The sequence below is a fragment of the Cardiobacterium valvarum genome, assembly GCF_900460955.1.
GTDB classification, from domain to species: domain Bacteria; phylum Pseudomonadota; class Gammaproteobacteria; order Cardiobacteriales; family Cardiobacteriaceae; genus Cardiobacterium; species Cardiobacterium valvarum.
Genome location: NZ_UFUW01000001.1, coordinates 1,712,731 through 1,767,823, shown reverse-complemented (window position 1 = coordinate 1,767,823; position 55,093 = coordinate 1,712,731). Strand labels below are relative to the sequence as shown.

The following is a 55,093-nucleotide window of genomic DNA, read 5'->3' as shown; positions in this document are numbered from 1 at the left end:
AGACTGAACAACCATGCTCTACGCCCTCGCCGAATGGCTCAGCAGCCACATCACCCCGCTCAACGCCTTCACCTACCTCACCTCACGCATCATCCTCGGCGCCCTCACCGCCCTGTTTCTCTCGCTTGGCTGCGGCGGCCCGATGATACGGCTCCTGAAACGCCTGCAAATGGGGCAGTACGTCCGCGACGACGGCCCGCAAACCCACCTGAAAAAAGCCGGCACACCGACGATGGGCGGCGCGCTCATCATCCTCAGCGTCTGCATCGCCATACTGCTCTGGGCGGATTTGCGCATCAAGTACACCTGGATCGCCCTTTTCGTCATGCTTGGCTTCGGCGCCGTCGGCTGGATCGACGACTACCGCAAACTCATCCTCAAAGACCCGCAGGGCCTGCGCGCCAAACACAAATACGCGCTGCTCTCGCTCGTTTCCTTCCTCACCGCCGTCTGGCTCTACCTGAGCGCCGCCAGCCCGGCGGAAACCACCCTCATCGTCCCCTTCCTCAAAGGCCTCAACTGGAACATGGGCTGGATCTTCATCCCCTTCGTTTACATCGTCCTCACCGGTGCGAGCAACGCCGTCAACCTCACCGACGGCCTTGACGGACTCGCCATCATGCCCGTCGTCCTCGTCGCCGGCGGACTCGCCGTCTTCGCCTACATCTCCGGCAACCCCTACTTCGCCAACTACCTGCACCAGCCCGCCATCCCCGGCGCGGGCGAAATGGCCGTCTTCGCCGCCGCCATCGCCGGTGCGGGACTCGGCTTCCTCTGGTACAACGCCCACCCCGCCCTCGTCTTCATGGGCGACGTCGGCGCCCTCGCCCTCGGCGCGGCACTCGCCACCATCGCCGTCGCCATCCGCCAGGAACTCGTCTTTGCCCTGATGGGCGGTATCTTTGTCGCCGAAGCCCTGTCAGTGATGATACAAGTCGCCTCCTACAAAACACGCGGCAAACGCGTCTTCCGCATGGCCCCCCTGCATCATCACTTCGAACTCTCGGGCTGGCCCGAATCCCGCGTGACCATCCGCTTCTGGATCATCACTGTCGTCCTCGTCCTCATCGGCCTGTCTGCCCTCAAACTACGCTAACCGGAGCACATTATGGATACCCTTACCAGCAAACTGCGCGCCCTCGCGCTCGCCGAACCCATCTACGTCGTCGGCATGGGCGCATCCGGCCACATCACCCTCGACCTCCTGCGCGAAGCAGGCTACACCGCCCTCGGCCTTGACGAACACCTTGACGAACGCCGCGTCGAAAAACGCGACTTCGACGACCCGGACGCCTTCGCCGGCGCCGCCACCCTCGTCGTCAGCCCGGGCGTGGACCGCCGCCGCGCCGCCTTCACCCATAACTACGCGCGGCAAATCAACGACATCGAACTCTTCGCCCTCCTGAACAACAAACCCGTGCTGGCCGTGACCGGCAGCAACGGCAAAAGCACCGTCGCCACCCTGCTTGCCGCCGCCCTCAACCATGCCGGCCAACGCGCCAAACTCTGCGGCAACATCGGCCGCCCCGTGCTTGACGCCCTCTTTGACGGCGAACCTGCCGACTGCTACGTCCTCGAACTCTCCAGCTACCAGCTCGAACTCTGCCCCTCGCTCTACCCGCGCGTCGCCGCCATCCTCAACATCACCCCCGACCACCTCGACCGCTACGACAACTTCGCCGCCTACGCCGCCGCCAAAACCAACCTCGTGCGCCAGGCGAGCATCACCATCGTCAACGGCGATGACGAAAACTGCGTCACCGCTGCCGAACAAGGACAAAACATCATCTACTACGGCAACGCGCCGACCCTGCCGAACCGCGTCGAAAACGGCAAAATCATCCTGCACGGCCATACCGTTCTTGATACCGCCCGCCTCAAGCTGCACGGTGCGCACAACCACAGCAACATCCTCTGCACCCTGCTCATGCTCGAAGCCTACGGCGTGAGCCCCAGCCAGGCCCTGCCCGCCATCGAAACCTTTGCCGGCCTGCCGCACCGCATGCAGACCATATCCACAGAAGGCGGCGTACACTGGGTGGACGACTCCAAAGCGACCAACATCGGCGCCGCTGCCGCCTCACTCGCGGGCATCAGCGGCCCTGTCATCCTCATCGCGGGCGGCGTCGGCAAAAACCAGGACTTCGCCCAACTCGCCGCCATCATCAAACAAAACAACGTGCGCCACATCCTGCTTATCGGCATTGACAACCACGCCATGCAGACCGCCTTCACCGCTGCCAACGTCGCCTACGAAGACTGCGGCAGCATGGACAAAGCCGTCGAGCGCGCCCGCGGCCTCGCGCAAGCGGGCGATACCGTCCTCCTCGCCCCCGCCACCGCCAGCTTCGACCAATACAGCGGCTACGACGCGCGCGGCAACGCCTTCGCCTACGAGGTCACGAGCACATGCCGATAAAAGCCCAACGCATCGAACCGACCCTCACCCCGCACGACGCCAGCCGTCAGGAAAAAGCCGCGCGCCACATCAACGCCTTCCATCACAGCCAGAAACAGCACATCTCGCGCTGGCAGGGCCTCGAATTCCCCGACATCTGGCTGCTCTTCGCCTGGCTGGCGCTGATGGCCATCGGCATCATCATGGTCACCTCCGCCTCCATGACCGAAGCCGTCAGCCACAACGGTGACGTGTACCACTACACCACCCGCCAGGCGACCTACTACCTCTGCGGCCTCTTTGCCGCCTACATCTGTTACAGCATGCCGACCCATTACTACTACCAGAACAGCGGCCGTCTGCTCATCATCTCCCTCATCCTCCTCGCCATCATCTACATCCCCGGCGTCGGCGTCTCCGTCAACGGTGCGCGCCGCTGGATCAACCTGCAACTCTTCAAACTGCAAGTCGGCGAAATCGTCAAACTGGCGATCACCATCTACGCCGCTGCCTTCCTGCAACGCAACAACCAGTTCCTTGACCGCAGCTGGCGGCCGATGATCGAACTCCTCCTCATCACCGCCATCTTCGCCACCATCCTCATCAAGCAGCCCGACTTCGGCACGACCATGGTCATGGTCGCCGTCATCCTCGGCATGATGTTCATGGCGGGCGTGAACGCCAAACGCTTCACCCTCTTCTTCCTCGGCGTCATCGGCCTCATGACCGCCATCCTCGTCGCCGCCCCCTACCGCGTCAAACGCCTGCTTACCTTTCTCAACCCCTGGGAACACCAATACGACGAAGGCTACCAACTCGTAAACTCGCTCATTGCCATCGGCAGCGGCGGCCTCTTCGGCAGCGGTCTTGGCCAGAGCGTACAAAAACACGACTACCTGCCCGAAGCCCACACCGACTTCATCTTCGCCATCATCGCCGAAGAACTCGGCCTCATCGGTGCGCTGGTCGTCATTGCCCTCTTCGTGCTGCTCGTCTGGCGGGCATTTGCCATCGGCTACCTCGCTGACCGCGTCCGCCGCCGCTTCGCCAGCCTCCTCGCCTACGGCACCGGCCTCACCATCGCCATCCAGGCACTGGTCAATATCGGCGTGACCACCGGCCTCCTGCCGACCAAAGGCCTGACCCTGCCACTCGTCAGCTACGGCGGCAGCTCGGTAGTCATCGTCTGCATCTCGCTCGGCATCCTCGCCCGCATCGACGCGGAAAGCCGCTATCAGGCCAAACGCGAAGGGATTATCTAACCCCGTCTTGAACAAGATAAAAAAACGCCCCCATTGGGGGCGTTTTTTTATCCTGGCGACGTCCACACACCCGGCAATCATCCCGCTTGGCGAGCCCAGCGTACGCCGCTTGGCGGCAAACCCAGCATCCACCCCGCTTGACCGTTGCTCAATTCGGCGTAATGGACAAATTTCATGCTAAGAATCGCCGTAGCCCTTAGAACGTGTTCATAGTCTTCGTAGCAGGACTCCCAAGAAAGCCAAAACCACCATTTGCAGACTGGTACTCAGCTTACGCTCGCAGTTTTTCCAAAGCCGCCTGTGTTCTTTTCCAGCCAGTAAAAACTGCGCCCTACCACCCACCGCTTCGGCAATACCACAAAACGGTGCAATCCGTTTCGTTTGGCAATCCCTACCCCCGTACCCATCCCATCAACTCCTGTACCGACAACGCAAATGCTCCGCCTGTGTAGCCACCGTCGGCAAGGAATTTTTGTACCGCACCAAGATTATTCCGCTCACGTTCCAATGCCATCAGGCAGCCTTTTCCCATGGCTGCAGAGATTATGAACACGTTCTAAGAAAGCCAAAACGACCATTTGCAAACTGGTACTCAACTTACGCTCGCAGTTTTTCCAAAGCCGTCTGTTCTTTTCCAACCAGGAAAAACTGCGCTCTACTACCCATCGTTTCGGTAATACCGCAAAACGGTGCAATTCGTTTCGCTTGGCAATCTCTACCTCCGCACCCATCAACCCCTGTACCGATAAAGCAAATGCCTTACCCGTGTAACCACCGTCAGCAAGGACTTTTTGTACCGCACCAAGATTATCCCGCTCGCGTTCCAAGGCTAGCAGGCAGCCTTTTCTATCCGTAACATCCGCCGTCGTCACCGCAAGGGCATGCGGCAAACCCTGCATGTCAACCGCTATATGCCGCTTGATACCGCTCACTTTCTTGCCCGCATCGTAGCCTTTTTCCATGGCGGTATCCGTGTTCTTCACACTCTGCGCATCAATAATCAGGAAAGTGGTTTCTTCATGGCGTCCCTGCTTACGGCGCGCTGCTGCCACCTGATTTTTTTAACGCTTCCTCAAGGAGGCTAATGCCGTTTTCGCGGGGTTCGCTCCATCTCTGGAAGTAGGAATGAACGGTGCGCCATTTGGGGAAATCGCCCGATAAGGCACGCCAGGAACAGCCGGTACGCTGCAGATAGAGGATGGCGCAAAAGACATCGTACAAATCCACTTTGCGCGGTGCTGTGCGTTTACGGGCACTTTCCAAGAGAGGGAGAAGGGGGGCAAATTGTGTGCGACTTATGTCGCTTGGATAGGCTTTTCTGTTCATACCGGTAGTTTACAGCAGAGACTATGAACACGTTCTCAAAGCCGCTACACAGGCCGAATGCGCGCTGCCACAGGCACCCGTGAACCTCATCATGGACACCACCTATTTCGGCCGAAAATGGGGCGTCATGGTCCTCTACGACGCTTGCAGCAAGCGCGCCTTGATGGTCGTGGCAGTTGAGCGGGAAACCAACGCGCTCTACACGCAGGCGGTCGCGGCGTTGCGAGAAAAAGGCATTGAGATACAAAGCATTATCTGCGATGGCAAAAGCGGCTTGCTGGATTCGTTCCTGGGTATACCCGTGCAGATGTGCCAATTTCACCAAATAAAAATCATCGTGCGCCACCTGAGCAGAAAGCCTAAAAGCCGGGCAGCACAGGCGCTGCGGGCCCTGTCATTGACCCTGACGGAGACCACTCAGGCGGCGTTTGAAGCGGCGCTCAAGCGCTGGTACGAGCAGTACGCCGCCTTCCTGAACGAACGCAGCGTGAATGAGAAAACAGGCCGCTCACACTACAAGCGCCTGCGCACCGCCTACAACAGCCTGAAACGGCATCTGCCATGGTTGTTTACCTGCGAGCATTTTCCCGACCCGGGTATCCCGAATACGACCAATTTGCTGGAAGGGAAATTCAGCGAAATGAAGCAGCTTTTGCAGTGTCATCGGGGCTTGAAAAAAGAGAGTAAATTGCGGTTTATAAAAGATTATTTCAGCAAAAAATAGAGGGAAGAGCATGAAATTTGTCCATTAGAGCGCAACGTCTCAAAAAAAGCATGAAATTTGTCCATTACGCCCTCAATTCCGCATTCCGCACAAAAAATCCCTTCCCCCGCTTGCGGGGGAAGGTGGCCGAAGGCCGGAAGGGGGGAATAAAAAACCAGCGTTTACCTCGCTTGTCGCAAACCCAGTATTTTCGCCGCTTGGTGGCGCACCCAGTATTCATCCCGCTTGGTGGTGCACCCAGTATTTTCGCCGCTTGGTGGAGCATCCAGTATGCATCCAGCTTGGTGTGTGTCCGGGCCGAATGTCCGCATGAGAAAACCTCTCCTGCTTGCGGCGGGGGAGGGCAGAGTAGGGGTGGGAAGACAATCTGCCATATTGGTGCGGCGAGTTCAGTGTTTACGCCGCTTGGCGGGTAGCCATCATCCTGCCATGCGGCGTTTTTGGAAGAACTGTTGCAGTTGCGCACGGCACTCGTCTTCCAATACACCGCCTTTAACTTCGCGGATGTGGTGGTTGTGCTGCGGGTGGCGGGCGAGGTCGAGGGCGCTGCCGCAGGCACCGGCGCGCAGGTCGTAGGCACCGAAGACGAGGCGGTCGATGCGGGCGTGTACCAATGCGCCGGTGCACATGGTGCAGGGTTCGAGGGTGACGTAGAGGGTGGCGCCGCCCAGGCGGTGGTTGGCGAGTGTCTGTCCCGCTGTGCGCAGGGCAAGGATCTCGGCGTGAGCAGCGGGGTCGTGGTCGGTGATGGTGCGGTTATGCGCAGCGGCGATGATTTCGCCGTTGACGACGATAAGCGCGCCGATGGGGACTTCGCCGAGGGCTTCGGCTTGCGCGGCTTGGGCGATGGCGAGGCGGATGTAGTGTTCGTCGTTCATGTCAGGCGCGGCCATCTTGGATGTAGTCGTTGATGGTGGGGTTGAAGCCGCCCAGCCAGTCTTCAAGGTAGAAGAGCATGTCGTCCCAGAAGCTGCCGGTGCGGGTATCGGCGAGCGGGGCGATGCGGCGGCGGGCGAAACGGGCGGCACGTTCGCAGGCGGCGCCAAAGTGCTTGTCGCCGGTTTGGTGGCCGCTGGCCTGGATGGCGTAGAGCGCGGACTGGTACCAGGCGAGGCAGCAGGTGAAGTCGCCCAGGTTATGGTTGACGGGGGTGATGCTGCCGTCGTCGTGCAGGGCACGGATGCGGCCGGCATCATCCAGCAGCAGGCAGCCGTTTTCGCCGTAGGTGGCGAAGCAGCGCCAGTTTTCGCCATCGCGGCTGAGGGTAATGAGCTGGTCGGGGTAGCGGATGCAGCGCAGGTTGATGTAGCTGTAGGGGATGTCGTGCAGTAGGCCGTAGGGGTTGTGGAGGATGCCGGAGATGGTCATGTGCCGGGGCGGGGTTTCGTGCAGGGTGAAGTGCCGGGCGGCGAGGATGGCACGGGTTTCGGGGCTGAGGAGGGTCATGGTTCAGCGCAGGTACACGGCGTCTTTGTCCAGTTTGCGCCGTGCGCCGCAGTGGCTGTACTCAGCCTGGTCGTGGTGGCTCAGGCGGAAGTAGCGGCCGCCATCGTCGCTGTGCCAGCGGTATTCGTCGTCGCTGAAGTCGTAGGCGCTCCGGCGCGTCAGGACGCGTTTGCCGCCGGCGAGTTTGGGGGTGGCGCTGTATTCGCCGCCCATGTTGGCGTAGTCCACTTGCAGTTCTTGTCCTTTGTCGTTGCCGTCGGTGCAGTAGTACATCCAGAATTCGTTGTCGCCGTCGTTGAGTGACGGGGTACCTTCGAGGAAGGTGGCGGTGCTGTTTGCGCAGGCGGTTAGGAACAGGGCGGTGGTCAGGGTCAGGGTTTTGTTCATGCGTGGTTCCTGTTGGCGGGATATTAGTAAGGCGGGAAGTGCGTGGTTATGCCGCTTGGCAGGCTCAGATATTGGCGGTAAATCCTTCGTCCGTCAGGGTGATGTTGCCCGCTTCTATGGCGCGTAGCCAGTTGATGGTGGTTTCGAAGCCGCCGAGCGGGTAGAAATGCAGTTTGCGGATGGCGTTCTCCGGCCGGATTTTGCGGTAGGCAGCGAGGTCGGTGAGCAGTTTGTCCGGGGTGCTGAGGCCCATCAGGCGGCGGATGTTGCGCCCGTTTCTCCACAGGAAGTTGATGGATTGGCCGATGCCGCAGGCCTGGGCGTGGCGGATGAGCGAGGTGGTGCTGGCGACGCCGGGGATGCCGAGGTGCACGGGCAGGGTGATGTCGCGCGCGCGCAGGTGGTCAAACCAGGCGGTGATGGGCGCGATCTGGAAGCAGAATTGGGTGGTGAGGTAGTAGTCGTGCGGGTAGGTGAGGGCGTAGCCCTGTTTTTGGGCTTCGGCGGCTTCTTGTTCGGCTTTGGGGATGTCAGGTGAGCCTTCAGGGTGGCCGGCAAAACCGATGTGCTCGAAGGGGTAGGTTTGCAGGATGCCGGTTTTCATCAGGTCTTTGACGCTGCCGTAGGGGCCGAGCGGCTCGCTGGCACCGCCGGCGAGGACGAGGATGCGGCGGATGCCGAGGGCGGTGATGCGGTCAAGGGTATGGCGCAGTTCGTCTTCGCTTGCGATGTTGCGCAGGGCGAGGTGCGGCACGGCTTGCATGTGCTGGCTCTGTAGTAGGGCGCAGGCATCAATGGTGTCGCTGATTTTGTGGCTGCGCAGGTTGGGGACGTACACTTCGGTGCCAGGGGCGAGCCAGGGGCGGGTGTCACCGATTTGGCGCAGGGTTTTGGGAACGATTTCAATGCTGTATTGGTGGATGAGTTGTTGCAGGTCGGTTTTGTCAATATTCATGGGCGCGGGTTCAGGGGGCGAGGCGGTCAATGGTCCAGCCGCTGTCGCTCAAGGTGTAGAGGAAGCGGTCGTGCAGGCGGTTGGGCTGTCCCTGCCAGTATTCGATGGCGTGCGGGCGGATGCGGTAGCCGCCCCAGAAGTCGGGCAGCGGGATGTCGCCGTGGGCGAATTTGGTTTTCATGCGCTCCCATTGTTGCATGAGCAGTTGGCGCGAGCTGATGACCTGGCTTTGTGGCGAGGTCCAGGCGCCAAGCTGGCTGCCTTTGGGGCGCGAGAGGAAGTATTTGAGGGTTTGTTCGCGCGAGACTTTTTCGACGCTGCCTTCGATTTTTACCTGGCGTTGCAGGGCGAACCAGGGGAAGTGCATGGAAACGCGCGGGTTGGCGGCGATTTCCTGCGCCTTGCGGCTGTCGTAGTTGGTGTAGAAGACGAAGCCGTCGGCGTCGAAGTATTTGAGCAGGACGGCGCGCTGCGAGGGCTGGCCGTCGGCGGATACGGTGCTGAGGACGAAGCCGTTGGCTTCGGCGATGCCGCTGGCAAGGGCTTCGCTGAACCAGCGTTCGAATTGCCGGATGGGGTCGTCATGCAGGTCGGCGCGTTCGAGCGGCGGGTGGTCGGCGAAGTCTTTGCGGATGTTGCCGATGTCCATGTTCACTCCCCCCTGGCGAGTTTGGCAAAGGCTTGGTCGGCGGCGGTGAGGGTCGCGTCTATCACGGCGGCATTGTGCTGGCTGCCGGTGAAGATGGCTTCAAAGGCAGACGGCGCGAGGTTCACGCCCGCATCAAGCATGTGGTGGAAGAAGCGGGCGAAGCGGGCGGTGTCGCTGCGTTTGACGGCTTCGAGGTTGTCAATGCGTTCTTCGCTGCTGAAGAAGAGGCCGAGCATGCCGCAAAGGTGGTTGACGACGAGCGGGATGCCGTGCGCACGGGCGCGGTCAAGCAGGCCGTCGGCCAGCGCCGTGGTATGCATGGCAAGGTTTTGGTAAAACGTGGCATCGTCGGTGAGGCGGAGGCTGGCGATTCCGGCGGCGACGGATACAGGGTTGCCGGACAGCGTCCCCGCCTGATAGACGCTACCGAGCGGGGCGAGCTGCTCCATGATGGCGCGCCGTCCGCCGAAGGCGCCCACCGGCATCCCGCCACCGATGATTTTGCCGAGGGTGACAAGGTCGGCCTCAATGCCGTAATACTCTTGTGCGCCGCTGCGGGCGACGCGGAAGCCGGTCATCACTTCGTCAAAAATCAGCACGACGCCGTGCGCGCTGCACAGGCGGCGCAGGGTGTGCAAAAAGGCAGGGTCGGGCGGGACGCAGCTCATGTTGCCGGCGACAGGTTCGACGATGACGGCGGCGAGGCGGTCGCCGTAGTCGGCAAACGCCTGTTCCAGCGCGGGGATGTCGTTATACGGCGCGGTCAGGGTGTGTTGCGCGTAGGCGGCGGGGACACCGGGCGAATCCGGCACGCCGAGGGTGAGCGCACCGGAACCGGCGGCGACGAGCAGGCCGTCGCTGTGGCCGTGATAGCAACCGGCGAATTTCAGAAAATCACTGCGACCGGTGTAGCCGCGCGCAAGGCGGATGGCGCTCATCGTCGCTTCCGTACCGGAATTGCACAGGCGCACCATCTCCACCGCCGGCACACGGGCAACGATGGCTTCGGCAAGCGCGGTTTCTGCTTCTGTCGGTGCGCCAAAGCCGAAACCGCGTGTCGTCGTGTCCTGTACCGCACGGACAATGGCCGGGTGGGCATGGCCGACAATGGCAGGGCCGTACGAGCCGACATAGTCGATATAGCGTTTGCCGTCCACATCAAAAATATAAGGCCCCTCGGCACGGGCGATAAAGCGCGGCGTACCGCCGACACTGCGGAAAGCGCGGACGGGCGAATTGACCCCGCCCGGAATAACCTTTTGCGCGGCGAGAAAAGCATCTTGCGACGACATGGAAAGTACCTCGAAAACAGGAAAGGGCGGCATTATGAAAGCACGGCAGGGGGATTACAACCATGCGCCCGGAAGCCCCTGCCTCAGGGGAAAAGTCATTGACAAAATTGAAGAAAAGGGGCAATATCCGCACCCTCTTTTACCCCTTTATTCATTGATTATTTAGGAGAAATATCTTGGCTAATACAGCACAAGCAAAAAAACGCGTCCGCCAGTCCGAAAAAGCCCGTGCCCGTAACGCCAGCCAGCGTTCCGCCATGCGTACTGCCGTAAAAAAATTGCTGCGTACCATTGAAGGTGGCGATAAGAGCGCCATGCAGGTCGTTTTCATCGAAACTTCTTCCGCGCTGGATCGCGCGGCACGCAAGGGCCTCATCCATAAAAATAAAGCGGCCCGCCTGAAAAGCCGTCTGAGCGCCCGCATCAAGGCTGTTGCCGCCTGATTGCTACAGCTTCCCCAAAACCCGCTCCTATGGCGGGTTTTTATTTGCCGAGAATTGCCATGCAGGACGAAAAAGAACCTTCCCCCCTCACGCCAGAGAACCCCGCCGCCGCCTTCAAAGGCACGAAAAGTGGTATTGGCCGCCTTTTTAACGCCCTGCGCTATTCGCTGGACGGCATTAAAGCCGCCATCGAAGAAGCGGGCTTCCGTGAACTGCTCATGCTGCACAGCGTGCTGCTGGTCGTGCTGATTTTCCTGCCTTTCCCGCTGACGCAGAAAATGCTGCTCGTCTTCGCCTCGGGCGCATCACTCGTCACCGAACTACTCAACACCGCACTGGAAGCAGCGGTTGACCACACTTCGACCGCCATCCACCCGCTTGCCAAACGGGCCAAAGACGCGGGTTCAGCGGCGCAATACACCTGCTTGGCCTTCGTCTTTACCCTGTGGGCGATGGCGTTGTATGGGACATTTCTTGCCTGAAGGGGAGGAGAAATAAAAAAACCGCGACACGGGTCGCGGTTTTTTATTTCTCCTGTGCAGGTTTGGCGGGATAGCGCTGCTCATTCTTCCGGCAGACAGTCTTCTGGGTGTTCGCGGATGGTGGCGAGGGATTGTTCGAGCAGCGTTGCGAAATCGGTGCAGACGTAGCTGATGGTGTCCGGGTCGTGGCTAAAAGCAATGATTTGCCCGCATTGTCCGCTGGCGGTGGGACTGTGGTCAGCAATCAGCAGCAGATCGGGGGCGGAAAAGGCAGCAAAGGGCAGCCAGCCCGCTTGGTACCAGCCACTGCAGATGCGCGGGTCGCGTGGTTGTTCCTGTTCGTAGCCGTCGTATTGTGGCGCGCGGTGCGCCATATACTCACGCTCGCGCAGGGAGTCTGCCAGGGAGAGGAAGCTGTAGCCGGTAATGTAGCCGGGGCGGGCAAAAACGGTTTGCCATTCATCGCTGCCGTTTGCGCTTTGCCAGGTAGCTTTGAGCGCAGGATCAAGGGCAAAACCAAGTGCGGCTTCGGCAGCAGCGAGGTCGGCCGCACTCGCCGGGGGATAGGTGCGCAGGGGTTCAAGGCCATAGTCGCGATAGAGGATGTGCAGGGCATTAAGGTAGGCGGCAAAGAGCATGACGTACAGATGTGTAGAACGCCTGCAAATAGGAAAGAGGCAAGGCGATGCGTCGCAGCCAGTACACATGGATACTAAGGGGCTCCAATACCGTATCTTTCCCATTTTGCAGGCGTTATCAAAGAAAACACCCGCTTGCGCGGGTGTCGTGGTTTAGGCTTTGTTTTCTTCGTTAGGTTTGTCGTCACCGCTTTGGTCTGCAACGGCAGGCGGTTCAACAGTTTCTTTATTGAGTTCAACCGCTGGCGGGGTAGGTGCTGCCGGTAGCAGGTCGCCTTCCAGTGCTTGTTCCGGGTGAGCCGGGGCGACGCTTTGTCGATAGGCAAGCAGTGCGGCTTCCGGGCGGTTTTTCGCGTCAAGGATTTGCGCGTAGAGGGCGAAGGCTTCTGGCGCCTGGCCGCGTTTGACGGCTTCTTCGATGGCTTGCAGCGCGGTATCAAGGTCTTTCGCTTTATAGGCGATGAGCGCTTTGGCGTAGAGGAAGATGGCGTCGTTCGCGTGTTTGCTTTCCCACTGCTTCATGTGTTCAAGCTGGGCACGGAAGTCAGCACGGCGCAGTTGGCTGTATGCTTGGATGAGTTCGAGGTCCTGGCTTTGGCGGATTTCGCCAGCAAGCAGTTTTTCGGCTTCTTCCGGGTGGTCGTTTGCCGCCAGTGCGCCGGCGTATTGCAGGATGAGGGCTTTGTCGCGGCGCAGGTCAGACGGCAGGCGTTTCCACGCAGCTTCAAGCGCCTGGATGTCGCCTTTGGCACCATCGTACAGGATGCCTTGGGCGTAAGTCTTGCGGCGGCTGTCGTAGGCAGCAGTGTCCAGTTGCGGGCGCAGGGCGGAGAGATTGCCCCAGGCTTTATCCCAAGCTTGCTGTCCGGCATAGGTTTGGTCAAGCAGGGCGATAATTTTGCTGTTGCGCGGTTCTTCGTTGTGCAGTTGTTCCAGCAGCTTGAGTGCCTGCTCGTAAGCGCCATTCTGGACGTGGATTTCGGCTTCGGTCAGGCGGGTCAGGTTGCTTTGTTGCTGGCGGGCACCTTCACGGGCACGCAGCAGGTAGTGATCACGGCGGTCTTTAGCGTTTTGCCGGTCGGCGGCAATAGCCGCGTTTTCGTAGTAGATAACGGCGTCTTGACCGAGCGCGGTCATCAGGCGTCCACCGTGCTCAAGGTCGCGTTCGGCACGACCATAGTGACCAGACAGCATGGCAGCAAGGCCGCTTTTCAGCAGGCGCTCGGCTTTGTGACGGCGGCGCACGCTGCTGCTACGGCTGAGGATTTGCGGGCTGTGCCAGAGAACGCAGAGTACGCGCAGGCAGTAGAAGATGATGCCGGAGGCGATAAGTGAGAGGATAAGCCAGACAATGAGCGAGGTTTCGACGTAATAGCCGGCTGCGAAGACGTAAACGCGTTGTTGTGGGAGCAGGTTGACTGCGTAACCTGCCACGCCGCATAGGCAGAGGACGAGCAGGATGAGAATGATGCGTACCATGGGTTTACTCCTTCGCCGCTTTTTCGATTTGCTCAATCAGAGCGCCGATGTCTGGAATTTTATCGTCACGGGTTTCAAGCTTTTCGAGAGTAGCCAGCGCAGCGGCAACGTCGCTGTTTGCCGTGTCAAAGAGGCGCTCGATTTGTGCGTAGAGTTCTTTGGCGATGTTGTTGTAACCGGCTTGATCCCGTAGTTGCAGGGCGTTACGCGCAAAGGCGAGGTTAAGGCGCAGGTTGTCTTTGTGGATGATTTGCAGGGCATCGTTGGCTTGTATCCAGGCGTTGCCAGCGTCGTCTATTTTGACGACGGTGATGGTTTTTTCGAGAAGGTTTTGCCCGGCATCTTTGAGTTTGTCTTGCCAGTCAGCCGGAGCAGTTTGTTCTTTTGCCGCAAGCAGATTAACGGCGTTGATGTTTTTGTACGGCCATTTCGGCAGGGTGGCGATGATGGCCTCTATTTCGGCAGCCGGGGCAGGTTTGGCAGCAAGGATGCCGTATTCGGTGCGCAGTTCGGTCAGCGCATTTTGGTATTTGGCGTATGCGGTGCCGTTCAGGTTGAAGAGGGTGTAGGTTTCGCCGGCCTGGTCGAGGTAGGCTTTGGCAGCGCTGTAGTTGCCGTCGCTGGCAGCGATTTTTGCCATTTTCAGCGCGTTCAGCAGCGGGTAGGGGTTGGCACTGTTGTTGTTCTGTGCCAAAGCGTGTTCGATGAGGACGCGTTTTTCGTCGATTTCCTGCACGGCGGCTTTGGCGGCGGCTTCGCTTTGTTGTACGGCAGCGATTTCTTTGCTGAGGTCGATTTTGGTTTCGCCTTGGGCGAAGCTTGCCAGTTCCTGCTTGATGAGGCTTTCGACTTGTTCGCGGCTGATGCTGTGTTGTGCGGCGATGGCGGCGATTTGGTCATCGCTGACCTGGTTCGCGGCGACGGCAGCATTTACAGCGGTGTTGATGGCGCTATCAATGTTTTTGGTTTGCTGGTCGAGTTGGGAGACTTGTTGTGCCAATTCGTCCATTTTGTTGATGGTGGCGTAGGTTTTCGGCGCGGTATCGTTCAGGTTGAGATTGAGTTTGGCGATAGCGTCGTTGTAGTGGGTGGTGATTTTATTCAGGGCGAAGGTACCGCCGCCGGCAATGGCAAGGCTGACCACGAGGGAAAGGAACGCTAGCCCGCGCCCACTGCCGCTCTGAGGCATTTTTTGTTCATCATGGCCGTGCTGTGCTACGGGGAGTGTTTCTTGCTGATTTTCGGGTTGGTTCGGGTCAGTCATGGAGTTGCTCCTGAGTTGGATTCCACCGTCTGCCACCAGCGGCAGATGGCTGCGATTTGCTCTGTTTCACCGGCTTTTTCGGCATGGATATGCGTATGAAAGCCTTGTTTTTCCGCATATTGCGCCACCCGTTCACTGATGGCGGCTATACAGGTACGGCATTTTAGCAGTTTTCGTTTTTCTTGCGGGACTATTGCGAGCAGGTAATCAAGGGTTTGCTGGCTGGCAATGGTGATGATGTGCGGGATTGGCAGGGCGGATGGATAGTGTGTGCTTGGGTTGGTGCGGCGATAGGGGTAGATAGTGCGCACAGTATTGTTTTTGCTGAGGGTTTCCGCAAGCATCTGTCTGCCTTCCGGTGCGGCGATAAGAGCGATGCGCGCGCCATGCGGTTGCCAGTCGGTGAGTAGTGCTTCGCTGTTGTATGGCGGCGGGGCACAGCGGTTGGGCGGGTAGGGCAGGGCGGCAGCAGTGGCGGTACCGATAGCGATAGTTTGTTGTCCGCACAGGCGATACTGGGCGAGCAGGTGTTGCACGGCGGCAGCGCTGGTGAAGACAAGGGTGTCGCTGCTATCAAGGATGGTGCGGTCAGCGGCACTGAGCGGTTGCGGGACGGTTGCCATCAGCGGCAGATGGTAGGTGGTGCCGCCCAACGCGGTGATGCGGGCGCGGAAGGCAGGGTAATGGCTGCTGTCGCGGGTGTAGAGGATGATGCAGCCGCTAAGTTCAGGCATGGCTGAGGCGGTGCAGGATATCGCGGGCACCACCGGCAATCAGGCGGGCGGCGATGCGTTCGCCCAGCGCGGTGGCATCGGTACGCGGGGTATCGTCGCTTGCAGCGAGATAGTCGCTGCCATCGGGCATGCCAATGCGTGCTTCCAGGTGAATACGCTCGCCGTGCAGGGTAGCAAAGGCAGCGAGTGGCACCTGGCAGGAACCTTCAAGATGGCGGTTGATGATGCGCTCGGTTTGCACACACAGGGCGGTATCGGCGTCGTTCAGGGCGGCAAGCAGCGGGTAGACGGAACTGTTCAGGCGGCATTCGATGCCGATAGCACCCTGGCCGATAGCGGGTAGTGACAGGGCAACAGGCAGGGTTTCGCGGATGCGCTGGCGCAGGTCGAGGCGGATCAGGCCGGCGCAGGCGAGGATGATGGCATCGAAATCGCCCCGGTCGAGTTTGGCGAGACGGGTTTGTACGTTGCCGCGCAGGTCGCGCAGCACCACATCAGGGCGGGCGCGGGCGATTTGCATACGGCGGCGCAGGCTGCATGTTCCGACCACCGCGCCGGCAGGCAGGTCGGCGAAACAGGCGAAGCGGTTGCTGACGAAAGCGTCGTAAGGATTTTCGCGCGGCAGGATGGCGGCGATAGCGTACCCCTCTGGCAGGTGCACGCCGACATCCTTCATTGAATGCACGGCAATATCCGCTTCGCCGCGTGCCAGCGCCTGTTCCAGTTCCTTGATAAACAGCCCCTTGCCACCGATTTTTGCCAGCGGTGCGTCCAGCAGCCGATCGCCGCGCGTCGTCATCGGTACCAGGCGGACAGCGAGTTGCGGGTAATGTTCGCGCAAGCGGGTGGCGACGTGTTCGGCCTGCCACAGGGCGAGTTTGCTTTCGCGGGTGGCGATGCGGATTTCGGGGATAGTCGGATTCATGCGGTTACAATGCGCGGAAAGAAACAACCCGCGAGTTTACTGTATGCACAAAGCGAAAACCAACAGCGCCTGGGGCGGACGCTTCCAGGAATCTACCGACGCCTTCGTCGCTGCTTTCACTGCCTCCGTCGGCTTTGATCAGCGCCTTGCCGCTGAAGACATCGCCGGCTCCAAAGCACACGCCGCGATGCTGGTTCAACAGGGCGTCCTCAGCACCGCCGATGGTGATGCCATTGCCAGCGGATTGGACACCATTGCCGATGAAATCGCGCGTGGCGAATTCGTCTGGGACACTGCGCTGGAAGACGTGCACATGAACATCGAAAAACGCCTGACCGACCTCATAGGCGACGCCGGTAAACGTCTGCACACCGGCCGCTCGCGCAATGACCAGGTCGCGACCGATATCCGCCTCTACACCCGTGCCGCCATCGACCGCATCCTCGGCGAAATCCGCCGCCTGCAACGCGCCATCGTTACCCTGGCCGAGCAGGAAGCAGACACCATCATGCCCGGCTTCACCCATCTGCAAGTCGCCCAGCCCGTCACCTTCGGTCATCACCTCATGGCGTGGTACGAAATGCTCAATCGCGATGCCGGACGCTTCCGCGACAGCCGCGCCCGCCTGAACCAATCCCCGCTGGGTGCCGCAGCGCTCGCCGGTACCACTTACCCCATCGATCGCCATATGACCGCCGCCGCGCTCGGCTTTACTGCGCCCTGCGCCAACTCGCTTGACGCCGTGTCTGATCGCGACTTTGCCATCGAAACCTGCGCTGCCGCTGCTACCCTGATGATGCACCTCAGCCGCATTGCCGAAGAACTCATCCTCTGGAACAGCGCCGCCTACCGCTTCATCGACCTGCCCGACCGTTTTTGCACCGGCTCATCCATCATGCCGCAGAAAAAAAACCCTGACGTACCCGAACTCGTGCGCGGCAAAAGCGGCCGCGTCTATGGCCACCTCATCGCCCTGCTTACCTTGATGAAAAGCCAGCCGCTCGCCTACAACAAAGACAACCAGGAAGACAAAGAACCGCTTTTCGACACATTGGACACCGTCCTCGCCTGCCTGCGCGCCTTTGCCGACATGATTCCCGCGATAGAAGCCAAACGTGATGCCATGTACCGCGCTGCCGGCGAAGGCTATTCCACCGCGACCGATTTGGCTGATTACCTTGTGCGGTGCGGTGTACCCTTCCGTGATGCCCACGAAATCGTTGGTCGCGCCGTGCACCTTGCGATCGAACGCCAAACCACACTGGACGCCCTGCCGCTTGCCGACCTGCAACAACTCTCGCCCGCCATTGCTGCAGATGTGTACCAAAGCCTCACCCTCGAAGGCTCGGTCAACGCCCGCGACCACTTTGGCGGTACCGCGCCCGTGCAAGTCAAAACGCGCATCGCCGCCGCCCGCGAAACCTTGCAGGATTGACATTACCACCTGCCCTGAATTGCACTACTCTTTTGCCATCCCGAATCCGGGTAAACACAGGAGACACCACATGAAAAACGCCCTTATCAAAACCTCGCTGCTTGCTGCCATCATCGGCGGACTTGCTGCGTGCAGTACGCTCACCCCACCCAACCAATCCGGCACCACTACCGCCCGCAACGCCGCTATTGGTGCCGCTGTTGGCGCTGGTATCGGCCAACTGTGGGGTAAAGACACCGAATCCACCCTGACCGGCGCCGCCATCGGCGGCCTCATTGGCAGCCAGGTCCGTACCCCGGACGGCACCGGCACCTACCAGCAACCGACCTACCAACAGCCGACGTATCAACAACCTACCTACCAGCAGCCGACCTACAACAACGGTGGCTACTATAACGGCGGTTACCGTCGCTAAGGCGCGCACATGAAAGCCCTGCTGCCGCTCACCCTGCCGCTGCTGCTTATCGCCTGCACCGCTACCCCGCGCAACGACATACCATTGCAGGTACAAGCGCCCGGCGCTCCGCTTAATAGCAGTATCGGCAAAGCGGACATTATCGGTGCGCAGCACCTCCGCTACGCCCGCCAGCCGAACGAAGTGAATAATGCCCTCTGGGGCGGCGCTATCGGAGCCGGCATCGGTCAGGCTGCCGGACACGATACCGAAAGCACCGCTTACGGCTTCGGCGCTGGTGTCCTCGGCGGTTATTACAGCGGCTTTCTTTACTAAAGCGCGATAGCAGACAGCAAAATCCCCGGCAGATGCCGGGGATTTTTTATGGACGCTTCGTTAGCATCACATCACCCGCGCGGCATTTATTCCGCCCAGCGCACGATCTCAGCCAGCGGGCGGCGCGGTTTTGCAGCAATATCGCGGGCGCGGTAGCCGAACGTGACGGCGACAGATACGCCATAATCTTCTACATCCAGCAGCCCTTCCTCACTGAGGATGCAGTTGACGCTGTCGTAGTGCATCCCCTCAATCGCGCAGGAATCGATGCCGAGCATGGCGGCGCCGGTCATCATGTTGGCGAGGGCGATATAGGTCTGTTTGCAGGCCCAGTCAAAGAGGGCGCGTTCATCGTCGGCGATGCGCAGGTCGTCTGTCTGAAAATCGCGGTAGCGCTGATAGATGCGCTGCGCTTCGGCGTCGTTGCTGCTGCGCTTCTTGACGATGGCATCAAAAAAGGCGGAGTCGTAGCGGGCGTGTTTTTTGGCGAGGATGATGACCACATGGCTGGCATCATCGAGGGTCGCCTGCATACCCCAGGCGGCAGGCTTGAGTTTGTCACGTAGGGCGCGGTTCTGCACGACGATGAAGCGCCACGGCTCGGAGCCGACCGAGCTGGGCGAGAGACGGCCACATTCGAGGATGGCAGCGAAATCGTCGGCGCTGATGGTGCGTGCCGGGTCGTAATAGCGGGTGGAAACACGGCGATGGAAAATGTCGAGCGTTTGAGAAGGGGTCAAGATCATGAGGATTCTCCTGTGGTATTGGGGAGGGTAAAGATAGGGCGGTTTATGCGGCGGGATTCATGCCGCGTTCCTTGCCGCATGCCAGCCGCAGGCGCAGAGATGGGCGGCGGGCGTTCCCCATTCTGGGCAGCATGGGGCAGCGCCTATTGTACGGTGGCGATGGCCGCTTGTTATCGATAAGCAGCCTGCGTCGTGGGCAAGGGGGTATTCGCTTGCGGGATAAACCGCGTCAAGCGGAACAAATACCGGGCCCGCTTGCCTACTACCTCGTCTATCGCGCAGAAAGCCGCGACCAGCCCGCTGTCCGCGCATTCTGCGCCTGGCTGCGGCGGGAAGTAGTAGCGCAGGGCGCTTGATCCAGCAGCCGCGCCGCTTGGCGAGGCCAGTAACTACGCAGCTTGGCAGATTTTTATCATGTACGAAGGCTGTGTGGTAAAAACAAAGCCCTTCCACCGTTGGGGGGGAAGGGCCGGGTGGGGCAGCAAGCAAATTGCGAAGCAACAAAACTCAGCATTTATCCCGTGTAACAGTCAGTCATTTCTTTTGCAAAGAAAGAAAAAGCAGGCGGTATTTGTCAGCTAATAGCGCTGGGGAAAATGCAAGAAATTCATAACGTGCTGTGTTTGGCGTTGGGGGTTACGCATAAAAAAATTGGTAGATGTTTTAATGTCTATACGGGATCTATTGGGTACAATAGCCAATATTTTTCCTTGCAATGTTTCATCACGCGTATTCCATGCTTTCAGAAATTGTTCGCTACTAAGTGATAAATGTCCTAATGATGGATCAGCAAGCAGGACAGTATTATCATCAATACCGTAAAGTACAGAAAAGTGTTCATTATTGCGGTAACGCAGATAAACAATAACCGGACTGTGTAATTGCTTCAGTTGCGCAAATGATAAGGCATAGCCCTGTGCGCGGAATCCCAGTTCCGGCAAAATCTGCTGCATATCGGCAAAAGAAGCCCGTCCTTCTTTTTTGGCAACTTTTTTGAGCAAGGCCAAAACCTCTTCTTCCGTAACTTGTTGTCCATATTGTCTGTTAAGCAGAGTAGCAATAGAAGCCGCACCGCAGGAATAATCCAAATCCTGTTTTATAATGCCGTCGTCACGCATGGTCTTCCAGTCTTTTATCTGTAATGCAGGTGAATGATAAATAACATTGTTATCTTGGAAGGAAGGTGTAGCATAAACAAGAGTACAGCATGCTAAAATTAGCGTAAATACGCTATTCTTTGTTATCATTATTAACTTCTGTTTCTCTAGTTCTTTTTTTTAAAAAAGAAGAAATACTACGATTGCCATAAGTTTCCGCATAATTATTAATAAAATGCATAGAGCTTACTAGAAATAAAGCGCCTCCAATTAACATTAAATATAAAGGCCATTTAATCTTTTTTAGTAAGATTGATGCTATTATAAAAAATAAAGTTGCCAATATAAAAGAGTGTACACACTTGGTCTTATAAGGTTTTTTTGTCCTCCCTATATCAGCGGCAATAAAACCCATTCCCAATATGACTAAATAACTCACAGTTTGCCAATGCATGACTTTCACCAAAAATATTTAATTAATGTACACACTAAGACCAAGGATGAGTTAGCATCCTTGGTCTTGCTTACATGTCAGTAATCATGATAGTCCATGCTATTGTATTTTTCAAATATTCTCCGTTCCTCTGCTGCTCGTTGTTGATGTTCGTTGACAGAAGCGGCAACCCCTATTGTTGCTCCAAAACCATCAGAGACAAGCCCGGCTGCTCTTGCTGCTACAGGTGCTGCAATTCTTTCTCCTGTAACTAATGCGGGATAAACTGCTCTACCTGCAGGAATTGCGCCTATAGCTAAAGCTGTCGTTGTTGATTCTACGCTTGCAGGCTGTCCTGTTTCCAAGTAACTTATCCCATGGTTAGTCCACACATTAAAATTCTCCCATAATACTGCTGCTGGTATGAGTGCTCCTTCCGTCTTTTCCATTTCGTCCTGCGATAAGATAGCGAGTTCTTTCGCATGCTCTTGGAATACTAGATTACCAATATCCCTATTTGCTATTGCATCCTGCCCTTTGCGGGCATAAAGGTTCACTACTGCGGGTTTGACCGCAGGTTTCATATGCTTAACGCTATAATCAAACTTGGCTGTGTCAGCTGCAAAAACAGATACTCCTGTAATGGCAGTTGCAACAAAACTTGTAAGAATTATTTTTTTCATGGTTGTACTCCATATCTACATCAAAAGCGATGCTGAAGAGCGAGATTTACATTCGAACCTTCGTCGCCGGAAATATTTCATTGTGCATCCACGCTTATTGATGTCTGGTTGGTGAACGAATAACCTACGCCAAAGTCGGCATAGGTATCGCTTGCAAACGTACCAACGCGTTTCCCCTTGATGCGGTCGGGATTTTTCCCCGTCCATTTCAGGTTGGCGCTGAGGGTGGTACGGTCATTGGCTGCGAAAGACACGCCGGGGCGTAGCAGCCAGTAGTTACCAACTTTGCGGTCGGTAGAGTCGTTGAGGTTGAAGCGGTAGCCGCCGGTAAAGGAAAACACTATGGGATCAACGGCTTTGTAAGTGTTTATGCCGAGGCACCAAGAGCATCCATAAACGTTTTTCCCGTTTATTTTGTCTAATGTGCTGGTTTCTAATACGCCAATGTTAACCAAGCGACGCAAATACCGAGTTTGCCAAGTGAAATTACCCCCTTCACTCAAGAGATAGGGGGGAGAGGGCTCTCGTCCGCAGAGCGAATGCTGTCAAGCAGCGTTATTACTGGGTCCGCCAAGCGACGTAAATAGCAGGTTTTGTAGAGACGTTGTCTGCAATGTCTCAAAACGTGCATCCCGCTGCGAATTGGCGGACAATTCGCCCATCATCACTGCCGCTCATCTTATGCACGTCCACATCCCTCTTGCCGCCCTCACCGCGCCACTGCGTGATCTCCTCGCCTACCGCGACCGCCCGCAGCTGTTTGCCCTGCTCATTTATCAGGCCATCACCACCACTGGTTTTACCCTGCTCATCCCGCTCGTTTCCGTGCATTTTGTCGGCGATGTCGGCATGGCGGCGGCGACAGTCGGCATGGCGCTTGCCCTGCGGCAGATCAGCCAGCAGGGGCTGACCTTCATCGGCGGGATGCTCGCTGACCGCTACGGTCTGAAACCGGTGCTCTGCTCCGGCCTCATCATCCGTGCCACCGGTTTTTTCATGCTCGGCTTTGCGACAACGCTGCCGGTCTTTTTCGTCGCATTGCTGCTCACCGGCCTCGGCGGGGCGTTGTTTGATGCGCCGTTTCAGGCGGCGACCGTCGCCATGACCCGCCCGGACGAGCGCCGTCAGTTTTATCTCATTGCCAACTACCTCACCGGCATCGCCTCCACCTTCGGCCCGCTGCTTGCCATCGCCCTGCTCACCATCGGCTTTCACGCGGTGGGCATCGCCGCTGGCAGCTGTTTCCTCACCAACGTTTTCGTCGCGCTGCGCTATTTCCCGGACACGCGCAAACAGGCGGCGGAGGCGGAAGGCGACACCCCGCATCTGCGCAGCCTGCTGCGCGACCGCACCTATCTGCACTTCGTCACCATCGTGTGCGGCTACTGGTTCATCGTCATGCAGGTCAATATCAGTTTCCCGCTGCTTGCTGAAGCGCTCACCGGCACGAAAGCGAGCGCCGGGCTGTTTTACACCTACAGCTCCGTGCTCACCCTCCTCCTGCAATATTTCCTCGTGCGCCGCCTGCAACGCCATTGGGCCAGCCACCAGCTGCTCATCGCCGGCACGCTGGTGATGACCCTCGGCACATTCCTGCTCGGCACCTCGCCGAATTTCGCCGTCTTCCTGCTTTGGGTAAGCGTGTACACCCTCGGCTACCTCGTCAGCCGCCCGATGCTCGACATCCTCGTCGCCCACCTCGCCCATCCGCGCGCGCTGGGACTGTACGTCGGCTTCGGCGCCATCAGCATGGGCTTCGGCGGCGGCGTCGGCAATTTCATCGGTGGCTGGCTGTACGACCTCGGCAAGGCCTGGCAACTGCCGCTCCTGCCGTGGTGTATCTTCGCCGCCGTCGGCGTCGCGACCGCCTGGCTGCTGGCGCGTTACTTCAAAAAACACCCGCAGGCGGTGACGCAATAACGTCGCCCGCCGTGATACATTGCCGCTCATCCCATTTTCACAACGGACCCTTCATGAAACCCGCCAACAACATCATCGTCATCTTCGGCGCCTCCGGCGATCTCACCCGCCGCAAACTCATCCCCGCCCTCTACCATCTCTACAAAAACAACCAGTTACCGGATAAATTCGCCGTCCTCGGCGCAAGCCGCAGCGAGCTGGATGACGTCTCATTCCGCGACGCCATGCGGCAGAACCTCATCGACAAGGAAAATGCAGGCGGAACAACGCTGGATGATTTCTGCACCCGCCTCTATTACCAGTCGCTCAACACCGCCGACCGCGATGATTACGGCAAACTCGTGCCGCGTCTTGATGCCCTGCACGCTGAATACCAGACCGGTGGCAACACCCTCTACTATCTTTCCACCCCGCCCAGTCTCTACGGCATCATCCCCGCCTGTCTCGCCGCGCACGGCCTGAACAGCGAAAATCACGGCTGGAAACGTCTCATTGTGGAAAAACCCTTTGGCTACGATGCGCAAACCGCGCGCGAGCTGGACGCAACCATCCACCACGATTTCCTCGAACACCAGATTTACCGCATCGACCACTACCTCGGCAAAGAAACCGTGCAGAACCTGCTGGTGCTGCGCTTCTCCAACGGCCTGTTCGAGCCGCTCTGGAACCGGAACTACATCGACTACGTGGAAATCACCGCCGCCGAAACCATCGGCGTGGAAAACCGGGGCGGTTACTACGACGGCTCCGGCGCGGTGCGCGACATGTTCCAGAACCACCTCCTGCAAATCCTGGCGATGGTGGCGATGGAGCCGCCCGCGCTGATCGATGCCGACTCCATACGTGACGAAGCGGCGAAAATCCTGCACAGCCTGCACCCGCTCGATGCCGAATACCTGAAAAACAACCTCGTCCTCGCCCAGTACGGCAAAGGCGAAATCAATGGCCGGGCGGTTCCCGGCTACCGTCAGGAAAAAGGCGTCGCCCCGGACAGCAGCACCGAAACCTACATGGCGCTGCGCCTGCAAATCGACAACTGGCGCTGGAGCGGCGTGCCCTTCTACATCCGCACCGGCAAATACCTGCCGCTGCGCTTCACCGAAGTCGTCATCCACTTCAAAACCACGCCGCACCCCGTCTTTAACCAGCGTGCGCCGGAAAACAAACTCATCCTCCGCATCCAGCCGGATGAAGGCATCGCCATGCGCTTTGGCCTGAAAAAACCGGGCGCGGGCTTTGAATCCGAAGAAGTGGCGATGGACTTCCGCTACGCCGATCTCGCCGAAAACAACGTCCTCACCGCTTACGAACGCCTCCTGCTCGATGCGATGAAAGGCGACGCCACCCTGTTTGCGCGCACCGACGCTGTGCACGCCTGCTGGAAATACGTCCAGCCCATCCTCGATTACAAGGCGAACCGGGGCGCCATCGCCAGCTACGAACCCGGCAGCTGGGGCCCGGTTGAAGCGGACAAAATGATTGCGCGCAGTGGCCGCGTCTGGCGGCAGCCGAGAAAAGCCTGAGACAAGAGGCATTGCCCATGCAAAACACCCATATCCACGCCGACAGCGACGCCCTCGTCGCCCATATCGCCGCCGAACTCGCCGCCATCAGCCACCGTCCGGGCGTACAGCACATCGCCCTCTCCGGCGGCAGCACACCCAAACAACTTTACCGCCTCCTCGCTAGCGACGCCTGGCGCGGACGCGTCAACTGGGCGAACCTGCACCTGTGGTGGGGTGACGAACGCTGCGTCCCGCCGCAAGACCCGGAAAGCAACTATGGTGAAGCCGAGCGCCTGCTCCTTGCCCACGTTCCCGTGTCCGCCGCCCACATCCACCGTATGCGTGGCGAAGCCGACCCGACCGCAGAATGCGCCCGCTACGCCGCTGACATCGCCGCTCACATTCCGGATAGCCGCTACGACTGGATCATCCTCGGCATCGGCGACGACGGCCACACCGCCTCGCTCTTTCCCGGCGCGACCGACTACGCAAGCGGGGAAAACGTCGTCATCGCCCACCACCCGCAGAGCGGACAAACCCGCCTGACCCTGACCGCACCGCTCATCATGCGCGGCAAACGCCTCAGCTACCTCGCGACCGGCAGCGGCAAAGCCGCCATCCTCAGCCAAATTGCCGCTGGCGCGGACTACCCCGCCGCCCGCATCCGTGCCACAGACGGCGCGACCGAGTACCACCTCGACCGTGCCGCAGCCGCGCAACTGTCATAGCCACCCATCCACCAATCCACAACAGGAGCAGACATGCCAAAAGCAGACATCGGTGTCATCGGCCTTGCCGTCATGGGCCAAAACCTCATCCTCAACATGAACGACCACGGCTACCACGTCGTTGCCTACAACCGCACCACCGCCAAAGTGGACGAATTCCTGCAAGGCGCGGCCAAGGGTACCAACATCAGCGGCGCGCACAGCATCCCGGAACTCGTGGAAAAACTGAAAAGCCCGCGCATCATCATGCTCATGGTGCGCGCCGGCGACGTGGTGGACCAATTCATCGACCAGCTTGTCCCCCACCTCGCCCCCGGCGACATCATCATCGACGGTGGCAACTCCCATTACCCCGACACCACCCGCCGCGTTCACGCCCTGCGCGACAAAGGCATCCGCTACGTCGGTGCCGGTGTCTCCGGCGGTGAAGAAGGCGCGCGCCACGGCCCTTCCATCATGCCGGGCGGCGATATCGAGGCCTGGCCGCACATCAAACCCATCCTGCAAGCGATTGCCGCCAAAACCCCGGACGGCGAACCCTGCTGCGACTGGGTCGGTGCCGACGGCGCGGGCCACTTCGTGAAAATGGTGCATAACGGCATCGAATACGGCGACATGCAGCTTATCTGCGAGGCCTACCACATCATGAAAGACGGCTTCGGCCTTGATCACGACGCCATGCACCGTGTCTTCAGCCAGTGGAACAAGACCGAACTCGACAGCTACCTCATCCAGATCACCGCCGCCATCCTCGCCTACAAAGACACGGACGGCAGCCCGCTGGTCGAGCACATCCTCGACACCGCCGGACAAAAAGGCACCGGTAAATGGACCGCCATCAACGCCCTTGACTACGGCATCCCGCTCACCCTCATCAGCGAAGCCGTGTACGCGCGTACCATCTCCGCCGCCAAAGACGCGCGCGTGGCAAACGCCGCCCACTTCCCGCGCCCGGCCACGCGCATCGACGGCGACACGGCCACCTGGATCGAAGCCCTGCGCAAAGCCCTGCTCGCGGCAAAAATCATCTCCTATGCCCAGGGCTTCATGCTCATCCGCGAAGCCTCCGAACAGCACGGCTGGCACATCAACTACGGCGCGACCGCCATGCTGTGGCGCGAAGGCTGCATCATCCGCAGCCGCTTCCTCGGCGACATCCGCGACGCTTACGCGCAAGACCCCGACCTCAACTTCCTCGGCGCCGCGCCTTACTTCCGCCACATCCTGCAACAAAACCTCGCCGACTGGCGCCAAGTTGTCGCCGCCGCCATCCGCCACGGCATCCCCGTGCCATGCATGGCTTCGGCGCTGACCTTCCTCGACGGCTACACCAGCGCGCAACTGCCCGCCAACCTGCTGCAAGCCCAGCGCGACTACTTCGGCGCGCACACCTACGAACGCACCGACCAGCCGCGCGGGAAGTATCACCACACCAACTGGACCGGCACCGGCGGCGATACCGCTTCGACTACCTACGACGCCTGAACAGGCATTACACCAACCCCCGCAACAAGCGGGGGCTTTTACCGACATTGCCAAGAACCATGAAAATCCTCCTCCTCACCAGCCTCCTCCTGCTCACCGCCTGCGCCCAACAGCCGACGTCCACCGCCGCCCGGCATGACACGCGCGGCAACCACATCGGCATCTCGAACGAAAGCGGTGACACCGAGTTGTACGGAAGCATTGGTATTCGCGCCAAAGCCAGCAAATAGGACCTTTCCATGACACGCCGTCAGCAAAACACCGCCCCCATCACCCCCGAAGGAACCCCCGTGAACACCAATAACAGCCTCCCCCCGAAAAAAAGCAGAGCCCCGCTCTTTATCCTGTTCTTCAGTGCCGCCATCGTCTTCATCCTGCTGCTGATGTCCGGCGGCAGCATGTACACCGTGGATCAGGGCGAGCGCGGCGTTGTCCTCCATTACGGCGAAGTGAGCAAAGTGGCCGAACCCGGCCTGCATTTCAAAATGCCCTACATCGACCGTGTCGTACGTATCCCGGTACGCACCACCACCGGCAGCATGAAAGACGTGTTCGCCTATTCCAGCGACCAGCAACCGGCGCACATTACCCTTTCCGTGACTTTTTCCATCGCCGAAGACGGTGTGGAAGCGCTCTATACCCAGTTTGGCAAAACCGAGAACCTCTACGAGCTGGCGATTACCCCCATCGTCAAACAGGAGCTGAAAACCGTCTTCGGTCAATTCACCGCCATCCGCTCCGTGCAGCACCGCGAAGAGCTGAACAACCGCAGCAAGGATGCCATCGTGAATGCGCTCGCCAAATACCCCTACCTGCGCATCGCCAGTGTGCAGATAGAAAACGTCGATTTCTCCGATGCTTACGAGCAGACGATTGAAGACCGCATGAAAGCGGAGGTGGAAGTCGAGCGCTACAAACAAAACCTCGAACGCGAACGCATCGAAGCGCAAATTGCCGCCACCCGCGCCCAAGGTCTGGCCGATGCGCAGATCAAGGCCGCGGAAGCCGAAGCCAAGGCAATCGAACTGCGCTCGAAAGCGGAAGCGGATTCCATCAACACCAAAGGCGAAGCCCTGCGCAAAAATCCGGAAATCATCCGCCTGATGCAGGCGGAAAGATGGAACGGCGTCCTGCCGCGCACCATGTTGCCGGGTGGCACCGTGCCGATGTTGGCACTGCCGGCGGAAGAACAGCAGTGATGCACGAACGGGGCGGCGGCAAGCCGCCCCGTTTTTTTCCATGACCCCCAGCATTGGTACCGCTTGGCGGGCGTAGGATGGGCTTCAGCCCATCGAGAGGCGTAGCCTGCTTTTTGCGTGCAAGGCAAGCGCGACCGTCAAACAGGGTCACAACGCAGTTTTCTTGTTTTTGAGACGTTGCAGGCAACGTCTCTACAAAACCCAGCAACCACGCCGCTTGGCACAAAAATTCCCTCCCCCACGCTTGCGGGGGGAGGTGGCCGAAGGCCGGAGGGGGGGAACAAAAAACCAGTAAAACCGCCGCTTGGCGAGGCCAGTATTTACGCCGCTTGGCGGACCCAGTAATGACGCCGCTTGACGGGGCCAACAATCACGCCACCTGGGAAGGGCGATAACCCTCAGCGTTTGCGTACCTGCCACAGCACCCGGCGTATGCCCAGGGCGGCGGTCAGGGTCAGGCCGGCCACCATGCCGACCCACAATCCGGCGACGCCGATATTGAGCCAGTGATAGCCGGCAAGCGCGGCGGGGAAGCCGACCAGCCAGTAGCCGATGAAGGCGTAGATCATCGGCATGCGGGTGTCATGGATGCCGCGCAGCACACCTGCCGTGCAAACCTGCATACCGTCGCTGATTTGAAAAATGCCGACCAGCACGAGGATGGTGCCGGCGATGGCGACGATGTCGGCGCTGCTGCTGTACAACGCAGCGATTTCGTGGCGCAGGAAGAGCGGTACGAGGGCGACGAAGCACATCATCACCGCAACTGCCGCCATGCCGCTCAGGGCGCGCAGGCGCAAGGTGGCGTAGTCGCCGCGCCCGTAGGCGTTGCCGCAGCGGATGGTCAGCGCGCTGGCAAGACCGAGCGGGATCATGAAGGACAGCCCGGCGTAGTTGAGCGCAATCTGGTTGGCGGCGGCGTTCACTTCGTTGGTGCGGCTGACGATAAGGCCGACAGTGGTGAACAGGCCGGTTTCCATCACCAGCGCCAGCGCAATCGGCAGGCCGACGGCGAAATAATGGCGGATGGCGGCGAAATCAGGCGCGGCGAAGCGGTAGAAGGGGCGGTACGCCCGCCAGCGCGGGTTGCGGGCGATGGCGGTGAAGACGAAAGCGGTGAAGAAGAGGTAGCAGAGGACGGTCGAGAGCGCCATGCCCGGCACACCGAGGGCGGGGATGGGGCCCGCGCCATAGAGCAGCACATAGTTGCCGAGGATATTGGCCGGGATCAAGAGCGCCTGCACGATGACGGTGGTGCGCGGATAGGCCATGCCTTCGAGGAAGCAGCGTCCGGCGAGACCGATGATGCACACGCCGGCGCCGGGCGCGAGGGTGAGCAGGTAGCGCTTCGCTTCGCGGGCGATGTCCGGCGTGCTGCCGAGCAGGGCAGGGACGTAGGCACCGAGCAGGGTTAGCAGTACGGTGACGACGGCGAGAAAAGCGAGCATCCAGATGCCTTGCTGGAAGTTGCGGCGGATTTGCGCGCGGTCGTCGCGGCCATTCGCCTGCGAGACGGCGGCGGTGATGGCGAGTGCGCAGCCGGCCATGAAAAGGTAGATGAAGCTGAAGATTTGTGCGGCGAGTGCCACCGAAGCGAGGGTGAGGTCGCTGTGGCGCCCCGCCATGACGGTATCAACGACCGGCTGGGCGTAGCTCAGGAGTTGCAGCAGTATCAGCGGCAGGGCGAGGCGTAGCGTCGCTGCCAGTTCGTGTCGGGCTGTCATGGGAGTCCTTGTGTTTGTTACAGGTTACATGGGTTGCAGGGGAAAACCGCGTGGTTATGCCGCTTGGCGGCGTTAATCATCCTGCCAGTAGCGGATGTCTTCATCCAGCACGCAGCACCATTTGTATGGCCGCGTCGGAAACGGACTGGCGATGACGATGCCTGCGCTGACGCAGTATTCCCCGTCGCCGCAATCCATATAGAGGTAAAGATAATCACCGTTGCCGATGGTCTGTGTGCTGCCGTCGAAGCGGCGGACGGTATCCGTCTGAGTCAGGCCGACAATATGGCGGGCGAGGCGCTCATTATCCAAATCGGCATAGACCCGCGCGGCGAGGGGGACACTTTTCATGCGGTTTCCTGTCCTGAAAGGCGCGCATTATCCGCTTCCGGCGGCAGAACTGCACAATCGCGGCGCCGATTGCCGCTGGCGCGGACGCTCATCCTTGCGGCAGCCAAGCGGAGGAAAGGCCGGCGTGCTATCCTGACCATCACGCAATCTTTTCGTCATGATGACAGCCATGCAAACGCAAGACCTCATCTTTGGCCGGGAAAACATCGCCTACGCGGTACTGGCCCTCTATTCCGATGCCGTCAACGAACAGCCGGTGGTGGTCAGCCTCCACCTCGGCGCCAAAATGGCCTACACCCACATGCAGCAAATGCAGAGCCGGGGCGGGCATGTGCAATTCATCGTGCGGCGGGTGCGCATCAACGGCAGCATAGAAGTGATCAACGATCCGCAGATAACGCATAACGAACCGCAGCGACGCGTGCGGCGGCTGATACGCATCCTGCCGAAAAATAGCTGACGGCAATCATCCCTTCAACCGCGCCCCAGCTCGCGCAACGCCTGCCGGGCATCGCTGTCGCCCTGCGCGGCGGCGCGTTCATACCACAGGCGCGCGGTGGCAAAATCCTGCGCCACACTTTTGCCATAGCGATAAAAACTGCCGAGATTAAATTGTGCATCGGCGTCGCCCTGCGCCGCCGCCCGCTCCAGCCACAGCCGCGCTGTGGCGAAATCACGGCGCACACCGTAGCCGTTGTCATACAGCCAGCCGAGATAACTCTGCGCCCGCGCCTCGCCCTGCGCAGCGGCGCGCTCAAACCAGCCCCGTGCCTGCACATAATCACGCGGCACCCCCTGCCCGTCGATGTAAATCAGGCCGAGGAAAAACTGCGCCTCGCTGTGCCCCTGCGCGGCAGCGCGCTCGAACCACGCCTGTGCCGCTGCATAATCCCGGGCGGCCGTCGCCAGCAGAGCGAGCCTGCATTGCGCCGCCGCATCGCCCGCTTCAGCGAGCGGCAGCAGCCATTGCCGCTCACCGTCATCATCCCCCTGCGCATAGGCGCGGGCGGCGGATAAATAAGAAAAAGGGGTGGGGATGCGGGTGGTCATGGTGGCAGGCGGTGGCGGAAAACAGCCGTACTTATAAGACGCGGCAGCAAAACACACAAGCACCGCTTGAGGCTTGCGACGCTTTCAACAAAAACGGCGTGTCCGCCAAGCGGGATAAAACCAGGGTTCGCGCAGGATGGGTTTCAGTCCACCGCGCAGGAACAGCCCGTCTTTGCGCTCTTTATCAGCATGACTGCCGCCAAGCGGCGTAAATACTGGGCCCGCCAAGCGGGAATTTTTCCCTTCCCCCGTTTACGGGGGAAGGTGCCCGAAGGGCGGAAGGGGGGATAAAGTTGCCAAGCGGCGTCAATGCAGGGCTCGCCAAGCGGCGTAAATACTGACCTGGTCAGCGGCAAATCAATCCGCCACCGACGCCGCTACCCACTTCACCACCAGTGGCCGCACCAGCAGCAGGCTGGCGAAGGCGACCGGCCAGGTGATGAGGTAGGCTTTCAGCAGACGCAGCGGATAGCCGGCTTCGATGCCGGTGTTCAACGCAACCAGCACACCGCTGACGATAAGCACCATCACCGCCGAGGCATACAGTGAAAACAGCACCCCGGCGTATTTTTTCGGCAGTTTTTTCATGGCATTCCTCAAAATTAAAGTAACGGCTGGCAGTCTAAACCGTTTATAAAAACACTAAAACGGCATAAATTGGCAATACTCGATGATATCTGCACAATGGGACGACGATTTGCCGCAGAGAAAAGCCTTCATTCCGGCGCGTTCTCTCCATAGGCAGGCATCGCTAGAATGCCGAGACAAGTGGCGGCAGCAAACACCGCAGCGCCGTTCATCACGCACCAGACAAGAGGAAAAACCGTGACAGACACCACCCCATCCCAAATGCCGCAAGACGAACAAAATTCCCCGCGTTTTGCCACCGGCTGGCTCATCACCATAATGTCCCTGGTGCCCAGCATTCTCTTTCTGCTGGTCTATGGGCATCGCGGCAGTCCGGCATGGCTCTATGTTTGCATGCTGGGCGGCGCCGGGTTGGTTTCCGCCAGTGCCATCGGTTGGCTAGCCAATCAACTGAAGCTGCGCCGCGACATCGGCAGCATCGTCCTCTTTATCCTGATTGGGGTGTTTATCGGCCCTCTGCTTGGCGGGATGACGTTTTGCGTCATCACCTTCGCTATCGTCTTTACCTTTCATCTGCCACTTTCTGCGTTCATTAACAGCGTGCTGGTAACCTTTACCTACGCGATGATGGCACTGGCTGTGGGGCTGCTGGTCGGCTGTTTCCACTTGCCCAGAAACAGCCGCGACGAAGACGAAGATGAAGAGTAAAGCCCGCTTGGGGAAATCAGGCTCAATGAATCTCGACTGGAACGGCATCCGTTACTTCGCCACGCTGGTGGAAAAAGAAACGCTGACCGCTGCTGCTACCGCGCTGGACGTGCAGCATAGCACCGTGTCGCGGCAAATCGCCCAACTGGAACAGGCGCTCGGTCTGCGCCTCTTCGACCGCATCAGCAAGCGCTACCTGCTCACCGCCGACGGCGAACGGTTGTACCGCCATGCCTGCGATTTATGCAAAGAGATGAACGTGTTACAGCGCGTCGCCCGCGAACAGGCCGCCGTGCGGCACAGCGTGACCGTCTCGGCGCCACCGTTTGTCGCCCGCCTGCTGCTGATGTCGCATCTGGCCGATTTCTATCAGAAACACGCCGATATTCGCCTGCACCTGCTCGCGGAAGCGGCGCTGGCCGATTTGCATGGGCGACAGGCGGACATTGCCCTGCGCCTCGTCCGCCCGACGCAAAACGACCTCGCCGTGCGCCGCCTACGCGATTTCGCCTTCCGCCCCTACGCGCACCGCGATTACCTCACGCGCCGCCGTGCTGACTGGCAGTTTGTCCAACTCGCGGTGGAAGCGCGGCACAGCCGCTGGTTCATGGAGCAGATTGGCGAGGACGCGGACATCGTCTTTGCCAGCAACGACTTCGCCGCCGTCAAACAAGCGATTGCCGGACAAATCGGCATCGGCATCCTGCCTGATTTCGCTGTCTCACCCGCAGACGGCTTGCAGACAGTGGCACTGCGCGCAGACGAACCCCCGCCCGCCTGCGCAGCGGCGCTGTATCTGGTGATGCACGAAGACGTGCGCCGCAGCCCCGCCGTGCGCGCAGTGGCGGATTTTTTCGGGGAAGTGCTGGCGGGCGAATGAGCGGCGATGAATGGAGGCAGGGGTTGTATGGGGTGGGAGAACGCCACCAAGCGGCGTGGTTGCTGGATTTCGTAGAGACGTTGCCTGCAACGTCTCAGAAAAGAAAAGCCGTGCAGAATTACAGCGCGCAATGCCGCTCTTGCCAACAATGCAAAAAGCAGGCTGCGCCCGCTCGGCGGGCTGAAGCCCGCCCTACGCTCGCCAAGCGGCGCGAATACCGGGCCCGCCAAGCGGTGTAGATACTGAGTTCGCCAAGATCCTCAGGCAAGATTTTGTGCCCTATCAGATCCTGACCAGGCGCAACAGCGGCTCAAAGGCATATAGTGCGGAGCGTCGGCCTGCCGCTTCTTCGATGATGGTGATGATGTGGTTTTCCGCCAGAGTTTTCAGCAAATTTGGTACGGTCGGCTTCGGAATACCGTGGCCATCGGCAAAGCGGCTTGCTTTGAATACGGGTTGGGTAAAGAGTGCATCCAGTACGGTCAGCGTCCATTTGGAGGCCAGCAATTCGGTAAGCCTGTTTTTCATGGCTTCATATAAGGCAGTGATTTGTTCGGCGATGTTGAGGTTTTGTGTCGCCTGTTCGCTGACGGCACGGCAGAAAAAAGCACACCAGCCCGACCAGTCTCCCTCTGCCGAAACGGCGCGCATACGCTCAATGTATTCGTCTTTGTTTTCTTCAAAGAAGTGACTGATGTAGAAATGCGGCGCGCTAATTTTTATCATCTGCCACAGCAGCAGCGGTATCAGCATGCGGCCTATGCGTCCGTTGCCGTCTTTGAACGGGTGCAAGGCCTCGAATTCGATATGCGCGATGGCAGTTTTTATCAGTGGGTTGGCGTCGCTCGTATTTATGTAGGCGAATAAGGCATCCAGTCCCGCCGCAAGGTGTTCGGGTGCAATAGGCACGAAATCTATTCGTCGCGAACCGCGCCTGCCGATGTAGTTTTGCCCGGTTTTGAACTGCCCTGGCGTTTTTTCTGCACCGCGCCCGAAACTGAGCAAGCCTTGGTGCATGGTGCGCAGCATGGCAGCGCTGAGTGGCTGTCCGTCTTGTAATGTCGTTTGTGCCGCTTTCAGGGTGTGCTGGTAGAGCAGGGTTTCCACGGTGTCTTGCCGCACCTCGCGCGGGGTTTGCATATGTGTGGATTCGGCTTCGTAGCGCAGAATTTCGTCCAGCGTGCTGATGGTGCCTTCGATGCGCGATGAGATGACGGCTTCGCGACTACGCAGCGGTGCCAAGAGGATTTCACTGTTGTGCAGGGTTTTCAGCATCTGGTCGTAGCGGGATAAGGCGTCGGTTGCCGCGAGTATTTCGTTGAAGAATGTCGCCAATTCCAGTTGTTGCGGCGGGAATGCGCCCAGGTGGTAAGGCACGGCATGGCTTAAATCAAGGGTGATGTCGGTGTCCATTTGTGTCTCTTTTGGGGAATAATTTGATGCACAAACGGGATTGTACATCACAGACGGTACACAATAATGTTTGTACATCAGATTTCACGCAAAAAGAGCCACAAAAATTTTTGTGGCTCTTTTGTGATGCACAAAGCCTGTTATAGTTGAAGTCCCGAAAAACAGTAAAAGTAAAAAGCAGGGCAGGCTTTCAATCTGCCGAATATGAGCTTGAATGGTGACCGAATCCCGCACCACGCTGTTATTCTTTTTCAGTGATTCTACTATATCTATCATTCTTGGCCCTTTTTGATGCGCAATTACCGCTTCAATTTGGCAAATACATCCGCCATTGCCGTGTTCGTCATTTTTTCCTGTTTCTGCGGCGGGCGCTTTCGCCATTGCGCCTGCCGACAGCTTGCAGGCTGTGACGCTGTGAGCAGAAGAAGCCTGCGGTGCGGTGGCGGATTTTAGGTTGGAAATGCTGACGACTGAATGGCCGCCAAGCGGCAACTTTATTGGGATTGTGCGCAGGCGCAAAAATCTTTCCTTCAGCAAATGGCGGAGGAAGGCTTTATGCGAGTTTCGACTTGGGAATGCATGTGCGTCCGTCAAACCACGATGGCTATGCGGCTTTTATCAGCAGCATTCATGGTGATGGCATTCAGGCTATTTATTCCGGAATGGGTTAGAGGAAATACGGACTCTCTTTTTGGGATTATTTGGATCATCCAGCTCGTGTCTGAAGAAATCTTCGTATATTAACGCGCCGGGAGACAGGTATATTTTATCTAAATGTGCTTTTACCTCAGGCTCGTATTCGATATAAACCTGCTTGCTTTCCCAATCTAGTTGTATTTTTTCATTATCAAGACTGGTGATGTGAATCATGCGGCATTCTTGCTCTTCCTGGAAAGCTGCGTGTTTTACTAAATATTGCAGGGGTAATAAGATGAAATGTAGAGTCTCAAGTATATGTCTTTTCCCTTTAGATAAGTCTTGCTCTCTAAATAATTTTTCTATTTTATTAGAGATGTATTTTAGGTATCGTTTTATTTTTTCTTCTTTATTAGAAATAGAATTAATATAGATGTTCCATCTGTTGTTGGCTTCCTTGGATATCTCTTCTATGTCTTTTCCCTCAGCATGTAGTTCTCGATAGAAGGTAGCCTTGTCTCTCTTAGCCAGGCTTACGTAGCCCGTATCTGGATCAAGATAAATACAACGATACAATGGTTGTTTGTTCAGAGGCTGATTTGAATTACTATTTTTTTGGTGTTTTTTTTCTTTAAAAAGATCTGGGGCTTTATTATTCTTTAAGCCAATTATGGCGTTAATGTGATTATCTGGATTGGAATCAAAGAAATCACTAGGGAATACCAGGCTTACACCTGACGCTTCTTGATTGTTCTCTTTCCCATACAGACGAAATTGATTAAGGCTATCATGGTTAAACGTAAAACAGCTAATAAATACATGCTCTGAATAATTAGCCTCGCTGTTGTAATTGAAAAAATCTTTTGGTAACAGACAAGATTGTTGTAAGAATTTATGCAATGTTAGTCCTTCCATAGGGTCATTTACATTCTTGATTAGCCCTAATCTAAATGCTGATAAATCCTTGATAACTTTCCATGCTACAGATGCTTGAGTATAGTGTGCGAGTTTATATTCATAATCTCTAGGTAATAGCGGTATTATTAAATTATTTATTAGATGAAGTATTGTATTTCCTATTTTATATAAGGTGTCGCGTATTCTTTTATTATTAATTTGTAAAATCTTAATATTTGCATTGGCATGATAATATAAATAATCACTGCTATTATGGTAATGCTCTATTGCTTTTTTAAAAGCGCTTTTTTGCTCAAATATAATGCCCAAATTAAACTGCGCTTTGGCATAAAGCTCAGGATGATCTTCGTATTTAATATTTTGGTAGTATTCAATTGCTTCATTAATGTTGTCTTTTTGTTCAAGTACACTACCTAAATTAAGCTGCGCTCTAGCATATGATTCAGGATGATTCTCACGCTTGATGTTTCGATAAGCCTCAATTGCACCTTCAATATCTCCTTTTTGCCCGAGTTTAAAGCCTAGATTTAACTGTGCTTGAGCATATATCTTAGAAGAATCTTCGCGCTTGATGTTTCGATAGACCTCAATTGATCCTTCAATATCTCCTTTTTGCCCAAGTGCAAAGCCCAGATTAAACTGTGCTTGGGCATACATTTCAGAAGAATCTTCACGCTTGATATTTCGATAGGCCTTAATTTCTCCTTTAGTATCTCTTTTTTGCCCAAGCCTAAAGCCTAGATTTAACTGTGCTCGAGCATACATTTCAGGAGAATCTTCACGCTTGATATTTCGATAGGCTTTAATTTCTCCTTCAATATCTCCTTTTTGTCCAAGTACCAAACCTAGACAAAACTGTGCCTTGGCATATTGTTCAGGTGAATCTTCATGTTTGATGCTCCGAAATATTGCAATGGCTTCATCTAATTTTCCCTGTTTTACCAAAGCAGCTCCTTCGTTAAGCAGGTCTCCCGGTTTTTTGCTATCCGTCATTTCTTTTTCTCCTATTACAAAAGCCATTACCTAATAATAGCGGAAGGTTCTGTCTTATTTCTGTCTCAATTTGGCAAACGCATCCGCCATTGCCGTGTTGGTCATTTTTTCTTGTTTCTGCGGTGGGCGTTTGTCGCCGCGCGGACGGTCTTTTTTGCCGCTTGTTGTCGCATCATCATCAAGGCGCATGGTGAGGGCGATGCGTTTGCGTTCGGCATCCACTTCCAGCACTTTCACTTTGACGACGTCGCCCGCCTTGACGATTTCGCGCGGGTCGGCGACGTAGCGGTTGGCCAGTGCCGAGATGTGGACGAGGCCGTCCTGGTGTACGCCGATGTCCACGAAGGCGCCGAAGTTGGCGACGTTGGAGACGACGCCTTCGAGGATCATGCCCGGGCTGAGGTCGCTGATTTCGTGCACACCTTCGGCGAAGGTAGCGGTCTGGAAGGTGCCGCGCGGGTCGCGGCCCGGTTTTTCGAGTTCGGAGAGGATGTCGAGGATGGTTGGCAGGCCGAAGCGTTCGGTGGTGTAGTCGCCCGGTTTGATTTTGGCGATTTGCTCGCGGTTGCCGATGAGGTCGGCGGCGGCGAGTTGGCGGTCGGCGAGCATTTTCGCGACGACGGGGTAGGCTTCGGGGTGTACGGCGCTTTCGTCCAGCGGTTCTGTGCCGCCGTGGATGCGCAGGAAGCCGGCGGCTTGTTCATAGGTTTTTTCGCCGAGGCGCGGCACTTTCAGCAGTTTTTTGCGGCTGTCGAAGGCGCCGTGTTCGTCGCGGTAGGCGACGATGTTTTGCGCGAGTGTCTGGTTCAGGCCGGAGATGCGGGCGAGCAGCGGCGCGGAGGCGGTGTTCACGTCCACGCCGACGGCGTTCACGCAGTCTTCGACGACGGCATCAAGGCTTTTGGCCAGTTGGTTTTGGTTGACGTCGTGCTGGTATTGGCCGACGCCGATGGATTTGGGGTCGATTTTGACGAGTTCGGCAAGCGGGTCTTGCAGGCGGCGGGCGATGGAGACGGCGCCGCGCAGGGAGACGTCGAGGTCGGGAAATTCGCGCGCGGCAAGTTCGGAGGCGGAGTAGATGGAGGCGCCCGCTTCGCTGACCACGATTTTGTGCGGGCGCGGTTCGGGCAGGGCGCGGATGAGTTCGCCGGCGAGTTTGTCGGTTTCGCGGCTGGCGGTGCCGTTGCCGATGGCGATGAGCTGTACGCGATGCTTTTTGATGAGGGAGGCGAGGGTGGCGAGCATGTTTTGCTCTTGGTGCAGGTAGACGATGGCGGTGTCGATGAGTTTGCCGGTGTCGTCCACCACGGCGCATTTCACGCCGTTGCGGTAGCCCGGGTCGAGGCCAAGGGTGGTGAGGCGGCCTGCGGGGGCGGCGAGGAGCAGGTCTTTGAGGTTGGCGGCGAAGACGGTGATGGCGTCGTGGTCGGCGTTTTCTTTGAGGCGGTTGAGCGCGTCGAGTTCGAGGCTGAGGTAGATTTTGGCGCGCCAGGCGAGGCGGACGGTGTCAAGCAGCCAGCGGTGCGCACCGATGTGGTAGTGCGCGGCGATGGTTTTTTCGTAGTCGCTGGCTTCGGTGCTGGGGATGTCGTCCGGGCGGTATTTGAGGGTGAGTTGCAGGATGCCGTCGTTCCTGCCGCGCAGTATGGCCAGCGCGCGGTGGCTGGGCATGGTGCGGATGGGTTCGCGGTGGTCGTAGTAGTCGCGGTATTTTTCGCCCTCGTCTGTCTGGTCGGGGTTGCGCTCGGCATGCAGTTCGCCTTCGTTCCAGAGTTTTTCGCGCAGGGCGCCGATGAGTTCGGCGTTTTCCGCGATTTGTTCGATGAGGATGGCGCGGGCGCCGTCCAGCGCGGCTTTGGTGTCGGGGACGGTGTCGCTCAGGTAGGCGGCGGCGAGGGTTTCGATGTCGGCGGGCTGTTCGGCGAGGAGGGTGTCGGCAAGCGGTTGCAGGCCGTTTTCCCGCGCGATTTGCGCTTTGGTGCGGCGTTTGGGTTTGTAGGGCAGGTAGAGGTCTTCGAGCGCGGTTTTGTTGTCGGCGGCTTCTATCGCGGCGCGCAGTTCGGGGCTGAGTTTGCCCTGTTCGTCAATGGTGGCGAGGATGGTTTCTTTGCGCGCTTCGAGTTCGCGCAGGTAGTGCAGGCGTTCTTCAAGGGTGCGCAGTTGGGTGTCGTCCAGTCCGCCCGTCGCTTCTTTGCGGTAGCGGGCGATGAAGGGCACGGTCGCGCCGTCATCGAGCAGGGCGACGGCGGCGGTGATTTGCGCGGGGGTGGCGGCGAGTTCTTGGGCGAGGGTTTGGGTGATGTTCATGGGGTTCCTTCTGAATGGGGATAGGTGGTCTGAAAATGGGGCGGCTTATTCGTCGTCTTCGTCGTCGTAGGTGGTGTACGACCAGTTGTCCCAGCCGAAGTGTTCTAGCAGGGTGTTGAAGCGATCTTGGTCAGCGGTGCCGATAAATACGCCGCTTGGGCTGCCGTCGTCGGCAAAGCAGAGCAGGGTGATGTCATGGAAGTCATCGCTGTAAAACTGTTGGTTGTCCTGGTGCAAGGTTTTGATTTCGGTGCGGTTGTGCTGGATGAACTGCACGGCTGCGGCATCAATGGCCTCTTTGTTCATGATATTGGCGCAATACGGCAGGCCGCCCATAGTGGCGTTGATGCAGGCCAATTCCAGCAGCAGGGCGCAGGTATCGGGCAGGTGGGGCTGCCAGCGGTAGTCTCCGCTTGCAGCGGTATTGAAAGCGATATGGGCGGGCGGATTGTCCTGCGCCAGGTCGGCGGTGGCGATGCCCCAGCGGCATACGCCCTGGTTTTCTTCTATCAGCACCAAATAGCCGTCGGTAATGTTGATTTCGTGCAACGGCAACAGGCGGTTGCAGGATTGATTGATGGCTTCGTTGCCGCCCAATGCAAGCAGGTAGGCGCGCAGTACGGCGGGGAAGCGGATGTTCAGGCGCTGTTCGGCGGCGGCGATTTGCTGTTCAGGCAGACCGCAGCAGGTGTGGCCAAGTTGGTAGAGGGTAGTGATGTGGTGGAGAGCGTTCATGGTCGCGGGTGATTCAGGAGATGCTAGGTAGGCAGTATTAATGCGCCCAGGTGAAGATGTCTCGGTTTGTGCGTCTTTTGAGGCTTGTTGCAGTTTGAAGTCCTGAGTGCTGGTGATGATCATATGGGTACTCCTGTTTTTGTCGGATGGGCGGTTGCAAAAACGATTTCATATAAACCCCGCCAATCAGCGGCAGAAATAAAGCCCCAAAACAGGGGCGACCGCATTGTACACTTAGCCCCCCCACATCACAGACACACCTATATGACCCGCTGGACCCTCGCCCGCGCGCAAGCGCTCTACCAACTGCCCTTCATGGAACTGCTCTATCAGGCGCAAACCGTGCACCGCGCCCACCACGACCCGCAGCATATCCAGATCAGCACCCTGCTTTCTATCAAGACCGGGGCTTGTCCCGAAGACTGCAAATACTGTCCGCAGAGCGCGCGCTATCAAACGGGCGTCGCCCGCGAAACCCTGCTGAAAATTGACGACATCGTCAGCGCCGCCGAACGCGCCCGCGCCCAGGGAGCGACCCGCTTCTGCATGGGCGCGGCGTGGCGTGATCCGAAAGAGAAGGATATGCCGTATCTCGTCGAAGTCGTGCGCCGCGTCAAGGCGCTGGGTATGGAAACCTGTATGACCCTCGGTATGCTCGATGAAAACAAGGCGCAGACGCTGGCCGACGCCGGGCTTGATTATTACAACCACAACCTTGATACCAGCCGTCGCTATTACGGCGAAATCATCACCACCCGCAACTACGACGACCGCCTGCACACCCTGCAACACGTGCGCAACGCCGGCATGAAAATCTGCTCGGGCGGCATCCTCGGCATGGGCGAAGAAGACGATGACCGCCTCGCCATGCTGGTCGAACTCGCCAATCTCAACCCGCCGCCGGAAAGCGTGCCCATCAACCAGCTCGTGCGCGTCCGGGGCACGCCGCTGGCGCAGGCGGACGACCTTGAACCTTTCGACTTCATCCGCGTCATTGCCGTCGCCCGCATCATGATGCCGGCAAGCGCGGTGCGCCTCTCGGCCGGGCGGGAAAGCATGAACGAACAGATGCAGGCGCTGTGCTTCATGGCGGGCGCGAACAGCATCTTCTACGGCTGCAAACTGCTGACCACGCCGAACCCGACGGAAGACCGCGATGCCGCCCTTTTCGCCAAACTCGACCTCAACCCGGAAATGCGGCAGATGGCGGAAGCCGTGCCCGCAACCGCAGCGGTCGGCAAGTATTATCCGAAAAAGCGGCACAGCGCGATGCGCGCGGAAGAATAACGGGCACTCCGCCTGGCGTTACGGCTTGGCGGATATTTGACTACAATAGCCGGCATCCCAATCACCCGCCCCCACTCATGAGCGAAGACAACCAGGAACCCAAACAGTCCCTCCTCAGCCGACTAAGCGCCCTCTGGAACAACAACGAAGAATCCGAGAATATCCCCGAAGCCATCCGCGACCTTCTGCACCAAGCGCGCGCCGGCGAACAAATCGGCGAAGACACCGCGCAAATGGTCGAACGCCTGCTCAATATGGACGACACCCGCGTGCGCGACATCATGGTGCCGCGCGGACAAATCACCTTTCTCGAAGAAAACTGGAGCCTGGAACACATCTTTGCCGTCATCACCGAATCCGGCCATTCGCGCTATCCGGTGGTGGACGAAACCCACGAACAAGTGCGTGGCATCCTGCTCTCCAAAGACCTTCTGCCCTGCGCCTTTGGCCGTCCGCTGCCGGCGACCATCCCGGAGATGCTGCGGCCTGCGACCATTGTCCCGGAAAGCAAACCGCTGGACGCGATGCTGCGCGACTTCAAAACCAACCGCAACCACATGGCGATCGTCATTGACGAATACGGCAACCTCTCCGGCCTCGTTACCATAGAAGACGTCATCGAAGAAATTGTCGGCGAAATCGACGACGAGCACGACGAAATCGCCGCCGCCCCCATCATTGCCAATAGCGACGGCAGCTACCAGGTACAGGCGCTGACTCCGATTGACACCTTCAACGATACCTTCGGCACCGACCTCTCCGACGACGAGGCGGACACCATCGGCGGCTACATTCAGCACATCCTCGGCAAAATGCCGGACATCGGCGAAAGCGCCGACCTCGGTTCTTGGCTCGCGACTGTGAGCAAAGCCAACCGCCGCCAGATTATCAGCCTGCATTTGCGCCCGCAGATGTCCACCGCCGGGACGGAAGAGGCCTGATACCGTGCCTCTTGTCGTGTATGACCATCCTTCCCCCGGGAAGGATTTTTTTGTGCAGCAGGCGCTTTGTACACGGGCTTCATGCGCGAAGAAATCACATCAAAAGCCCTTTCGCTTGGTGGCATTTTCACAGTGCGCGAAGCAGGCAACATCTGTCCGGCGGGCTGAAGCCCGCCCTACGCGAACCGGTATTTACGCCGCTTGGCGGGCGTCCATGAAAAAACCCTTCCGCTTGGGAAGGGTTTTTGTTGGGTGAGACGGCCTCACACTTCGGCCATTGCCATCAGGCTGGCGTTGCCGCCGGCGGCCGTGGTGTTGGTGCTGCGGCTGTTCTCGTGGTAAAGCGGCAGGATGTCCACGTTACCGTCGGCGTCGGCGGGGTGGATTTTGATGATGACGCCGTCGCGCGCCGCCAGCGCGGTTTTTTCTTCGGCAGGCAGCGGGGTGAGGGCGATAACGTGTGTCGCTTTGCCGCAGATGTTGCCGTGGCTGATGTGGATGATGCCGCCAAGCCGGTTTTTCCACGCGGCCAGCGGGTGCCCACTGTTGACGACGGCGCGGCCTCCGGCGGCGGCGATGGGGATGAGTGCGGCGAGGCTTTGTTCAAGGCCGCCGCCGTAGAGGGCGATGGTTGCGGGCATATGCCAGCGGTTTTCGTTGGTTTCCCCGGTCGGGCCGCCGAGGCGTTCGATGGCGTGGCGCAGGGTGGTCTTGCGGGCGTCATCGGCGATTTTTTGCAGGCGGGTTTTGGCGTCAGCGGCGAGGTCGCTTTGTTTGACGGCGTCAAGGATTTGGCCGAGGGCGGCTTCGTCGGCGCTGCCTGCGGTGGTGGTGGCAGGTGCCTGCCAGTGGCCGCCGCACGTGAGGCGTTGCAGGTAGTTTTGCCCGCCGGCTTTGGGGCCGGTGCCGGATTTGCCGTGGCCGCCGAAGGGTTGGACGCCGACGACGGCACCCACGATGTTGCGGTTGACGTAGAGGTTGCCTGCTTCGAGACGTTGGCTGATGTGCTCAATGGCGCCGTCAATGCGGCTGTGGATGCCGCCGGTCAGCGCATAGCCTTTGCTGTTGATTTGTTCGATGAGGCTGTCAAGCTGGCCGCTTTGGTAGCGCAGGACGTGCAGTACCGGGCCGAAGTTTTCGCGCGTGAGTGGGTCGAGTTTTTCGAGTTCGAGCAGGGTCGGCGGCACGAAGGTGCTGTTTTCGGGGTCGATGTCGGCGGATAGTTTGGTTTGGTGCCAGGCTTTGGCTTCTTTTTTCATGTTTTCGATGTGCGTCAGCAGGTTTTGCCGGGCTTCTTTATCGATGACCGGGCCGATGTCGGTCGCGAGTTTGGCGGGGTTATCCACGCGCAGTTCGTCCATCGCGCCTTTGATCATGGTGATGGTGCGGTCGGCGACGTCTTCCTGGACGCAGAGGATGCGCAGTGCCGAGCAGCGTTGCCCGGCGCTGTCGAAGGCCGAGGTGAGGACGTCGGCGCAGACTTGTTCGGCGAGCGCGGTGCTGTCGATGATCATGGCGTTCTGGCCGCCGGTTTCGGCGATAAGCACGGGGTTGTCGTCGCGCGCGGCGAGGCTGCGGTTGATGGCTTTGGCGACTTCGGTCGAGCCGGTGAAGACGACGCCGTTGATGCGCGGATCGGCGGTCAGCGCCGCGCCGATGTCGCCTGCGCCGAGGGCGAGTTGCAGCGCGTCGCGCGGGATGCCGGCCTGGTGCATGAGTTGCACGGCGCGGTAGGCGATGAGGCTGGTCTGTTCGGCGGGTTTGGCGATGACGGTGTTACCCACGGCAAGGGCGGCCACGACTTCGCCGGTGAAGATGGCAAGCGGGAAGTTCCAGGGGCTGATGGCGATGATGGTGCCGACGGGGCGGCGTGTGGCGCAGGTGGTTTCGCATTCGTTCGCGTAGTAGCGGCAGAAGTCCACGGCTTCGCGCACTTCGGCGACGGCGTTACCGAGGGTTTTGCCGGCTTCGCGGACGGCAAGCGTCATGAGTTCGGCGGCATGGGCTTCGTAGAGGTCGGCGATGCGGCGCAGGATGGCGGCACGCGCAGCGGGGGCGACGGCGGCCCAACGGCTTTCGGCGTCTTTGGCGGTGCTGATGATGTCGGCGACGGCGTCCGGGTGCAGGAAGGCGGCGTTGCCGGGGATGTCGCTGTGGTCGGCAGGGTTCTGGATGTCGTGCGGGGCGGCGCTTTGCACGGGCACGGCGGTGATGCTTGCTGCCTGGACGGGGCGCGCGGCAGCGGCGTTCATGTTGCGTTCGAGTTGTTGCAGGGTGAATTCGTTGCTGAAATCAAAGCCGCGCGAGTTGGGGCGTTTGTCGCCGTAGAGGTTTTTGGGCAGCGGCAGGGCGGCGTGCATTTTGCCCTGGGTCGCGGCGGCGGCATCGAGCGGGCTTTTGACGAGGTCGTCGATGCTGATGTTTTCGTCCACGATCTGGTTGACGAAGGAGGAGTTCGCGCCGTTTTCAAGCAGGCGGCGGACGAGGTAGGCGAGCAGGGTTTCGTGGGTGCCGACCGGGGCATAGACGCGCACGCGGCGTCCCAGGTTTTGCGGGCCGACGACCTGGTCGTAGAGGGTCTCGCCCATGCCGTGCAGGCATTGGTGCTCGAAGTCTTTGTCTTTGCCCATCTGGTAGATGGCGCCCAGGGTGTAGGCGTTGTGGGTGGCGAATTGCGGGAAGATGGCGTCTTGCGCGGCGAGCAGTTTGCGCGCGCAGGCGAGGTAGGACACGTCGGTGTGGACTTTGCGGGTATAGACAGGGTAGCCATCCATGCCGTCCACTTGCGCCCATTTGATTTCACTGTCCCAATACGCACCCTTGACGAGGCGGATCATCAGTTTTTGTTTGTTGCGGCGGGCGAGGTCGATGAGGTAGTCGATGACGAACGGGCAGCGTTTTTGGTAAGCCTGCACGACGAAGCCGATGCCTTTGTAGCCTGCCAAATCCGGGTCGGAGACCAGCGCTTCCATGAGGTCGAGCGAGAGTTCGAGGCGGTTCGTTTCTTCGGCGTCGATGTTGATGCCGATGTCGTATTGTTTGCCGAGCAGGAAGAGTTCTTTCAGACGCGGCAGGAGTTCGGTCATTACGCGTTCGTGCTGCGCGCGCCAGTAGCGCGGGTGGATGGCAGAGAGTTTTACCGAGATGCCGTTGCCTTCGTACACGCCTGCCCCGGCTGCATCTTTGCCGATGGCGTGGATGGCATCCACGTAATCCTTGAAGTAGCGGTCGGCATCGGCCTGGGTCATCGCCGCTTCACCGAGCATGTCGAAGGAATAGCGGTAGCCCATTTTTTCGCGCGCTTTGCCGTTTTTCAGCGCTTCTTCAATGGTTTGCCCGGTTACGAACTGTTTGCCCAGCATCCGCATGGCGTAGTTCACGCCCTGGCGGATAAGCGGCGCGCCACCCTTGCCGATGAGGCGGGTGAGCGCGCTGCCCAGGGATTTTTCGTCGCTGGCGGCGGTGAGTTTGCCCGTGATGAGCAGCCCCCAGGCAGAGGCGTTCACAAACATGGACGGGCTGTGCCCCAAGTGGCTTTTCCAGTCGCCGCCGGCAATCTTGTCCCGAATCAGTTTATTGCGCGTATCCGCATCGGGGATGCGCAGCAGGGCTTCGGCGAGGCACATCAGCGCCACGCCTTCTTCGCTGGACAGGGAAAATTCGTGCATCAGCGCGTCTACCCCGCTGGCCTTGCGGCGGCTGTCGCGCACCTGCTTGACCAAACGGCGGGCGAGCGCTTCTGCCTCGCAGCGTTCATCCTCGCTTAACTGTGCCCGCGCCAGCATATCGGCGACGGCTTCAGCCTCGTCGCGGCGATAAGCGGTCGTGATAGCGTCGCGCAGGGCAGATTGAGGACGGGAAAATGCGAACATGATGAAAACTCCTTGCATTGTGAAAATAAGTGCATTAAAACACATTGTATGGGGAATTATGCGGATGTGCCGTGTTTTTTATTGTGGTATTCGCGGTCGGCCTGCTCAAAGCGGTCAATAACCGCGCGGGCAGGCGCGGGCGAGAGCAGTGACACCAGCACAATCGCGAGAGCACAAGTGGCAAAACCGGGGACGATTTCATACATCGTGGCGTAGTCATGAGCGGCAAGCCACGGATTGACCGCTTCTGCCCAGGAAACGACGACTACCGCACCGACGATCATTCCGGCCAGCGCGCCTGCGGCGGTCATCCGCTTCCAGAAGAGCGAGAGAATCACTACCGGCCCAAAAGCGGCACCAAAGCCCGCCCAGGCATAAGACACCAACCCCAGCACGCGGCTATCCGGGTCGGCAGCAATGATGATGGCAATAACCGCGACCGCCAGCACCATCAAACGGCCTACCCATACCAATTCCCCCTGTGCTGCCGTCGGGCGCAAAAAGCCCTTGTAAAAATCCTCGGCTATCGCACTCGAACACACCAATAATTGGCAAGACAAAGTGGACATTACCGCTGCAAGAATAGCGGACAAAATAATCCCGGCAATCCATGGATTAAAAAGTAGTGCCGAAAGGGAAATAAAAATCCGCTCATGATTGCCCTGCAACTCTGCATTCAACTGATCGCCAAATATGCCTGCATAAGCAATGCCGAAATAGCCGACCGCGACTGCGCCGCCCAGGCACAAAATCATCCAGGTCATGCCAATGCGGCGCGCACTTTTTAGTGATTGCACATTATCAGCCGCCATAAAGCGGGCCAGAATATGCGGCTGGCCAAAATAACCCAGTCCCCAGGCAGCCGTTGAGACAATGCCGAGGAAAGTCGTGCCGGCAAAAAGGCCGCTATAAGACTTGCCCGTTTCCTGTGCCGCATTCGTTATTGCCAGAGACACATCATCCGGGCCACCAACCATAATCAGCACCATGATCGGCGTTAAAATCAGGGCGAAAATCATCAGCGTCGCCTGCACCGTATCCGTCCAGCTCACCGCAAGGAAACCGCCGAGGAAGGTGTAAACAATCGTCGCCCCCGCGCCCAGCCACATTGCCTGTGTATAAGAGACATGGAAAAGGCTTTCAAAGAGACGCGCCCCGGCAACAATCCCGGAAGCGCAATAAATCGTGAAAAAGAACAGGATAATCGTCGCGGAAGCGACCTTAATTACCGTGCCCAAAGAACCGAAACGGTGGAAAAAATAATCCGGCAAGGTCAGCGCATTACTGTTGAATTCCGTATGCACGCGCAAGCGCCCCGCCACCAACAACCAATTCAGATAGGCGCCAATCGTCAGGCCGATGGCAATCCACGACTGGCTGAGGCCGGAAAGAAAAACCGCGCCCGGCAGCCCCATCAACAGCCAGCCGGACATATCGGAAGCGCCCGCCGACATTGCCGTGACAAATGGACCGAGACTGCGCCCGCCGAGAATATAATCGCCAAAATCACGCGTCGAAAAATACGCCGCAATACCAATCAACAGCACGACAATTAGATACAGGCCGAAAGTCACGTGCATCGCATTGAAATTACCCATAAAACTGCCCCTCAATCAATGATATATTTTGATCACCCGTAGCGCGGATGCCGGATAGCAACGTTAACCTGCGCAGAAGATAACGTGCATTTCACAATTTATACAGGAAAAAACACGCGAGTCAATCGTAAATAAAACAAAGAGATACACAAAAAGTTTTATAATCACGAAACAAGAAAGAAAAAATTATCAGCTTATAAACCCCATCCTCACAGGAAGGCATTCAAAAACCCTACAGATCAACACGCAACCCCACCGTTAACCCCGAAACCGTGCACAAAAGCACTAAAAACCGAGCAAACCCAACCAGGAGCCAACCATGCACAAAACTCTCCTCGCCACCGCCTTGCTTGCCCTTGCCGCAGGCGCCCACGCCACCGACGAATTCACCAATAGCCTGCTTGAAGGCTACGTTCACGGCAAGAATCACTGCTACGCCTTTACCCCGCCGCAAGGCTGGACAATGGATAACACCGCGCTGGCTGCCGTAGGTGTGCCGATGACCTTCCTGCCCGTAGAGCAGCCCGGCTTGAGCAATGTACGCATTTACACCCGTCCTGGCGACGGTGATGCACGCGACCCGCAAGGTGCCATCCGCAGACAGGTGGAGGGCACTATCGCCCTCTATAAAGACGAGGCCAAGCAGCCCAACGCCGTCAAAGAAGCCGATGTGACGGGCAAAGACGGCGCACGCGGTGAACTGTGGCACTACACCGGCTACCCAACGCCGGGGGCGGAAGAAATGGTCGTGTACTTCCCCGGCAAACAGACCCTCAACTTCTTTGTGCTGCAACTGGGCCAAGGCGCTGATAGCACTGCCGGCAAAGCGGCGTTGCTCGAACTCGCCGCCAGTTACTACGAACGCGATAACTGCCTGCCCTGCGGTGCACCAAGTTGCCAAAATCCGGCGAATTAAAACACTCGCCGACCGGGGATAAACACAGGATTTTTTTACAAACTGCCCGGCATTCGCGCAGAGAACGTAGCGGCATATTTTTGACAACCGGTTTTCACATGATGCAGACTGGTTGTCCATTTCTTTACCGGAGTTACTATGACCCACCAAGCCGTCAGCCAACTCGTGCTGGGTATTTTCCGCCTGAACGGCCAAATCGCCGCCTGGGGCGACAGTTTCGCTGCCGCCAGCCAGCTCACCACCGCACGCTGGCAAGTGCTGGGCGCCATTGCCACCAGCGAGGTCCCGCCCACCTCGCCACGGATTGCCGAGCGCATGGGCATCACCCGTCAGGCAGTACAGAATCAGCTCAACCTGCTGTTGGCAGAACATCTGATTGACGCCCGAGACAATGCCGCCAACAAACGCTCGCCCTACTACATCCTCACTGCCCGTGGTCAGGCACTGCTGGATGACATCAGTGCCCGCTGGCGCGCACAGGCAAGTGTTTGGGCGCAGGATTACTCACCCGAAGCACTGGCCGCTGCGCTTACCGTCCTGGAAACCCTGTCCCGCCAAATCCAGTCTCCGGAACGGCCATGAATCCCATCCTGCTCATTGCCAATACCCTCTGCGCCCTGCTGGCCGTTGTGGCCGCCCTGCTCGCGTTGATGCGCCCTGAGCTGATGCTGCGCGCGCAAAGCGTCGGTACCGATGCCCGTTTCTATGCACAAATGTATGCCGCCCGCGCTATCCCCTTCGGCTTGACGGCAGCGCTGGCGCCGTTTTTCTTCCACAACGGCGCGGTGCGTCTATTACTGATTGCCTTTGCCCTGACCCAGCTCGGCGACGCACTGATCGGCTGGCGCCGCCGCGAATGGGGCATGGTGATTTTCCCCGGTTTTTGCGCGGCTGTTCATTTGGCGGCTGCTCATTTTGTGATGGTGTGAAAGGACGACCGCCAAGCGGGGGACCGCTGTCTTGCGGACGGTATGCGTTCAGGGGTTGATGCGGGCGAGGACGTGCTGCGTGAGGATTTTTTCGCCCTGGGTGGTGAAGTGGATACCGTCACTTTTGCGCACCGCCACCGGTTTGCCGCGTTCGTCCGGCAGGTAGGTGGTGTAGCTGCCGTCCGCTTGGGCGAAGAGGCGGTTGGTATTTTGGTAGTGCTGGTTGGCTTTTTCGACTTCATCGGCGATAAGGCCATCCAGATAGCTGATTTTGTTGCTGTATTTTGGGCTTTTCATCAGCGGCGGGCCAATCCACAGGGTTTTGACGTTGTGTGCGGCGGCGGTTGTGAGGATTTTGCGGATTTCGCCACGGTAGTAGGTTTCCCATTCGGGGGTGCCGAAGTGCAGGTTTTCTGCAGGCGCGGCGGGGTTCGGCGTGTTCTGCGGGTCGTTCGCGCCGAGCATGACGACGATGAGGCGCACGTCCGGGTTTTCGTCGAGCAGGGTGGCGAGGTTTTCCGGCCAGTTGTAGTAATCGGGGTAGCGCAGGCCGCTGCTGGGTTTGCCGTGGTTCATGCTTTTGATGTGGTAGCGGCTGAGCAGTTCGCGCTGGATGTGCGGCGCGAGCGATTTCATCATGGAGTCGCCGATGAGCAGGACGCGGTCATCTGCGCCAAGCTGGATGGGGCCGGACGGTGCAGCGGTTTGGGCGGCAGTTTGGTTGTCGTCGTCTGCGGCAGGCGGATCGGTGTCGTCGTTGCTGTCGTCGTCTCCGTCTTGCCAGACAAGCGGCAGGGTCGGCGCGGCGGTGGCGCCGGGGATGACGAGGTCAAGCAGGCCGGGCGCGGGATTCGTGACGGGGGTATCAAAGGTGTGTATCGGGGTGCTGTTGATGATGCTGGTGTGCCCGCCGTCATTATTGGCGAGGTAGGTGCGGGCATAGATGGGGTGGGTATGGGCGAGTTCGGTGGCGAGGTGGTGGCGCCAGTCGCCGTCGTCTTCTTGTTCTGCCGGTGTTTCGGCGCTGTCTGCCATGAGGGCTTGCGTGTCGTCGTCTTCTGCAACGCTTTCTTCAGCCAGCGGGCGCAGACGGGCTAGGATGAGCGGGTCGTATTGGCTGGTGTAGATGTCGGTGGTGATGGCAGGCAGCTCGATCAGGGTGGCAGCCGCCCACAGGGCGCGGTGGTTGTCTTCCGGCGCAGGCAGGACGGGTTCGGGCGGGGTAATGGGTGCGGCGGGGGCGGGGTTTTTGGCTGCGGGCTCTGCTGCTACGGCAGGTGCAGGCTGTGGCTTGGGGGCAGCGACGGTTTTCGGGATGGTGACGGGTTCGTGCGGTACGCTGTTGCCCGCGCCCAGCAGGGTATATAGGGTGTGTTTGAGGCGGTCGCCGCTGCGCCATACGGCAAAGTGCTGTAATCCGGCGAGCGGCGAGGCGCGGTAGTAGGTTTGTTGCCAGTATTGTTCGATGCCGTGCTGCATCAGCCACAGGGCAAGGATGAAGGTGGTGCTGAGGGTAGCGAGGATTTTCAGGATGCGGGTCGGCATGGTCGTGTCTCAGTAATCGGCGTAGAGGATGTTCGGGATGCCGCCGGGGGCGTAGGCGGCGATGGTAATAAGGACGAGGGTGAAGAGGAGCGCCTGACCATACCACGGCAGGCGGCGCCACAGGGCGGCGGCGGGTTGTTGCCAGCCCGCGCTTTTCGGGTAGAGGTAGAGGATGAGGTTGAAGGCGAGGACGAAGGTAAGCGCACGCGCGGGCGCGTCCAGGGTGAGGTTGCCGCCGAGGGCGCGGAAGATGGCGCGGGTGTTGTCGGCGTCGTTTTTGTAGAAGACGGCCCAGGTGAGGACGATGTAGTGGATGGTGCCGTAGCGCGCCAGCGCCGGACTCAGGGTGGCGACGGCGTTTTTGCCCATGAGGCGGTCGCAGCTGTTGAGCACGATGATGCCGGCGGCGTGCATCGCGCCCCAGATGAGGTAGTTGCCGCTTGCGCCGTGCCACAGGCCGGAAAGCAGCATGGCGATGGTGAGGTTCACTTGGGTGCGCAGGTAGCCGTGGCGGTTGCCGCCAAGCGGGATGTAGAGGTAGTCGCGTATCCAGGTGGAAAGGCTGATGTGCCAGCGTTGCCAGAAGTCGCGCAGGTTGGTGGCGGCGTAGGGCATGTTGAAGTTGTCGGCGATGCGGATGCCGAGGAGCAGGGCAAAGGCGGTGACGAGTTCGGTGTAGCCGGAAAAGTTGAGATAGATGTAGAGGGTGTAGGCGTAGAGGCCGGCGAGGACTTCGATGGGCTGGTACTGCTCAGGGTTGCCGAGGATGGGCGTCGTCCAGTTTTCTTCCAGCCAGGCGTTCAGCCACAGCAGTTTGACGAGGGCGCTGATAAGGAGGATAAAGATGCGGCCGGTCTCACCGACGGCGCGCGGCGCGGTCGCGGCATATTGCGGCAGCATGTCGCCGGCGCGGCAGATGGGGCCGGCCAGCAGGGTGGGGAAGAAGGCGAGGTAGAGGGCAAGGCGTTCGGGTTTTTCGACAACGATTTGCACGCGCCAGGCGGCGACGAGGTAGGTGATGGACTGGAAGGTGTAGTAGGAGATGCCGATGGGCAGGGCGATTTCGGCGGCGGGCAGGTTCCAGCGGATGCCGACGGCGTGCAGCAGGGTCTGGCTGGCGCTGCGGAAGAAGTCGAGGTATTTCATCAGCGCGAGGTGGGAGACGGCAATGGCAATAGTAGCAACGAGGTGTTTTTTGCTGCGGCTGCGCTGGATGTAGCGTGCGGCGAGGTAGATGAAGGCGGAGTAGGCGACGAGTTCGAGGGCAAAAAAGAAGCTGTATGTCGCGACCAGCAGGTAACTGGCAGCGAGCAGCAGGCGGTTTTGCACGACGGCGCGCTCGCGCTGGCTCCAGTACAGCGCAAGAAAGAGCAGGAAGGCGGCAATGAATTCGGGGGCGAGGTAATTCATGGCGTTATTATCGCGGAAAGGCTGAATATTAACAATCTGTAAAACATCAGCAAGATTTACGCCATTTTGCTTCCTGTATGGAGGTCTGCGTACAAATGCGATTTATTGACATTAGGCTTAGCACTGGGCATGATGCGTCGCATTTTTAGCCGGGGAGTATCCATGTTGAAACCATTGATGAATTTAGCAAAATTGGTATTTTGCGGCGCGGCGTTTGCCGTGCTCGCGGCACAGGCGGAGGTGAAGCAGATTAAAGATGTGCTGGGGCGCGAAGTGGCGGTGGATGTACCGGTGAAACGCACCATTCTGACGTTTTATTATCCCGATGATATCGCTGTGTGACCGGTCATGGCGAAGGTGCTTTATCCGGAGATGTTCGCCGATGTTGATCCGGATAAAACCTCACAGGATTTTTATCGCGAATATTTGCCAGTCGTACCGCAGGGGGCGTTTTTCCTGTATCCGTAGCAATGAGAGGATGAAATATGGCTACTATAAATGATTTTCTGAATATAATTTTAAATGTAATTAGTCCATTCCTCAGTCGTAAAAGGCTGAAAAAATATCTGAATGGAATCTTGGAGCCTGATATAGAAGAACTTGAGGTTATTAAACGGTATATTGAAACCACCCGTCCTGAGATGATAACAAATGGTTCAAGCCATATATTAAGGCAAGTAGAGCAAATGAAAATACCCTATTTTAGGGATTTGACTGTGGAAGAACTTGATTTTCTTCTTGATAAAGAAGTTGGTCTGCATGGAATACTTGATGTTGTTATGGCTAAAGGTGGTTTGAGCAGGGGGTTGGCCTCTATTGTTTGGAACGAAAACAGAAAGCATTATGAAGAAAGGAAAAAGATAACTGGAGAAGAAGCGATAATATTCTTTTTTATTGCATTTATTCCTATGATAGTCTATGGTTTTTATATTGTTATAACCAGACTGGATTCTGGTAATAATGGTTTGCCCATGGTTTCTACATTCCCTATGCTTTCTATATTTTTCATATTTTACTTATTTTATTTAATTTTTATTTTATTCCCCCTGGCATCTATTCCATCCAATATCAATGCCGCCAAAAAACGTCTATTGGCAGGCAACAATAGAGTAATTTTTGGCAATAATTAACTCTGTCTCTAAATATGCTTGAACTCCTAAACACCCTGCTTGTCGCGCCCAATCCGCATTTTGTCAATCGTGCAGAAGCAGGCGGCGACATCATCCCGCTTAGCCACATTACTTTCCCACCTGCGTCCGCAACTGCTATCGCCGCGCTGGAAGACGCCTTGCAGGGCTGCGATACAGTCTTGCCCGCGCTCTATCGGGAAAGCGACGGTTTGCAGCTTTTCGCCAACCGTGCTGATAGCGACGAATACTTTTTCTTCCTGCCACTCGCCCACATGGCAGCAGAAAAGGCGGCGCTCTATGAATGGCTGCTGACGGATGACGAAAACTGTGAAGACGGTGAGGCGGTTTACGGTGTCCCGACCTGGTGGGACAACGCCATCGTTTTCGCCGGATTTGGGCAGGCGCCGGAACGCTTTTATCTGGCAACCGCAGGTGCGCATCGCGGCAAGGTGTTTTATTACAACCACGAAGAATGCTCAATGCGGATTGCCGACAGCGTCGCCGCCTTTCTCGATTTGCTCTGCGCCGATCCGGTCACGTTTATGCAGCGTTTTTACGATGTCGCCTATTGGGACATTGCCGCTTACCACCCCGCCTGATTTTCCAAGCCACTGCGCCTTGCGCCCGGGTGCGGCGGGTTTTACCCACGGGCGCATTTTCCCCACAACAGGAGCTTATATGCTGAAAAAACTGCTTGCCGCTGCCGTCGTCGCGGCGACCATGACCGTCGCCCACGCCGAGGTGAAGACCATCAAAGATGTGCTTGGTCGCGAAGTGAAAGTCGATGTGCCTGCAAA

General features: G+C 58.2%; 58 protein-coding genes and 3 pseudogenes (2 of these 61 running past the window's edge). 30 read left to right on the top strand and 31 right to left on the bottom strand.

The annotated features are described in order from the left end of the window. The 4 genes in view from DY250_RS08615 to ftsW are tightly spaced (at most 12 nt apart) and all read left to right on the top strand, a layout consistent with a single transcriptional unit that may run on beyond the window. A protein-coding gene (locus tag DY250_RS08615) for a UDP-N-acetylmuramoyl-tripeptide--D-alanyl-D-alanine ligase (protein WP_115611940.1) crosses the window boundary here: on the top strand, positions 1 to 7 show its final stretch. 1,430 nt of this gene lie to the left of the window's left edge; 7 of the gene's 1,437 nt are visible here — the last part of the coding sequence; its start codon lies beyond the left edge, outside the window; it ends in the stop codon at positions 5 to 7. Between the two features lie 6 nt (positions 8 to 13). Then, a complete protein-coding gene (gene mraY, locus DY250_RS08610) occupies positions 14 to 1,096 on the top strand; it encodes a phospho-N-acetylmuramoyl-pentapeptide-transferase (protein WP_115611939.1) in 1,083 nt (360 codons plus the stop codon). 12 nt (positions 1,097 to 1,108) lie between these two features. Next, positions 1,109 to 2,419: a UDP-N-acetylmuramoyl-L-alanine--D-glutamate ligase gene (murD, locus tag DY250_RS08605; protein ID WP_115611938.1), complete on the top strand. Its 1,311-nt coding sequence runs from the start codon at positions 1,109 to 1,111 to the stop codon at positions 2,417 to 2,419. After that, positions 2,410 to 3,660: a putative lipid II flippase FtsW gene (gene ftsW, locus DY250_RS08600; protein WP_115611937.1), complete on the top strand. Its 1,251-nt coding sequence runs from the start codon at positions 2,410 to 2,412 to the stop codon at positions 3,658 to 3,660. Before murD ends, ftsW begins: the two co-directional genes overlap by 10 nt. Positions 3,661 to 3,867: 207 nt before the next feature. Here ftsW and DY250_RS14620 read toward each other — a convergent pair. Beyond that, positions 3,868 to 4,186, bottom strand: a pseudogene (locus DY250_RS14620) (transposase); the annotation flags it as partial. After that, a protein-coding gene (locus DY250_RS08595) for an IS5 family transposase (RefSeq protein WP_115611936.1) occupies positions 4,158 to 4,986 on the bottom strand; the annotation gives its coding sequence in 2 pieces (ribosomal slippage) (positions 4,158 to 4,721 and positions 4,723 to 4,986; 828 coding nt in all). The gene DY250_RS08595 and the pseudogene DY250_RS14620, both read right to left, overlap by 29 nt. Here DY250_RS08595 and DY250_RS08590 point away from each other — a divergent pair. Continuing rightward, positions 4,979 to 5,710 (top strand): IS256 family transposase, variant Zn-binding type, encoded by a 732-nt coding sequence (locus DY250_RS08590; protein WP_425455474.1) that lies wholly within the window; start codon positions 4,979 to 4,981, stop codon positions 5,708 to 5,710. The two genes, DY250_RS08595 and DY250_RS08590, sit on opposite strands and share 8 nt — an antisense overlap. Before the next feature lie 419 nt (positions 5,711 to 6,129). On the opposite strand, the gene tadA is transcribed toward DY250_RS08590, so the two are convergent. The 6 genes from tadA to hemL all read right to left on the bottom strand — a co-directional run bounded on the left by tadA (position 6,130) and on the right by hemL (position 10,439). Continuing rightward, positions 6,130 to 6,588: a tRNA adenosine(34) deaminase TadA gene (tadA, locus tag DY250_RS08585; protein WP_218565568.1), complete on the bottom strand. Its 459-nt coding sequence runs from the start codon at positions 6,586 to 6,588 to the stop codon at positions 6,130 to 6,132. Position 6,589: 1 nt separating this feature from the next. After that, on the bottom strand, positions 6,590 to 7,156 hold the full coding sequence (locus DY250_RS08580) for a hypothetical protein (RefSeq protein WP_115611934.1): 567 nt from the start codon (positions 7,154 to 7,156) through the stop codon (positions 6,590 to 6,592). A 3-nt stretch (positions 7,157 to 7,159) separates the two neighbouring features. Then, positions 7,160 to 7,543, bottom strand: coding sequence for a hypothetical protein (locus tag DY250_RS08575; protein WP_115611933.1), 384 nt, complete (start codon positions 7,541 to 7,543; stop codon positions 7,160 to 7,162). A gap of 64 nt (positions 7,544 to 7,607) precedes the next feature. Continuing rightward, positions 7,608 to 8,498 carry a methylenetetrahydrofolate reductase gene (locus DY250_RS08570; protein ID WP_115611932.1) on the bottom strand — a complete coding sequence of 297 codons (891 nt, stop codon included), beginning with the start codon at positions 8,496 to 8,498 and terminating at the stop codon, positions 7,608 to 7,610. A gap of 10 nt (positions 8,499 to 8,508) precedes the next feature. Continuing rightward, positions 8,509 to 9,147, bottom strand: a complete 639-nt coding sequence (gene pdxH, locus DY250_RS08565) for a pyridoxamine 5'-phosphate oxidase (protein ID WP_115611931.1) — start codon at positions 9,145 to 9,147, stop codon at positions 8,509 to 8,511. A 2-nt stretch (positions 9,148 to 9,149) separates the two neighbouring features. After that, complete coding sequence (gene hemL / locus DY250_RS08560; protein ID WP_115611930.1) at positions 9,150 to 10,439, bottom strand: glutamate-1-semialdehyde 2,1-aminomutase; 1,290 nt, start codon at positions 10,437 to 10,439, stop codon at positions 9,150 to 9,152. Between the two features lie 176 nt (positions 10,440 to 10,615). On the opposite strand from hemL, the gene rpsT reads away from it, so the two are divergent. Beyond that, on the top strand, positions 10,616 to 10,882 hold the full coding sequence (gene rpsT, locus DY250_RS08555; RefSeq protein ID WP_115611929.1) for a 30S ribosomal protein S20: 267 nt from the start codon (positions 10,616 to 10,618) through the stop codon (positions 10,880 to 10,882). A gap of 59 nt (positions 10,883 to 10,941) precedes the next feature. Then, entirely contained in the window at positions 10,942 to 11,364 is a 423-nt protein-coding gene (locus DY250_RS08550; protein ID WP_245951081.1) for a diacylglycerol kinase, read from the top strand. A gap of 80 nt (positions 11,365 to 11,444) precedes the next feature. Here DY250_RS08550 and DY250_RS08545 read toward each other — a convergent pair whose 3' ends face one another. From DY250_RS08545 to hemC, 5 genes are all read right to left on the bottom strand, one after another. After that, positions 11,445 to 12,002, bottom strand: coding sequence for an SMI1/KNR4 family protein (locus DY250_RS08545; protein ID WP_172542299.1), 558 nt, complete (start codon positions 12,000 to 12,002; stop codon positions 11,445 to 11,447). Positions 12,003 to 12,155: 153 nt separating this feature from the next. Next, entirely contained in the window at positions 12,156 to 13,481 is a 1,326-nt protein-coding gene (locus DY250_RS08540; RefSeq protein ID WP_115611926.1) for a heme biosynthesis HemY N-terminal domain-containing protein, read from the bottom strand. A 4-nt stretch (positions 13,482 to 13,485) separates the two neighbouring features. Continuing rightward, a complete protein-coding gene (locus DY250_RS08535; protein ID WP_115611925.1) occupies positions 13,486 to 14,745 on the bottom strand; it encodes a hypothetical protein in 1,260 nt (419 codons plus the stop codon). Then, on the bottom strand, positions 14,742 to 15,479 hold the full coding sequence (locus DY250_RS08530) for a uroporphyrinogen-III synthase (RefSeq protein ID WP_115611924.1): 738 nt from the start codon (positions 15,477 to 15,479) through the stop codon (positions 14,742 to 14,744). Before DY250_RS08530 ends, DY250_RS08535 begins: the two co-directional genes overlap by 4 nt. Next, entirely contained in the window at positions 15,472 to 16,404 is a 933-nt protein-coding gene (hemC, locus tag DY250_RS08525; protein WP_115611923.1) for a hydroxymethylbilane synthase, read from the bottom strand. The genes DY250_RS08530 and hemC overlap by 8 nt, the downstream gene beginning before the upstream one ends. A 43-nt stretch (positions 16,405 to 16,447) precedes the next feature. Here hemC and argH point away from each other — a divergent pair, with 43 nt between their 5' ends. The 3 genes from argH to DY250_RS08510 all read left to right on the top strand — a co-directional run bounded on the left by argH (position 16,448) and on the right by DY250_RS08510 (position 18,569). Next, the gene (gene argH / locus DY250_RS08520) at positions 16,448 to 17,839 is read left to right on the top strand and encodes an argininosuccinate lyase (protein WP_115611922.1); all 1,392 of its coding nucleotides are present in this window, start codon (positions 16,448 to 16,450) and stop codon (positions 17,837 to 17,839) included. Positions 17,840 to 17,909: 70 nt separating this feature from the next. Then, complete coding sequence (locus DY250_RS08515; RefSeq protein WP_006986486.1) at positions 17,910 to 18,254, top strand: YMGG-like glycine zipper-containing protein; 345 nt, start codon at positions 17,910 to 17,912, stop codon at positions 18,252 to 18,254. Between the two features lie 9 nt (positions 18,255 to 18,263). Further along, on the top strand, positions 18,264 to 18,569 hold the full coding sequence (locus DY250_RS08510; RefSeq protein WP_115611921.1) for a flagellar biosynthesis protein FlgH: 306 nt from the start codon (positions 18,264 to 18,266) through the stop codon (positions 18,567 to 18,569). Positions 18,570 to 18,655: 86 nt separating this feature from the next. Here DY250_RS08510 and DY250_RS08505 read toward each other — a convergent pair whose 3' ends face one another. Next, positions 18,656 to 19,315 (bottom strand): NAD(P)H-dependent oxidoreductase, encoded by a 660-nt coding sequence (locus DY250_RS08505; protein WP_115611920.1) that lies wholly within the window; start codon positions 19,313 to 19,315, stop codon positions 18,656 to 18,658. 212 nt (positions 19,316 to 19,527) lie between these two features. Here DY250_RS08505 and DY250_RS14040 point away from each other — a divergent pair, with 212 nt between their 5' ends. Continuing rightward, entirely contained in the window at positions 19,528 to 19,671 is a 144-nt protein-coding gene (locus DY250_RS14040; RefSeq protein ID WP_172542297.1) for a hypothetical protein, read from the top strand. 222 nt (positions 19,672 to 19,893) lie between these two features. On the opposite strand, the gene DY250_RS08500 is transcribed toward DY250_RS14040, so the two are convergent. From DY250_RS08500 to DY250_RS08495, 4 genes are all read right to left on the bottom strand, one after another. Next, the gene (locus DY250_RS08500) at positions 19,894 to 20,562 is read right to left on the bottom strand and encodes a cysteine peptidase family C39 domain-containing protein (RefSeq protein WP_115611919.1); all 669 of its coding nucleotides are present in this window, start codon (positions 20,560 to 20,562) and stop codon (positions 19,894 to 19,896) included. Beyond that, a complete protein-coding gene (locus DY250_RS13750; RefSeq protein WP_147293499.1) occupies positions 20,546 to 20,866 on the bottom strand; it encodes a hypothetical protein in 321 nt (106 codons plus the stop codon). The genes DY250_RS08500 and DY250_RS13750 overlap by 17 nt, the downstream gene beginning before the upstream one ends. A 77-nt stretch (positions 20,867 to 20,943) precedes the next feature. Next, complete coding sequence (locus tag DY250_RS13745; RefSeq protein WP_147293498.1) at positions 20,944 to 21,528, bottom strand: hypothetical protein; 585 nt, start codon at positions 21,526 to 21,528, stop codon at positions 20,944 to 20,946. 77 nt (positions 21,529 to 21,605) lie between these two features. After that, entirely contained in the window at positions 21,606 to 21,983 is a 378-nt protein-coding gene (locus DY250_RS08495) for a transporter (protein WP_281270403.1), read from the bottom strand. A 226-nt stretch (positions 21,984 to 22,209) separates the two neighbouring features. Here DY250_RS08495 and DY250_RS08490 point away from each other — a divergent pair, with 226 nt between their 5' ends. Genes DY250_RS08490 through DY250_RS08470 form a run of 6 tightly spaced genes read left to right on the top strand, consistent with a single transcriptional unit; the run spans position 22,210 to position 28,365 of the window. Then, a complete protein-coding gene (locus tag DY250_RS08490) occupies positions 22,210 to 23,448 on the top strand; it encodes an MFS transporter (protein WP_172542292.1) in 1,239 nt (412 codons plus the stop codon). 53 nt (positions 23,449 to 23,501) lie between these two features. Next, on the top strand, positions 23,502 to 24,971 hold the full coding sequence (zwf, locus tag DY250_RS08485) for a glucose-6-phosphate dehydrogenase (protein ID WP_115611916.1): 1,470 nt from the start codon (positions 23,502 to 23,504) through the stop codon (positions 24,969 to 24,971). 17 nt (positions 24,972 to 24,988) lie between these two features. Continuing rightward, positions 24,989 to 25,681, top strand: coding sequence for a 6-phosphogluconolactonase (gene pgl / locus DY250_RS08480; RefSeq protein WP_115611915.1), 693 nt, complete (start codon positions 24,989 to 24,991; stop codon positions 25,679 to 25,681). A 33-nt stretch (positions 25,682 to 25,714) separates the two neighbouring features. Continuing rightward, entirely contained in the window at positions 25,715 to 27,166 is a 1,452-nt protein-coding gene (gene gnd / locus DY250_RS08475; RefSeq protein WP_115611914.1) for a decarboxylating NADP(+)-dependent phosphogluconate dehydrogenase, read from the top strand. 59 nt (positions 27,167 to 27,225) lie between these two features. Beyond that, positions 27,226 to 27,396 (top strand): hypothetical protein, encoded by a 171-nt coding sequence (locus tag DY250_RS14035; RefSeq protein ID WP_172542290.1) that lies wholly within the window; start codon positions 27,226 to 27,228, stop codon positions 27,394 to 27,396. A 9-nt stretch (positions 27,397 to 27,405) separates the two neighbouring features. Then, complete coding sequence (locus tag DY250_RS08470) at positions 27,406 to 28,365, top strand: prohibitin family protein (RefSeq protein ID WP_245951078.1); 960 nt, start codon at positions 27,406 to 27,408, stop codon at positions 28,363 to 28,365. 398 nt (positions 28,366 to 28,763) lie between these two features. Here the strand turns inward: DY250_RS08470 and DY250_RS08460 are convergent, their stop codons facing one another. Then, entirely contained in the window at positions 28,764 to 30,089 is a 1,326-nt protein-coding gene (locus DY250_RS08460; RefSeq protein ID WP_115611912.1) for an MATE family efflux transporter, read from the bottom strand. 72 nt (positions 30,090 to 30,161) lie between these two features. Then, complete coding sequence (locus DY250_RS08455) at positions 30,162 to 30,440, bottom strand: hypothetical protein (protein WP_115611911.1); 279 nt, start codon at positions 30,438 to 30,440, stop codon at positions 30,162 to 30,164. A 169-nt stretch (positions 30,441 to 30,609) separates the two neighbouring features. Between DY250_RS08455 and DY250_RS08450 the strand changes: the two genes are divergently transcribed. Continuing rightward, on the top strand, positions 30,610 to 30,900 hold the full coding sequence (locus DY250_RS08450) for a hypothetical protein (RefSeq protein ID WP_245951077.1): 291 nt from the start codon (positions 30,610 to 30,612) through the stop codon (positions 30,898 to 30,900). Between the two features lie 14 nt (positions 30,901 to 30,914). Here the strand turns inward: DY250_RS08450 and DY250_RS08445 are convergent, their stop codons facing one another. Both DY250_RS08445 and DY250_RS08440 read right to left on the bottom strand, forming a co-directional pair. Then, positions 30,915 to 31,490: a tetratricopeptide repeat protein gene (locus DY250_RS08445; RefSeq protein WP_115611909.1), complete on the bottom strand. Its 576-nt coding sequence runs from the start codon at positions 31,488 to 31,490 to the stop codon at positions 30,915 to 30,917. Between the two features lie 357 nt (positions 31,491 to 31,847). After that, the gene (locus DY250_RS08440) at positions 31,848 to 32,078 is read right to left on the bottom strand and encodes a DUF2798 domain-containing protein (protein ID WP_115611908.1); all 231 of its coding nucleotides are present in this window, start codon (positions 32,076 to 32,078) and stop codon (positions 31,848 to 31,850) included. A 237-nt stretch (positions 32,079 to 32,315) separates the two neighbouring features. Here DY250_RS08440 and DY250_RS08435 point away from each other — a divergent pair, with 237 nt between their 5' ends. Continuing rightward, positions 32,316 to 32,786 (top strand): hypothetical protein, encoded by a 471-nt coding sequence (locus DY250_RS08435; RefSeq protein WP_147293497.1) that lies wholly within the window; start codon positions 32,316 to 32,318, stop codon positions 32,784 to 32,786. Next, positions 32,776 to 33,666, top strand: coding sequence for a LysR family transcriptional regulator (locus DY250_RS08430; RefSeq protein WP_245951076.1), 891 nt, complete (start codon positions 32,776 to 32,778; stop codon positions 33,664 to 33,666). Before DY250_RS08435 ends, DY250_RS08430 begins: the two co-directional genes overlap by 11 nt. Before the next feature lie 282 nt (positions 33,667 to 33,948). On the opposite strand, the gene DY250_RS08420 is transcribed toward DY250_RS08430, so the two are convergent. The 5 genes from DY250_RS08420 to DY250_RS14760 all read right to left on the bottom strand — a co-directional run bounded on the left by DY250_RS08420 (position 33,949) and on the right by DY250_RS14760 (position 40,791). Beyond that, a complete protein-coding gene (locus tag DY250_RS08420; protein WP_218565567.1) occupies positions 33,949 to 35,079 on the bottom strand; it encodes a Fic family protein in 1,131 nt (376 codons plus the stop codon). An 84-nt stretch (positions 35,080 to 35,163) separates the two neighbouring features. Then, a complete protein-coding gene (locus DY250_RS13740; RefSeq protein WP_147293496.1) occupies positions 35,164 to 35,598 on the bottom strand; it encodes a hypothetical protein in 435 nt (144 codons plus the stop codon). Between the two features lie 129 nt (positions 35,599 to 35,727). Next, complete coding sequence (locus DY250_RS08415) at positions 35,728 to 37,626, bottom strand: tetratricopeptide repeat protein (RefSeq protein ID WP_172542288.1); 1,899 nt, start codon at positions 37,624 to 37,626, stop codon at positions 35,728 to 35,730. Between the two features lie 54 nt (positions 37,627 to 37,680). Beyond that, positions 37,681 to 39,933: a Tex family protein gene (locus DY250_RS08410; protein WP_115611903.1), complete on the bottom strand. Its 2,253-nt coding sequence runs from the start codon at positions 39,931 to 39,933 to the stop codon at positions 37,681 to 37,683. Between the two features lie 45 nt (positions 39,934 to 39,978). Further along, positions 39,979 to 40,791: an SMI1/KNR4 family protein gene (locus tag DY250_RS14760; RefSeq protein WP_281270368.1), complete on the bottom strand. Its 813-nt coding sequence runs from the start codon at positions 40,789 to 40,791 to the stop codon at positions 39,979 to 39,981. A 141-nt stretch (positions 40,792 to 40,932) separates the two neighbouring features. Between DY250_RS14760 and bioB the strand changes: the two genes are divergently transcribed. Next, positions 40,933 to 41,955 carry a biotin synthase BioB gene (gene bioB, locus DY250_RS08400; protein ID WP_115611902.1) on the top strand — a complete coding sequence of 341 codons (1,023 nt, stop codon included), beginning with the start codon at positions 40,933 to 40,935 and terminating at the stop codon, positions 41,953 to 41,955. Between the two features lie 77 nt (positions 41,956 to 42,032). Next, positions 42,033 to 42,896, top strand: a complete 864-nt coding sequence (locus tag DY250_RS08395; RefSeq protein ID WP_006984439.1) for a CorC family transporter — start codon at positions 42,033 to 42,035, stop codon at positions 42,894 to 42,896. Between the two features lie 263 nt (positions 42,897 to 43,159). Here the strand turns inward: DY250_RS08395 and putA are convergent, their stop codons facing one another. Together putA and putP are read right to left on the bottom strand one after the other, a co-directional pair. Continuing rightward, the gene (gene putA / locus DY250_RS08390) at positions 43,160 to 46,768 is read right to left on the bottom strand and encodes a bifunctional proline dehydrogenase/L-glutamate gamma-semialdehyde dehydrogenase PutA (RefSeq protein ID WP_115611901.1); all 3,609 of its coding nucleotides are present in this window, start codon (positions 46,766 to 46,768) and stop codon (positions 43,160 to 43,162) included. 56 nt (positions 46,769 to 46,824) lie between these two features. Next, the gene (gene putP / locus DY250_RS08385; protein WP_115611900.1) at positions 46,825 to 48,366 is read right to left on the bottom strand and encodes a sodium/proline symporter PutP; all 1,542 of its coding nucleotides are present in this window, start codon (positions 48,364 to 48,366) and stop codon (positions 46,825 to 46,827) included. A 319-nt stretch (positions 48,367 to 48,685) separates the two neighbouring features. Here putP and DY250_RS08380 point away from each other — a divergent pair, with 319 nt between their 5' ends. The 3 genes from DY250_RS08380 to DY250_RS08370 all read left to right on the top strand — a co-directional run bounded on the left by DY250_RS08380 (position 48,686) and on the right by DY250_RS08370 (position 50,211). After that, positions 48,686 to 49,282: a hypothetical protein gene (locus DY250_RS08380; protein WP_115611899.1), complete on the top strand. Its 597-nt coding sequence runs from the start codon at positions 48,686 to 48,688 to the stop codon at positions 49,280 to 49,282. 138 nt (positions 49,283 to 49,420) lie between these two features. Further along, positions 49,421 to 49,864 (top strand): MarR family winged helix-turn-helix transcriptional regulator, encoded by a 444-nt coding sequence (locus tag DY250_RS08375; protein ID WP_115611898.1) that lies wholly within the window; start codon positions 49,421 to 49,423, stop codon positions 49,862 to 49,864. Next, on the top strand, positions 49,861 to 50,211 hold the full coding sequence (locus DY250_RS08370; RefSeq protein ID WP_115611897.1) for a hypothetical protein: 351 nt from the start codon (positions 49,861 to 49,863) through the stop codon (positions 50,209 to 50,211). The genes DY250_RS08375 and DY250_RS08370 overlap by 4 nt, the downstream gene beginning before the upstream one ends. Before the next feature lie 48 nt (positions 50,212 to 50,259). Here the strand turns inward: DY250_RS08370 and DY250_RS08365 are convergent, their stop codons facing one another. Continuing rightward, positions 50,260 to 51,756 (bottom strand): SGNH/GDSL hydrolase family protein, encoded by a 1,497-nt coding sequence (locus tag DY250_RS08365; RefSeq protein WP_115611896.1) that lies wholly within the window; start codon positions 51,754 to 51,756, stop codon positions 50,260 to 50,262. Positions 51,757 to 51,765: 9 nt separating this feature from the next. After that, positions 51,766 to 53,166 (bottom strand): MBOAT family O-acyltransferase, encoded by a 1,401-nt coding sequence (locus DY250_RS08360; RefSeq protein WP_115611895.1) that lies wholly within the window; start codon positions 53,164 to 53,166, stop codon positions 51,766 to 51,768. A gap of 162 nt (positions 53,167 to 53,328) precedes the next feature. Between DY250_RS08360 and DY250_RS08355 the strand changes: the two are divergent. The 5 genes and pseudogenes from DY250_RS08355 to DY250_RS08335 all read left to right on the top strand — a co-directional run. Continuing rightward, positions 53,329 to 53,505: pseudogene (locus DY250_RS08355) on the top strand (ABC transporter substrate-binding protein); the annotation flags it as partial. A 9-nt stretch (positions 53,506 to 53,514) separates the two neighbouring features. After that, positions 53,515 to 53,634: pseudogene (locus DY250_RS14920) on the top strand (ABC transporter substrate-binding protein); the annotation flags it as partial. Between the two features lie 17 nt (positions 53,635 to 53,651). Next, positions 53,652 to 54,296, top strand: coding sequence for a hypothetical protein (locus DY250_RS08345; protein ID WP_115611894.1), 645 nt, complete (start codon positions 53,652 to 53,654; stop codon positions 54,294 to 54,296). Between the two features lie 14 nt (positions 54,297 to 54,310). Further along, complete coding sequence (locus tag DY250_RS08340) at positions 54,311 to 54,895, top strand: SMI1/KNR4 family protein (RefSeq protein ID WP_115611893.1); 585 nt, start codon at positions 54,311 to 54,313, stop codon at positions 54,893 to 54,895. A 79-nt stretch (positions 54,896 to 54,974) separates the two neighbouring features. Beyond that, positions 54,975 to 55,093, top strand: partial view of an ABC transporter substrate-binding protein gene (locus DY250_RS08335; RefSeq protein ID WP_115611892.1) — the 5' end (the start) only. It continues 979 nt past the right edge of the window; only the first 119 of its 1,098 coding nucleotides appear in the window; it begins with the start codon at positions 54,975 to 54,977; the stop codon falls past the right edge of the window.

Excerpts from the sequence above, each read along its gene's own strand:
- DY250_RS08500 (WP_115611919.1), bottom strand. The coding sequence starts at position 20,562 with ATGATAACAAAGAATAGCGTATTTACGCTAATTTTAGCATGCTGTACT.
- gnd (WP_115611914.1), top strand. The coding sequence starts at position 25,715 with ATGCCAAAAGCAGACATCGGTGTCATCGGCCTTGCCGTCATGGGCCAA.
- DY250_RS08365 (WP_115611896.1), bottom strand. The coding sequence starts at position 51,756 with ATGCCGACCCGCATCCTGAAAATCCTCGCTACCCTCAGCACCACCTTC.
- DY250_RS08490 (WP_172542292.1), top strand. The coding sequence starts at position 22,210 with ATGCACGTCCACATCCCTCTTGCCGCCCTCACCGCGCCACTGCGTGAT.
- DY250_RS08340 (WP_115611893.1), top strand. The coding sequence starts at position 54,311 with ATGCTTGAACTCCTAAACACCCTGCTTGTCGCGCCCAATCCGCATTTT.
- bioB (WP_115611902.1), top strand. The coding sequence starts at position 40,933 with ATGACCCGCTGGACCCTCGCCCGCGCGCAAGCGCTCTACCAACTGCCC.
- DY250_RS08540 (WP_115611926.1), bottom strand. The coding sequence starts at position 13,481 with ATGGTACGCATCATTCTCATCCTGCTCGTCCTCTGCCTATGCGGCGTG.
- DY250_RS08580 (WP_115611934.1), bottom strand. The coding sequence starts at position 7,156 with ATGACCCTCCTCAGCCCCGAAACCCGTGCCATCCTCGCCGCCCGGCAC.
- DY250_RS08450 (WP_245951077.1), top strand. The coding sequence starts at position 30,610 with ATGCAAACGCAAGACCTCATCTTTGGCCGGGAAAACATCGCCTACGCG.
- DY250_RS08510 (WP_115611921.1), top strand. The coding sequence starts at position 18,264 with ATGAAAGCCCTGCTGCCGCTCACCCTGCCGCTGCTGCTTATCGCCTGC.
- DY250_RS08460 (WP_115611912.1), bottom strand. The coding sequence starts at position 30,089 with ATGACAGCCCGACACGAACTGGCAGCGACGCTACGCCTCGCCCTGCCG.
- DY250_RS13750 (WP_147293499.1), bottom strand. The coding sequence starts at position 20,866 with ATGCATTGGCAAACTGTGAGTTATTTAGTCATATTGGGAATGGGTTTT.
- DY250_RS08430 (WP_245951076.1), top strand. The coding sequence starts at position 32,776 with ATGAAGAGTAAAGCCCGCTTGGGGAAATCAGGCTCAATGAATCTCGAC.
- murD (WP_115611938.1), top strand. The coding sequence starts at position 1,109 with ATGGATACCCTTACCAGCAAACTGCGCGCCCTCGCGCTCGCCGAACCC.
- DY250_RS14035 (WP_172542290.1), top strand. The coding sequence starts at position 27,226 with ATGAAAATCCTCCTCCTCACCAGCCTCCTCCTGCTCACCGCCTGCGCC.
- DY250_RS08530 (WP_115611924.1), bottom strand. The coding sequence starts at position 15,479 with ATGCCTGAACTTAGCGGCTGCATCATCCTCTACACCCGCGACAGCAGC.
- DY250_RS08570 (WP_115611932.1), bottom strand. The coding sequence starts at position 8,498 with ATGAATATTGACAAAACCGACCTGCAACAACTCATCCACCAATACAGC.
- DY250_RS08545 (WP_172542299.1), bottom strand. The coding sequence starts at position 12,002 with ATGCTCTTTGCCGCCTACCTTAATGCCCTGCACATCCTCTATCGCGAC.
- zwf (WP_115611916.1), top strand. The coding sequence starts at position 23,502 with ATGAAACCCGCCAACAACATCATCGTCATCTTCGGCGCCTCCGGCGAT.
- DY250_RS08345 (WP_115611894.1), top strand. The coding sequence starts at position 53,652 with ATGGCTACTATAAATGATTTTCTGAATATAATTTTAAATGTAATTAGT.
- putA (WP_115611901.1), bottom strand. The coding sequence starts at position 46,768 with ATGTTCGCATTTTCCCGTCCTCAATCTGCCCTGCGCGACGCTATCACG.
- DY250_RS08375 (WP_115611898.1), top strand. The coding sequence starts at position 49,421 with ATGACCCACCAAGCCGTCAGCCAACTCGTGCTGGGTATTTTCCGCCTG.
- DY250_RS08360 (WP_115611895.1), bottom strand. The coding sequence starts at position 53,166 with ATGAATTACCTCGCCCCCGAATTCATTGCCGCCTTCCTGCTCTTTCTT.
- DY250_RS08380 (WP_115611899.1), top strand. The coding sequence starts at position 48,686 with ATGCACAAAACTCTCCTCGCCACCGCCTTGCTTGCCCTTGCCGCAGGC.
- DY250_RS14760 (WP_281270368.1), bottom strand. The coding sequence starts at position 40,791 with ATGATCATCACCAGCACTCAGGACTTCAAACTGCAACAAGCCTCAAAA.
- DY250_RS08455 (WP_115611911.1), bottom strand. The coding sequence starts at position 30,440 with ATGAAAAGTGTCCCCCTCGCCGCGCGGGTCTATGCCGATTTGGATAAT.
- ftsW (WP_115611937.1), top strand. The coding sequence starts at position 2,410 with ATGCCGATAAAAGCCCAACGCATCGAACCGACCCTCACCCCGCACGAC.
- pdxH (WP_115611931.1), bottom strand. The coding sequence starts at position 9,147 with ATGGACATCGGCAACATCCGCAAAGACTTCGCCGACCACCCGCCGCTC.
- hemL (WP_115611930.1), bottom strand. The coding sequence starts at position 10,439 with ATGTCGTCGCAAGATGCTTTTCTCGCCGCGCAAAAGGTTATTCCGGGC.
- DY250_RS08440 (WP_115611908.1), bottom strand. The coding sequence starts at position 32,078 with ATGAAAAAACTGCCGAAAAAATACGCCGGGGTGCTGTTTTCACTGTAT.
- DY250_RS08370 (WP_115611897.1), top strand. The coding sequence starts at position 49,861 with ATGAATCCCATCCTGCTCATTGCCAATACCCTCTGCGCCCTGCTGGCC.
- DY250_RS08420 (WP_218565567.1), bottom strand. The coding sequence starts at position 35,079 with ATGGACACCGACATCACCCTTGATTTAAGCCATGCCGTGCCTTACCAC.
- DY250_RS08535 (WP_115611925.1), bottom strand. The coding sequence starts at position 14,745 with ATGACTGACCCGAACCAACCCGAAAATCAGCAAGAAACACTCCCCGTA.
- argH (WP_115611922.1), top strand. The coding sequence starts at position 16,448 with ATGCACAAAGCGAAAACCAACAGCGCCTGGGGCGGACGCTTCCAGGAA.
- mraY (WP_115611939.1), top strand. The coding sequence starts at position 14 with ATGCTCTACGCCCTCGCCGAATGGCTCAGCAGCCACATCACCCCGCTC.
- DY250_RS08505 (WP_115611920.1), bottom strand. The coding sequence starts at position 19,315 with ATGATCTTGACCCCTTCTCAAACGCTCGACATTTTCCATCGCCGTGTT.
- DY250_RS08470 (WP_245951078.1), top strand. The coding sequence starts at position 27,406 with ATGACACGCCGTCAGCAAAACACCGCCCCCATCACCCCCGAAGGAACC.
- pgl (WP_115611915.1), top strand. The coding sequence starts at position 24,989 with ATGCAAAACACCCATATCCACGCCGACAGCGACGCCCTCGTCGCCCAT.
- DY250_RS08445 (WP_115611909.1), bottom strand. The coding sequence starts at position 31,490 with ATGACCACCCGCATCCCCACCCCTTTTTCTTATTTATCCGCCGCCCGC.
- putP (WP_115611900.1), bottom strand. The coding sequence starts at position 48,366 with ATGGGTAATTTCAATGCGATGCACGTGACTTTCGGCCTGTATCTAATT.
- DY250_RS08395 (WP_006984439.1), top strand. The coding sequence starts at position 42,033 with ATGAGCGAAGACAACCAGGAACCCAAACAGTCCCTCCTCAGCCGACTA.
- DY250_RS08575 (WP_115611933.1), bottom strand. The coding sequence starts at position 7,543 with ATGAACAAAACCCTGACCCTGACCACCGCCCTGTTCCTAACCGCCTGC.
- DY250_RS13745 (WP_147293498.1), bottom strand. The coding sequence starts at position 21,528 with ATGAAAAAAATAATTCTTACAAGTTTTGTTGCAACTGCCATTACAGGA.
- tadA (WP_218565568.1), bottom strand. The coding sequence starts at position 6,588 with ATGAACGACGAACACTACATCCGCCTCGCCATCGCCCAAGCCGCGCAA.
- DY250_RS08515 (WP_006986486.1), top strand. The coding sequence starts at position 17,910 with ATGAAAAACGCCCTTATCAAAACCTCGCTGCTTGCTGCCATCATCGGC.
- DY250_RS08550 (WP_245951081.1), top strand. The coding sequence starts at position 10,942 with ATGCAGGACGAAAAAGAACCTTCCCCCCTCACGCCAGAGAACCCCGCC.
- DY250_RS08410 (WP_115611903.1), bottom strand. The coding sequence starts at position 39,933 with ATGAACATCACCCAAACCCTCGCCCAAGAACTCGCCGCCACCCCCGCG.
- DY250_RS08415 (WP_172542288.1), bottom strand. The coding sequence starts at position 37,626 with ATGACGGATAGCAAAAAACCGGGAGACCTGCTTAACGAAGGAGCTGCT.
- hemC (WP_115611923.1), bottom strand. The coding sequence starts at position 16,404 with ATGAATCCGACTATCCCCGAAATCCGCATCGCCACCCGCGAAAGCAAA.